At 67.0% G+C, this 57,206-nt stretch carries 47 protein-coding genes and 1 pseudogene; 18 read left to right on the plus strand and 30 right to left on the minus strand.

Annotation, left to right across the window (positions count from 1 at the left end; all coding sequences use genetic code 11):
• A partial coding sequence (locus ACEVQ6_RS20720; RefSeq protein ID WP_374890952.1) for a hypothetical protein occupies positions 1–180 on the plus strand: 180 nt, incomplete at its 5' end.
• A 134-nt stretch (positions 181–314) separates the two neighbouring features.
• Here the strand turns inward: ACEVQ6_RS20720 and metH are convergent.
• Positions 315–4,070, minus strand: a complete 3,756-nt coding sequence (gene metH / locus ACEVQ6_RS20725; protein WP_374890953.1) for a methionine synthase — start codon at positions 4,068–4,070, stop codon at positions 315–317.
• 115 nt (positions 4,071–4,185) lie between these two features.
• On the minus strand, positions 4,186–4,680 hold the full coding sequence (locus tag ACEVQ6_RS20730; protein ID WP_374890954.1) for a heme-degrading domain-containing protein: 495 nt from the start codon (positions 4,678–4,680) through the stop codon (positions 4,186–4,188).
• A gap of 991 nt (positions 4,681–5,671) precedes the next feature.
• Between ACEVQ6_RS20730 and ACEVQ6_RS20735 the strand changes: the two genes are divergently transcribed.
• Genes ACEVQ6_RS20735 through ACEVQ6_RS20745 form a run of 3 tightly spaced genes read left to right on the plus strand, consistent with a single transcriptional unit; the run spans position 5,672 to position 9,539 of the window.
• Entirely contained in the window at positions 5,672–6,181 is a 510-nt protein-coding gene (locus ACEVQ6_RS20735; RefSeq protein WP_374890955.1) for a molybdopterin-dependent oxidoreductase, read from the plus strand.
• Complete coding sequence (locus ACEVQ6_RS20740) at positions 6,178–8,376, plus strand: ATP-binding protein (RefSeq protein WP_374890956.1); 2,199 nt, start codon at positions 6,178–6,180, stop codon at positions 8,374–8,376. The genes ACEVQ6_RS20735 and ACEVQ6_RS20740 overlap by 4 nt, the downstream gene beginning before the upstream one ends.
• A gap of 11 nt (positions 8,377–8,387) precedes the next feature.
• On the plus strand, positions 8,388–9,539 hold the full coding sequence (locus ACEVQ6_RS20745) for an HD domain-containing phosphohydrolase (RefSeq protein WP_374890957.1): 1,152 nt from the start codon (positions 8,388–8,390) through the stop codon (positions 9,537–9,539).
• A 63-nt stretch (positions 9,540–9,602) separates the two neighbouring features.
• Here ACEVQ6_RS20745 and ACEVQ6_RS20750 read toward each other — a convergent pair whose 3' ends face one another.
• The 5 genes from ACEVQ6_RS20750 to ACEVQ6_RS20770 form a co-directional block, all read right to left on the minus strand.
• The gene (locus ACEVQ6_RS20750; RefSeq protein ID WP_454952513.1) at positions 9,603–11,483 is read right to left on the minus strand and encodes a methyl-accepting chemotaxis protein; all 1,881 of its coding nucleotides are present in this window, start codon (positions 11,481–11,483) and stop codon (positions 9,603–9,605) included.
• A 279-nt stretch (positions 11,484–11,762) separates the two neighbouring features.
• Positions 11,763–12,089: a DUF2934 domain-containing protein gene (locus ACEVQ6_RS20755; protein WP_374890959.1), complete on the minus strand. Its 327-nt coding sequence runs from the start codon at positions 12,087–12,089 to the stop codon at positions 11,763–11,765.
• A 72-nt stretch (positions 12,090–12,161) separates the two neighbouring features.
• A complete protein-coding gene (locus tag ACEVQ6_RS20760; protein ID WP_374890960.1) occupies positions 12,162–12,428 on the minus strand; it encodes a DUF982 domain-containing protein in 267 nt (88 codons plus the stop codon).
• Positions 12,425–12,853: a CBS domain-containing protein gene (locus ACEVQ6_RS20765; RefSeq protein WP_374890961.1), complete on the minus strand. Its 429-nt coding sequence runs from the start codon at positions 12,851–12,853 to the stop codon at positions 12,425–12,427. The genes ACEVQ6_RS20760 and ACEVQ6_RS20765 overlap by 4 nt, the downstream gene beginning before the upstream one ends.
• A gap of 29 nt (positions 12,854–12,882) precedes the next feature.
• A complete protein-coding gene (locus ACEVQ6_RS20770) occupies positions 12,883–13,098 on the minus strand; it encodes a hypothetical protein (RefSeq protein ID WP_374890962.1) in 216 nt (71 codons plus the stop codon).
• Positions 13,099–13,295: 197 nt separating this feature from the next.
• Between ACEVQ6_RS20770 and ACEVQ6_RS20775 the strand changes: the two genes are divergently transcribed.
• Together ACEVQ6_RS20775 and ACEVQ6_RS20780 are read left to right on the plus strand one after the other, a co-directional pair.
• Positions 13,296–14,075 carry an SDR family oxidoreductase gene (locus tag ACEVQ6_RS20775; RefSeq protein WP_374890963.1) on the plus strand — a complete coding sequence of 260 codons (780 nt, stop codon included), beginning with the start codon at positions 13,296–13,298 and terminating at the stop codon, positions 14,073–14,075.
• A 19-nt stretch (positions 14,076–14,094) separates the two neighbouring features.
• Positions 14,095–14,262, plus strand: a pseudogene (locus ACEVQ6_RS20780) (plasmid stabilization protein); the annotation flags it as partial.
• 163 nt (positions 14,263–14,425) lie between these two features.
• On the opposite strand, the gene ACEVQ6_RS20785 reads toward ACEVQ6_RS20780, so the two are convergent.
• The 5 genes from ACEVQ6_RS20785 to glgX form a co-directional block, all read right to left on the minus strand.
• Positions 14,426–15,694 (minus strand): D-tagatose-bisphosphate aldolase, class II, non-catalytic subunit, encoded by a 1,269-nt coding sequence (locus ACEVQ6_RS20785; RefSeq protein WP_374890964.1) that lies wholly within the window; start codon positions 15,692–15,694, stop codon positions 14,426–14,428.
• The gene (locus ACEVQ6_RS20790; protein WP_374890965.1) at positions 15,694–16,671 is read right to left on the minus strand and encodes a tagatose kinase; all 978 of its coding nucleotides are present in this window, start codon (positions 16,669–16,671) and stop codon (positions 15,694–15,696) included. Before ACEVQ6_RS20790 ends, ACEVQ6_RS20785 begins: the two co-directional genes overlap by 1 nt.
• Before the next feature lie 27 nt (positions 16,672–16,698).
• Positions 16,699–17,886, minus strand: coding sequence for an ROK family protein (locus tag ACEVQ6_RS20795; protein WP_374890966.1), 1,188 nt, complete (start codon positions 17,884–17,886; stop codon positions 16,699–16,701).
• 64 nt (positions 17,887–17,950) lie between these two features.
• Positions 17,951–18,835, minus strand: coding sequence for a sugar phosphate isomerase/epimerase family protein (locus ACEVQ6_RS20800; RefSeq protein ID WP_374890967.1), 885 nt, complete (start codon positions 18,833–18,835; stop codon positions 17,951–17,953).
• A 316-nt stretch (positions 18,836–19,151) separates the two neighbouring features.
• The gene (gene glgX, locus ACEVQ6_RS20805; RefSeq protein ID WP_374890968.1) at positions 19,152–21,296 is read right to left on the minus strand and encodes a glycogen debranching protein GlgX; all 2,145 of its coding nucleotides are present in this window, start codon (positions 21,294–21,296) and stop codon (positions 19,152–19,154) included.
• 262 nt (positions 21,297–21,558) lie between these two features.
• On the opposite strand from glgX, the gene treZ reads away from it, so the two are divergent.
• Together treZ and ACEVQ6_RS20815 are read left to right on the plus strand one after the other, a co-directional pair.
• Positions 21,559–23,406, plus strand: a complete 1,848-nt coding sequence (gene treZ / locus ACEVQ6_RS20810; protein ID WP_374890969.1) for a malto-oligosyltrehalose trehalohydrolase — start codon at positions 21,559–21,561, stop codon at positions 23,404–23,406.
• Positions 23,403–23,783, plus strand: a complete 381-nt coding sequence (locus ACEVQ6_RS20815) for a CBS domain-containing protein (protein ID WP_374890970.1) — start codon at positions 23,403–23,405, stop codon at positions 23,781–23,783. The genes treZ and ACEVQ6_RS20815 overlap by 4 nt, the downstream gene beginning before the upstream one ends.
• 133 nt (positions 23,784–23,916) lie before the next feature.
• On the opposite strand, the gene ACEVQ6_RS20820 is transcribed toward ACEVQ6_RS20815, so the two are convergent.
• Positions 23,917–24,129, minus strand: a complete 213-nt coding sequence (locus ACEVQ6_RS20820; RefSeq protein WP_374890971.1) for a hypothetical protein — start codon at positions 24,127–24,129, stop codon at positions 23,917–23,919.
• A gap of 195 nt (positions 24,130–24,324) precedes the next feature.
• On the opposite strand from ACEVQ6_RS20820, the gene ACEVQ6_RS20825 reads away from it, so the two are divergent.
• Positions 24,325–24,651 carry a hypothetical protein gene (locus tag ACEVQ6_RS20825; RefSeq protein WP_374890972.1) on the plus strand — a complete coding sequence of 109 codons (327 nt, stop codon included), beginning with the start codon at positions 24,325–24,327 and terminating at the stop codon, positions 24,649–24,651.
• Positions 24,652–24,721: 70 nt separating this feature from the next.
• Here ACEVQ6_RS20825 and ACEVQ6_RS20830 read toward each other — a convergent pair whose 3' ends face one another.
• Positions 24,722–25,057, minus strand: coding sequence for a hypothetical protein (locus ACEVQ6_RS20830; protein ID WP_374890973.1), 336 nt, complete (start codon positions 25,055–25,057; stop codon positions 24,722–24,724).
• Between the two features lie 221 nt (positions 25,058–25,278).
• Here ACEVQ6_RS20830 and treY point away from each other — a divergent pair, with 221 nt between their 5' ends.
• Together treY and glgA are read left to right on the plus strand one after the other, a co-directional pair.
• Positions 25,279–27,930, plus strand: a complete 2,652-nt coding sequence (gene treY, locus ACEVQ6_RS20835) for a malto-oligosyltrehalose synthase (RefSeq protein WP_374890974.1) — start codon at positions 25,279–25,281, stop codon at positions 27,928–27,930.
• Positions 27,931–28,198: 268 nt separating this feature from the next.
• Entirely contained in the window at positions 28,199–29,689 is a 1,491-nt protein-coding gene (gene glgA / locus ACEVQ6_RS20840) for a glycogen synthase GlgA (protein ID WP_374890975.1), read from the plus strand.
• A gap of 130 nt (positions 29,690–29,819) precedes the next feature.
• Here the strand turns inward: glgA and ACEVQ6_RS20845 are convergent, their stop codons facing one another.
• The 3 genes from ACEVQ6_RS20845 to ACEVQ6_RS20855 all read right to left on the minus strand — a co-directional run bounded on the left by ACEVQ6_RS20845 (position 29,820) and on the right by ACEVQ6_RS20855 (position 30,917).
• Positions 29,820–30,200, minus strand: a complete 381-nt coding sequence (locus ACEVQ6_RS20845) for a hypothetical protein (protein WP_374890976.1) — start codon at positions 30,198–30,200, stop codon at positions 29,820–29,822.
• 71 nt (positions 30,201–30,271) lie between these two features.
• Positions 30,272–30,601 carry a hypothetical protein gene (locus tag ACEVQ6_RS20850; RefSeq protein ID WP_374890977.1) on the minus strand — a complete coding sequence of 110 codons (330 nt, stop codon included), beginning with the start codon at positions 30,599–30,601 and terminating at the stop codon, positions 30,272–30,274.
• A 55-nt stretch (positions 30,602–30,656) separates the two neighbouring features.
• On the minus strand, positions 30,657–30,917 hold the full coding sequence (locus ACEVQ6_RS20855) for a DUF2188 domain-containing protein (protein WP_374890978.1): 261 nt from the start codon (positions 30,915–30,917) through the stop codon (positions 30,657–30,659).
• Between the two features lie 428 nt (positions 30,918–31,345).
• Here ACEVQ6_RS20855 and dxr point away from each other — a divergent pair, with 428 nt between their 5' ends.
• Positions 31,346–32,515, plus strand: a complete 1,170-nt coding sequence (dxr, locus tag ACEVQ6_RS20860; protein ID WP_374890979.1) for a 1-deoxy-D-xylulose-5-phosphate reductoisomerase — start codon at positions 31,346–31,348, stop codon at positions 32,513–32,515.
• A 12-nt stretch (positions 32,516–32,527) separates the two neighbouring features.
• On the opposite strand, the gene hemA is transcribed toward dxr, so the two are convergent.
• The 4 genes from hemA to ACEVQ6_RS20880 all read right to left on the minus strand — a co-directional run bounded on the left by hemA (position 32,528) and on the right by ACEVQ6_RS20880 (position 37,770).
• Entirely contained in the window at positions 32,528–33,742 is a 1,215-nt protein-coding gene (hemA, locus tag ACEVQ6_RS20865; RefSeq protein WP_374890980.1) for a 5-aminolevulinate synthase, read from the minus strand.
• Between the two features lie 281 nt (positions 33,743–34,023).
• Positions 34,024–34,818 (minus strand): FAD binding domain-containing protein, encoded by a 795-nt coding sequence (locus ACEVQ6_RS20870; protein WP_374890981.1) that lies wholly within the window; start codon positions 34,816–34,818, stop codon positions 34,024–34,026.
• An 18-nt stretch (positions 34,819–34,836) separates the two neighbouring features.
• Positions 34,837–37,179 (minus strand): xanthine dehydrogenase family protein molybdopterin-binding subunit, encoded by a 2,343-nt coding sequence (locus ACEVQ6_RS20875; protein WP_374890982.1) that lies wholly within the window; start codon positions 37,177–37,179, stop codon positions 34,837–34,839.
• Between the two features lie 99 nt (positions 37,180–37,278).
• Positions 37,279–37,770, minus strand: coding sequence for a (2Fe-2S)-binding protein (locus tag ACEVQ6_RS20880; RefSeq protein WP_374890983.1), 492 nt, complete (start codon positions 37,768–37,770; stop codon positions 37,279–37,281).
• Positions 37,771–38,217: 447 nt separating this feature from the next.
• Between ACEVQ6_RS20880 and ACEVQ6_RS20885 the strand changes: the two genes are divergently transcribed.
• The 3 genes from ACEVQ6_RS20885 to ACEVQ6_RS20895 all read left to right on the plus strand — a co-directional run bounded on the left by ACEVQ6_RS20885 (position 38,218) and on the right by ACEVQ6_RS20895 (position 44,879).
• On the plus strand, positions 38,218–38,475 hold the full coding sequence (locus ACEVQ6_RS20885; protein WP_374890984.1) for a YMGG-like glycine zipper-containing protein: 258 nt from the start codon (positions 38,218–38,220) through the stop codon (positions 38,473–38,475).
• A 212-nt stretch (positions 38,476–38,687) separates the two neighbouring features.
• On the plus strand, positions 38,688–40,601 hold the full coding sequence (locus ACEVQ6_RS20890; protein WP_374890985.1) for an autotransporter assembly complex protein TamA: 1,914 nt from the start codon (positions 38,688–38,690) through the stop codon (positions 40,599–40,601).
• A 96-nt stretch (positions 40,602–40,697) separates the two neighbouring features.
• Complete coding sequence (locus ACEVQ6_RS20895; RefSeq protein ID WP_374890986.1) at positions 40,698–44,879, plus strand: translocation/assembly module TamB domain-containing protein; 4,182 nt, start codon at positions 40,698–40,700, stop codon at positions 44,877–44,879.
• A gap of 190 nt (positions 44,880–45,069) precedes the next feature.
• Here ACEVQ6_RS20895 and ACEVQ6_RS20900 read toward each other — a convergent pair whose 3' ends face one another.
• Positions 45,070–45,504: an Lrp/AsnC family transcriptional regulator gene (locus tag ACEVQ6_RS20900; RefSeq protein ID WP_374890987.1), complete on the minus strand. Its 435-nt coding sequence runs from the start codon at positions 45,502–45,504 to the stop codon at positions 45,070–45,072.
• 126 nt (positions 45,505–45,630) lie between these two features.
• On the opposite strand from ACEVQ6_RS20900, the gene rocF reads away from it, so the two are divergent.
• The 3 genes from rocF (at position 45,631) to ACEVQ6_RS20915 (ending at position 48,544) form a co-directional block, all read left to right on the plus strand.
• A complete protein-coding gene (gene rocF / locus ACEVQ6_RS20905) occupies positions 45,631–46,554 on the plus strand; it encodes an arginase (protein ID WP_374890988.1) in 924 nt (307 codons plus the stop codon).
• Between the two features lie 118 nt (positions 46,555–46,672).
• Positions 46,673–47,878, plus strand: a complete 1,206-nt coding sequence (gene rocD, locus ACEVQ6_RS20910) for an ornithine--oxo-acid transaminase (RefSeq protein WP_374890989.1) — start codon at positions 46,673–46,675, stop codon at positions 47,876–47,878.
• Between the two features lie 186 nt (positions 47,879–48,064).
• On the plus strand, positions 48,065–48,544 hold the full coding sequence (locus tag ACEVQ6_RS20915) for a chemotaxis protein CheW (protein WP_374890990.1): 480 nt from the start codon (positions 48,065–48,067) through the stop codon (positions 48,542–48,544).
• A 49-nt stretch (positions 48,545–48,593) separates the two neighbouring features.
• Here the strand turns inward: ACEVQ6_RS20915 and ACEVQ6_RS20920 are convergent, their stop codons facing one another.
• From ACEVQ6_RS20920 to ACEVQ6_RS20955, 8 genes are all read right to left on the minus strand, one after another.
• Positions 48,594–49,643: an aldo/keto reductase gene (locus ACEVQ6_RS20920; RefSeq protein WP_374890991.1), complete on the minus strand. Its 1,050-nt coding sequence runs from the start codon at positions 49,641–49,643 to the stop codon at positions 48,594–48,596.
• A 217-nt stretch (positions 49,644–49,860) separates the two neighbouring features.
• On the minus strand, positions 49,861–50,124 hold the full coding sequence (locus ACEVQ6_RS20925) for a formate dehydrogenase subunit delta (RefSeq protein ID WP_374890992.1): 264 nt from the start codon (positions 50,122–50,124) through the stop codon (positions 49,861–49,863).
• A complete protein-coding gene (gene fdhD, locus ACEVQ6_RS20930; RefSeq protein ID WP_374891001.1) occupies positions 50,114–50,884 on the minus strand; it encodes a formate dehydrogenase accessory sulfurtransferase FdhD in 771 nt (256 codons plus the stop codon). Before fdhD ends, ACEVQ6_RS20925 begins: the two co-directional genes overlap by 11 nt.
• Before the next feature lie 53 nt (positions 50,885–50,937).
• On the minus strand, positions 50,938–53,817 hold the full coding sequence (gene fdhF / locus ACEVQ6_RS20935) for a formate dehydrogenase subunit alpha (protein ID WP_374890993.1): 2,880 nt from the start codon (positions 53,815–53,817) through the stop codon (positions 50,938–50,940).
• A gap of 57 nt (positions 53,818–53,874) precedes the next feature.
• Positions 53,875–54,096 carry a DUF4287 domain-containing protein gene (locus tag ACEVQ6_RS20940; protein WP_374890994.1) on the minus strand — a complete coding sequence of 74 codons (222 nt, stop codon included), beginning with the start codon at positions 54,094–54,096 and terminating at the stop codon, positions 53,875–53,877.
• Positions 54,093–55,649 carry a formate dehydrogenase beta subunit gene (locus tag ACEVQ6_RS20945; RefSeq protein WP_374890995.1) on the minus strand — a complete coding sequence of 519 codons (1,557 nt, stop codon included), beginning with the start codon at positions 55,647–55,649 and terminating at the stop codon, positions 54,093–54,095. Before ACEVQ6_RS20945 ends, ACEVQ6_RS20940 begins: the two co-directional genes overlap by 4 nt.
• On the minus strand, positions 55,646–56,125 hold the full coding sequence (locus ACEVQ6_RS20950; RefSeq protein ID WP_374890996.1) for a formate dehydrogenase subunit gamma: 480 nt from the start codon (positions 56,123–56,125) through the stop codon (positions 55,646–55,648). The genes ACEVQ6_RS20945 and ACEVQ6_RS20950 overlap by 4 nt, the downstream gene beginning before the upstream one ends.
• 154 nt (positions 56,126–56,279) lie before the next feature.
• Positions 56,280–57,173, minus strand: a complete 894-nt coding sequence (locus tag ACEVQ6_RS20955) for a LysR family transcriptional regulator (RefSeq protein WP_374890997.1) — start codon at positions 57,171–57,173, stop codon at positions 56,280–56,282.
• Between the last annotated feature and the right edge of the window lie 33 nt (positions 57,174–57,206).

The raw sequence follows: 57,206 nt of genomic DNA on the forward strand, positions 1-57,206 counted from the left end.
TCAAGAAACTTCAGAGCGAGTTCGTCGGTCGCCAGCAGCGCCGCCGCCCTCGTTGGTGAGCGGGTTATAGTCCTACCCATTCCCAATCGTCAACACCATCCGTCAAAGAAATTTCAAAAATCGCTCAAATCACTGATAATGTTAGATAAATTCAAACTTGGGGGGAACTTCACGGCCTGACACCGACCAAAATCACGCGCGGAAACACTCCCCGCTCATATCCTGGGCAGCTTTCTGGCATGCACCCATTTCAGGCAGCCGTCCGCGGAATTCCTGCGTTTCCGGAGCAGCACCCCGGAAGCCGCGTGTCCGGCTCATTCCGCCGCGAGCGCCGCCCCGGCGGGGACATAGTTGAGGACGGGTCCCAGCCAGCGCTCGACCTCGGCGATCGCCATTCCCTTGCGCGCCGCATAGTCCTCGACCTGATCGCGCTCGACCTTGGCCACGCCGAAATAATACGCCTCCGGTGCGGCGATGTAGAGGCCCGCCACGGAGGATCCCGGCCACATCGCGTAGCTTTCCGTCAGCGACACGCCGATCGACGCGCGCGCATCGAGGAGCGCGAAAAGGGTTTCCTTCTCCGTATGATCGGGCTGGGCCGGATAGCCCGGCGCGGGCCTTATGCCGGCATAGGGTTCGCCGATCAATTCGGCAGGTGCAAACATCTCGTCGGGGGCATAGGCCCACAGCTCCCGGCGCACCGCTTCATGCAGGCGCTCGGCAAAGGCCTCGGCGAACCGGTCGGCCAGAGCCTTGACCAGGATGGCCGCGTAGTCGTCATTGGCGCGCTCGAACCGCTCGGCGATCGCCACCTCCTCGATGCCGGCGGTGACGACGAAGCCGCCGACGTAATCGCGCGTTTCAGACGCCGCCGGCGCGACAAAATCCGCAAGCGCGACGTTCGGCCGCCCGTCGCGCTTGCCCATCTGCTGGCGCAGCGTGAAGAAGGTGGCGCGTTCTTCGTTCCGCGCCTCGTCGGTGAACAGCCTTATGTCGTCGCCGACCGAACCGGCCGGCCAGAAGCCGATCACCGCCTTCGGGCGGAACCACGTCTCCGCCACGATCTTCGCCAGCATCTCCTTGGCGTCGGCAAAGAGCTGGCGGGCGGCCTCGCCCTGCCGCTCGTCGTCGAGGATCTTCGGATAGGTGCCCTTCAGCTCCCAGGTCTGGAAGAAGGGCGTCCAGTCGATGTAGCGGGCGAGATCGGCGAGGTCCCAGTCGTCATAGACCCGCGTTCCGAGGAAGGACGGCGTCTTCGGGCGATAGGCGCTCCAGTCCGGCTGGTAGCGGTTGGCACGCGCCTCGGCGAGCGGCAGGCGGCGCTTCTCCGCCTCGCTGCGCGCATGGGCATCGGCCACCTTGCGATACTCCGCCCGCACCGTCTCGATATAGCCTGCGCGGGCGTCCGGCGACAGGAGGCTCGACACGACGCCGACGGCGCGGCTGGCATCGGTGACATAGACCGCCTGGCCGCGCTCGTAGCGCGGGTGGATCTTGACCGCGGTGTGCACCCGGCTCGTCGTCGCGCCGCCGATGAGGAGGGGAACCTCGAAGCCCTGCCGCTCCAGCTCGGCCGCGACATGGGCCATCTCGTCGAGCGACGGCGTGATCAGGCCGGAAAGGCCTATGATGTCGACATTGCGTTCGCGTGCGACCTCGATGATCCTCGCCGCCGGCACCATGACGCCGAGATCAATGATCTCGTAATTGTTGCAGGCGAGGACGACGCCGACGATGTTCTTGCCGATGTCGTGGACGTCACCCTTGACGGTCGCCATCAGGATTCGGCCTGCCGCCGCGCGGCCTCCTCCCGCCTTTTCCTGCTCCATGTAGGGCAGAAGCACGGAGACGGCCTGCTTCATCACCCGGGCCGACTTGACCACCTGCGGCAGGAACATCCGCCCCGAGCCGAACAGGTCGCCGACAACGTTCATGCCCGCCATCAGCGGCCCTTCGATGACGTGAAGCGGCCGGGCGGCGGCAAGGCGCGCCTCCTCCGTATCGGCCTCGATGAATTCCGTGATGCCGTTGACGAGCGCATGTTCGAGACGCTTTTCGACCGGCCAGCCGCGCCATGCGAGATCCTTCTCCCGCGTCTCGCGGGGGCCGGCGCCGCGGAACCGCCCGGCAATCTCCAGAAGCCGCTCCGTCGCCTCCCGCTTACGGTTGAGCACCACGTCCTCGCAAGCCTCGCGCAGCTCCGGGTCGATCGCATCATAGACGGCAAGCTGACCGGCATTGACGATCCCCATGTCCATGCCGGCCTGGATCGCGTGATAGAGGAAGACCGCGTGCATCGCCTCGCGGACCGGCTCGTTGCCGCGGAAGGAGAAGGAAAGGTTCGAGACCCCGCCGGAGACATGGGCATGCGGCAGGGTCGAGACGATCCTGCGCGTCGCCTCGATGAAATCGACACCGTAATTGTCGTGCTCCTCGATGCCGGTGGCGACCGCGAAGATGTTCGGATCGAAGATGATGTCTTCCGCCGCGAGGCCCGCCACCTCGGTCAGCAGGCGGTAGGCGCGGGTGCAGATCTCCACCTTGCGCGCTTCCGTATCGGCCTGCCCGGCCTCGTCGAAGGCCATGACCACCACCGCCGCTCCATAGGCACGAACTTTGCGCGCCTGCTCGAGGAACGGCCCCTCGCCTTCCTTCAGCGAGATGGAGTTGACCAGCGCCTTGCCCTGAACGCATTGGAGGCCGGCCTCGATCACCTCGAATTTCGAGCTGTCGATCATCACCGGCACCCGGGCGATGTCGGGCTCGGAGGCGACGAGGTTGAGGAAGTCGACCATGGCCTGGCGCGAATCGATCAGGCCCTCGTCCATGTTGATGTCGATGATCTGCGCGCCGTTCGCCACCTGGTCGCGCGCCACATCGAGGGCAGCGGCATAGTCGCCGGAGGTGATCAGCTTGCGGAACTTGGCCGAGCCGGTGACATTGGTCCGCTCGCCGATATTGACGAAGGGGATATCGGCGGAAAGCGTGAAGGGCTCGAGGCCGGAGAGGCGCATATGCGGCGCGACATCGGGCACGGCGCGCGGCGGATATTTGGCGACGGCGTCGGCGATCGCGCGGATATGATCCGGCGTCGAGCCGCAGCAGCCACCGACGATGTTGACGAGGCCGTCGCGGGCAAAGCCCTCGATCTGGTCCGCCATGAACTCCGGGCTTTCGTCATACCGGCCAAAGGCATTCGGCAGGCCGGCATTCGGATAGGCGCAGACGAGCGTGTCGGCGACCGCCGAAAGCTCGGCGAGATGGGGACGCATCGCATCCGCCCCGAGCGCACAGTTGAGCCCGATCGACACCGGCGCCGCATGGCGGACCGAATGCCAGAAGGCCGTCGGCGTCTGGCCGGAGAGGGTACGGCCGGACAGGTCGGTGATCGTGCCCGAGATCATGACCGGCAGGCGGATACCCTTTTCCCCGAACACCTCTTCGGTGGCGAAGATCGCGGCCTTGGCATTCAGCGTGTCGAAGATCGTCTCGATCAGGATGATGTCGGCGCCGCCGTCGATCAGGCCGCGCAGCTGTTCGCCATAGGCGCGGCGCAGGTCGTCGAAGGAGACGGCGCGGTAGCCCGGATTGTTGACGTCCGGCGACATCGAGGCGGTGCGGTTGGTCGGCCCGAGCGCACCGGCGACGAAGCGGCGTCGCCCGTCCCTGTCGGCCGCGCGCCGGGCCGCGCGCCGGGCAAGCCGGGCGCCGTCGCGGTTGAGCTCGTAGACGAAACCCTCCATGCCGTAATCCGCCTGGGCGATCGACGTCGACGAGAAGGTGTTCGTTTCGAGGATGTCGGCGCCGGCGAGCGCATAGCGATAGTGGATCTCCTCGATGGCGGCGGGCTGGGTCAGCGTCAGGAGATCGTTGTTGCCATGCTGGTGGCAGGCGCAGCCATCGAAACGGTCGCCGCGAAAATGGTCCTCGCCGAAGCCGAGGAGCTGGATCTCCGTGCCCATCGCCCCGTCGAGAACCAGGATGCGCTCCCGCGCGGCCGCAGCCAAGTCGGCGAAGACATCGGCGGCCGGCGCGGCCACCCCGTCGAACAGCGTTTCGATGGCGGACACGGGCGCACTCCTGCAACGTCGACACTGATCGATTGATCACATAAACATATCTTTATGTCAACATGCCGGTACTCTGTCCGTCGCCGCGAGCGGGAGGACACTGATCGGCGCTGCGTCAGCCGGAAAAATCCAGCGCGGCAAAATCCTCGCCGAGCCGGTCGCAGAGCATCTCGACCACAAAACGGTGATCCTCGCGCTGGGGCAGGCCGGACACGGTGATCGCGCCGATGCAGCCGGCCGAGGCGACGGTCAACGGAAAGCTGCCGCCATGGGCGGCGTAATCGGCCTCCGGGAGGCCGAACTTGCCGGCAAGCGTGACATTCTGCCGGGCGAGCATCAGGCCGGTCGCATAGCTGCTGCGCAGGAAACGGACGACGCAATTGCGCTTGCGGCGGACCCAGTTGGCATTGTCCGGCGTCGACCCGGGAAGGGCGGCATAGAAGACGGGCGCGGAAAAGAGCGTCACGTCGATCACGATGCCGAGGCCCCTTTCGCGCGCACGGGCGCGGATGTGATTTCCGAGCGCCCATCCCGCATCGAGGTCGAAGGCCTCGAATACCAGTGCCTTTTCCTGCCGTGCGATCGCCTCGAGATCGGCTTCGATCGTCATGGGTCCCTCCCTGCCTGACTGTTCGCCCCTTCGGGCGGATGTCCGCCACAGGACATGATCGCACGATCGAATTCAAGGCGGAAACCGCTGCGGCGAAGGCTTGCGCGGCGGCGGCGCAACCCGCGCCCGTCCTCAACAGGCAGCAAGGGAGATGGGTCCCCTGAAACGATGCCGGGCGCGTATCCCGGCGGTCGTGGGGCAGAAGAGGATTGATCTCGGTACCGCATTCGGCTATCCGGTCAGTGTTTGGTGGGAATGTCCGCGTAGCTCAGCAGGATAGAGCATGCGATTCCTGGTGTAAAAATTGGGGGCTGCGCGCCGAAAGGTCGCAGTCGATCTGCTCAAATTCGGGGAAAGCTTGCCGGACTCCCGGCGTGCCGATCCCGAGCCAAGCACCGGACCCGTCCGGTGAAGGTGTAGAGACTGGATGGGCAGGGCCTAAAGACTTCGGTCCACGGCCAAGGGACAGTCCAGACCACGAACGCTTAAGGCGGCGGCGAAAGCCGAAGTGGTATGAATCGCAGGGTCGGAGGTTCGAATCCTCTCGTGGACACCAAACTTTCTTCAAAACGGCCGGTCATCGGCGCGAATCCGGACCAAAGCGCGCGTGATCCCGTGTGGCGGTCGGGCCTTGCGTGATTGGTTGATCCGTCGCCGGCCTCTGCGATTTCACGGCGTTGAGGGGGAAGAGAAGCGCGATCCCGCATGGCCATGGGCTCTTCCGCCAACAGGCCATCGCCCCACTCCCGCCTCCGCGATCACTTCCAGCAATTTTCATCATTCGATTCATCTAATATGAAGGCTCATGCCCTAGGATCGGCATGTCCACATTCCGAGACACGAGACCGGCATGATGCCGGCCATGGCGATTGCGGCAACGGGGCCTGCCCGATCCACGACGCCGATGGGACACTGGCCTTCGAGGCATTTCCCCGTAGATCCGCCCGCGACACCGCGCCCTGCGCGATCGCATCCTGACCTGGAGTCTCCGTTGACGATCCGTCTCCTGACAGCCGCAACCCTGCTTGCCGCGTCCCTGATCCCCATGCGCGCCGAGGCCCTCGACGCGCCGAAGGGCGAGGTCATCCTCACCGTGACCGCGCCGAAACTCGAACATCCGAACGTCGACGGCACCGCCCAGTTCGACCGCGCCATGCTCGAAGCCCTCGACGGCCGGACGGGCAGGATGGAAACCCCCTGGACGGAAGGGAGCGTCTCCTTTTCCGGTCCGCTGCTGCGCGCGGTCCTCGACGCCGCCGGGGCCCATGGCACGTCGCTGAAGGTGATCGCGCTCAACGACTATGCCGCAGACGTACCGATGGAGGACGCCACCGCCATCGACACGATGCTCGCCACCCGCATGGACGGCGAGCCGATGTCGGTGCGCGACAAGGGGCCGCTCTTCCTGGTCTATCCCTTCGACAAGGATCCGGGCCTGTTCAACGAGAAGTATTTCTCGCGCTCCGTCTGGCAGATCAAGACCATCGAGGTCTCGGAGTGATCCAGGCGGCCCAGCACAATGGCGACATCATCCGCAAGGCCGGCAAGGCGACCGTCCTGCTGCAGAGCTTTTCCATCGCCTTGCTGCTGGGCCTCGTCTTCCTGTTCGTCGACATTTCCTGGAAATACTCCGCGCTGCAGGACGGTATCCGCGAAAACGCGCTTTGGTCGGTCTACCAGCTCGACCGGGAAGCCCGCCGCCTGCATGAGACGCTCCATGTCATGCTCACCGAGGAGGACTTTTCGCCGAGCGAGATCAAGGCGCTCGGCACCCGTTACGACATTCTCTATTCCCGCATGACGATCCTGGAGAAAGGCTCCTTCGACAAGACGTTCCGGCTGGACGCCAGCATCGCCGGCCAGGTCGAGGACATCCGGAAAATCGTCTTCGGCGCGGTCAAGACCTTCGACCGGCTTGCCTCGGGCGACCGCGTGGACCCGGCCGCGCTCGCGGCGGTGGACACGGGCTTCGAGACATTGGTGCAGAACACCGAAAAACTGCTGATCTACACGAACAATACGGTCAGCGTCGAGCGTGCGGAAGCCCGCGACACCGTTCTCGCGCTGCAGGTGAAGTCGGCCTGCCTCGTCGCCCTTCTGGTCTGCTGCGTCGTCGGGCTGATCTTCACGCTGCGGCGCCAGCTCAAATCCGTGCGGCTTGCCGGCCTCAGCCTCGAAAGCGTCTCCCTGCGGCTGAAGGACGCCTATCTGGCGGCGGAGGCGGGAAACCGCGCCAAGTCGCAATTCATGGCGACGATGGGCCACGAGATCCGCACGCCGCTCAACGCCATCCTCGGCACGGCGGAACTGCTCGAGCTTTCGCCCCTCCCCGCCTCGGTCGCCCCCGGTGTCCACACGATCCGCCGCTCCGGGCAGGCGCTCTTGGAAATCATCAATGAAATTCTCGATTTCGCCAAAATCGAGCATGGCAGGCTCGACGTGGAGCTTCGCGCGGTCGACGTGCGACCGGTCGTCTCGGCGACCGTGGAGATCCTCCGCGACCGGGCAACGGAGCATGGCAACCGCATTCTTCTCGACATGCCCGAAACGCTCGCGACGCCGGTGATCCACTCCGATCCCACCCGCCTGCGCCAGGTTCTCCTCAACCTCCTCAGCAATGCGATCAAGTTCACCCATGACGGCGTGGTGACGGTGCGGATCCGGCAACAGGGCACGGGCCCGGAGGCGATGCTGCGCGTCGAGATCGTCGATACCGGGATCGGCATCGACACGGACGGTCTCGGCAGGCTGTTCCAGCCCTTCTCCCAGGTCGATGCCTCGATCAGCCGCAGATATGGCGGCACCGGCCTCGGCCTGACGATCTGCAAGCAGATCGTCGAGGCGCTGGACGGACGCATCGGCGTGACGAGCCGCAAGGGCGAGGGCAGCACCTTCTGGTTCGAAATCCCCGCCCGGCCCGCCGAAGGCGAACTCATCCCTGCAGACACGGCCCAGACGGCCTCCGTCAAGGCGCTTCCCGGTCTCGACATCCTGCTCGTCGAGGACAATCTCGTCAACCAGCAGGTCGCCGCCGGCTTCCTCGCCCATCTCGGACAGACGGTGACGATCGCGGGCGACGGCCTGGAGGCCGTCGAGCTCGCTGCTGCCCGCCGCTTCGATCTCGTCCTGATGGACATGCAGATGCCGAGGCTCGACGGCATCGAGGCGACGCGGCGCATCCGGGCATCTCCCGGTCCGAACCGCGCCGTCCCGATCGTCGCCATGACGGCGAATGCCTCGGACGACGATCGCCGGCTTTGCCAGGAGGCGGGCATGACGGGCTTCCAGTCGAAGCCCGTGACCATGCAGCAGTTGCGCGCCGTCATCGGCGCACTGGATGCCGGCGCGCCGGACCTGCCGGCGGCCGAGGCCGAGCGGGAACCGGTGGACCAGGCCTTCGAACGCCGGCGGGCGGAGATCGTCGACGTGCTGGGCGAGGAGATGTTTTCCGAGCTTCTGACGAGTTTCTTCGACGACGCGGATGCGCTGTTCTCGCAATTGCGGTCCGCGCTCGCCACCGACGACCGGAGCGGCACCGATCGCCTGCTGCACAGCCTGAAGGGCGCGGCGAGCAGCGTCGGCCTGCAGGAGGTCGCCGACCGATCGCAGTCCCTGCGCCACGCCTCGCTTTCCGCGCCGGCCCTCGACGCGCTTCACGATACAGTCACACGCTACAAGCAGCGCCTCGCTGCATAGGAAGGCACCGGATGCGTATTCTCCTCGTCGACGACAACAAGACGAACCTCACCTTCCTGACGAAACTGGTCGAGAAGCTCCCCGGCTGCACGGCGCTCGCCTTCACGCAGCCGGAGGACGTCCTGGCGCAGGCGCCCGGCCTGGCCTTCGACGTGGCGATCATCGACTTCCAGATGCCGGTCTACACCGGGATCGAGCTTCTGACCGAACTGGTCCGCTTCGAGAAATATCGCGACAAGCCGGTCGTCATCGTCACCGCCGATACCGACACGGCGACCCGCATGGCCGCGCTGAATGCCGGAGCCATCGATTTCCTGACCAAGCCGGTCAATCCCCTGGAATTCCAGGCACGCGTCAGGAACCTCGTCGCGCTCGTCGACGCACGCAACAAGCTCGCCGACAAGGCCGAGTGGCTGCGTGTCGAGGTCGAGAAGGCGGTCGTCGAACTGCGCGCTCGCGAGGAGGAAATCATCGAACGGCTGACGATCGCGGCGAGCTACAAGGATCTGGACACGGCCCGCCACACCCGCCGCGTCGGCCTCTACTCCGAGGCGATCGCCCGCGCCTACGGGCTGGATCCCTGCCAGTGTTCGGACATCCGCCTCGCCTCGCCGATGCACGACATCGGCAAGGTGGCGATCCCGGACGCGATCCTGCTGAAGAGCGGCAAGTTCACCGAGCAGGAATTCGCCGCGATGCAGAAGCACACGATCGTCGGCTGCGACATCCTGAAGGAATCGAAATCGAGCCTTCTGCAGCTTGCGGCCGAAATCGCCGGAAGCCATCACGAGCGCTGGGACGGGCAGGGCTATCCCTTCCGGCTGGCAGGCGCCGCGATCCCGCTGTCCGGCCGCATCGTCGCGATCGCCGACAATTTCGACGCGCTGACGACGGCGCGCCCCTACAAGGAGGCCTGGAGCGTCGAGCGCACCGTGCAGCACATCCGCGACAAGGCCGGCAGCCAGTTCGACCCGTCCTGCGTCGCCGCCTTCGACACGGCGCTTCCCGATCTCCTGGCGATCATGGCCGAAGACCGGCGTCGCGGCGAGGATCTGGCCATCCGGTCCTGCGACATGGTGCCCGGCGAGACCTCCGCCCCGGCGGAGCATGCGCGCGACGGCGGTGCTACCGGCGACAGCGCGACCGGGCGGGCGGCGGCCTGACGGGAGGCGCCCGCGCCCGCCTCCGCCCTCATCCGCGCTGTGCGAGCCCCCGAGACGGGGGGCTCAGGCGGCCCGGCGCTGCGCCTCGCTGCCGTTCGGCTCGCGGATGCGGGCGCGTCGGTTGAGCTTGAAGCGGCCGACCAGTTCGTTCAGGTCATCGGAATTGTCGGCAAGCGACTGGCTGACGGCGGAGGTTTCCTCGACCATCGCCGCATTCTGCTGCGTCATCTGGTCGATCGCATTGACGGCGGTGCTGATCTCGGAAAGTCCGGTCGACTGTTCGCGCGAGGCCATGGCGATCGCATCGATCTTCGTGTCGATCTGCGAGACGAAGTCCTCGATCCGGCGCAGCGCCGAGCCGGTCTCGCCGACGAGCCTGACGCCGGTGCCGACCTCGGTCGACGCCTTGTCGATCAGGCTGCTGATTTCGCTCGCCGCCCGCGCCGAGCGCTGCGCCAGTTCGCGAACCTCCTGCGCGACCACGGCGAACCCCTTGCCGGCATCGCCCGCGCGCGCCGCCTCGACGCCGGCATTCAACGCCAGCAGGTTGGTCTGGAAAGCGATGCCGTCGATGACGCCGATGATCGAGGCGATCTCGCGCGAGCCGGTCTCGATCCGGGTCATCGCGTCGATCGCATCGCGCACCACGTCGCTCGACGTGGTGGCACAGGTGCGGGCTTCCTTGACGAGGGCGCGGGTCTCTCCGGTATGGTCGACCGAGGCGCGCACCGTCGCGGTGACCTCCTCCAGCGCGGCGGCGGTCTGTTCGAGAGCGGCCGCCTGCTGCTCGGTGCGCTTCGACAGGCTGTCCGCCGCAGCGCGCATCTCGCGCGAATTGCCGGCGACCAGCGCCGTCTTTGCCAGCACGTTCTCGAGCGTGCTCTGGAAGGTGGCGATCGACTGGTTGAAGTCGTGCCGCAGCTGTTCGAACTGCGCCGCGAAGGGCGTGTCGATCGTCATGCGGATGTTGCATTCGGAGAGCCGCTTCAGGCCGGCACCGAGCGTTTCGACGACCTCCTGCAGGTCGGCTGCCGCCTGCGCGTTCAGCCGCTCGCGGCCGACCCGCTCCGCCTCGGATGTCCGCCGGCCCTCCTCCATCTCCTCGCGCAGGCGCTGGCGCTCCATCGCCGCGAGGCGGAAGACGTCGACCGACTGCGCCATGCTGCCGATCTCGTCGGCCCGCGCCGTCATCGGTACGTCCTGGCTGTAGTCGCCCTTCGACAGGAGGCGCATATAGTCGCTGATGCGGCCGAGCGGCAGGATCGCACGCCGGCGCAGGAACCAGAGGCCGGCGAGGAACAGCAGCACGGACACGGCGCTGCCGGCCATCGCCCAGGATTCCAGCCAGCGATCCCTCCCTTCCGCCTCGGCCTGCGTCCGAGCAAGATGCGCGTTCGAGCGCTGGACCAGATCGACGACGGCCGCCTCGTGCGCATGGAAATCGTCCTTGAGACTGTCCAGCGCATCGTGCAGCGCCTTGCTGTCGCCGGCCGCCGCGGCCGTCAGGTAACGGTGCTCGATATTGGCCCAGAACGTATCCGCCTTCGCCACCACGTCGTTGTCCAGGAAGGTCTTGAGATCATCCGGCAGCGCCGAGGCATCCCAGAAGGCCCGCCTTTCCTCATAGCTCTTTTTCAGCGCGAGGATGCGGGCGGTGTTCGCCTGCAGCAGTTCGTCGTGGATCGCCGCCTCGCTGGCAAGGCTGTAGCTTTCGACGAGGAAGAGCGGGGGCGGCATGATGTCGGCGATCAGGTCCTTGCCGTCGACGATGCGGGAAAACACCGGGCCACCGACCTTCAGTTCCCGCAGCGCCATCTGCTGCAGTCCGATACCGAGGGCGAGCCCGCCGGTCACGACACACCCGAAAACAACCAGAATCTTCGAAATCCTGAGACCGCGCACGCCTTCCCCCCGCTTCTGTCGAATGCCGGGTTCGGGCAACATCATGCCGTGTCCGGATATCGCTAAACATGGGAGACCTTCGCTGACAATTCCTTAACCGAAAGCGGCGCGCGACCACTATATTCGAAAAGAATGATGAACCTCAGCGACCTGCGGTTCATGCACGGTTCGGCCTATATCCTGAAAGTCGTGACGGATCGCCGCGCGGCGACGGCGCGCTAGAGCATTTCCGGTGATCACGGGATCACCTTCAATGCTCTCAGTCGTTCTTCTTGTCGCATTCTCCGGCGCCGAAGCGATCACGCTTCGGCTGGAAATGCTCTAGACCTTCGGCTTGACGGCGCGGCTGCGCGGCTTCGGCGCAGCCGGCTCCTTCGGGGCCGCAGGCTTGCGGGGAGCACGCGGTTTCACCGGCTTTTCCGCCAGAGCCGTGTCGTCGGCGATCGGGCCGGCGGATGCGGGGGGCATTTCCTCCCCGGCGATGTCTGCGGGTTCGACGGTCAACGCCTGCTCGGCCGCGCCTTCGAGTTCTTCGCGCTCGCGAAGGGCCTGGTTCCAATGGTCCTGATCGCGACCATCCGGACGGCCGTTCTCCTCCCAGATCTGGTACGCCCGCCGGTTGATCCAGTCCAGTCGCTCGTTGCTCATGATACCCCACCCCGCTCCAGGTTCAAAACATCGATCAGACAAGCGCATCGTGCCCTTGCGCGGCGGCCCTTGTCAAACGGACGTCCAGGCATTGACGTTGAAATTCGCTTCCCGGGCGGCATCGGTAAAGGCCGCGCGCGCCTTGCTCGGCGGAAGATCGCCCGCCAGAACCTTTTCGCAGATGCGAAGAGCATCATCAAGGGCCGCGCCTTCGGAAAGCGGCCAGTGATTCGTCAGGCAGAGCGCCGCGTCCCGCGTGCTTTGCACCCGGATCACGCGGCTGTCCGCCTCCAGAATGACGGGTTCGCCCCAGAGGCGGTCGGTGGTGAGGTCCGTCATCGGCGCGCTCCGGCCGCATAGGGTCGTCGGGAGACGTCCTGCGGCGCCTCCGGCAACCGCGCGGAGACCGAGGGGTCGACGGCGGCAATGTCTGCGAGCGCAATGATGCCGGCGATCCGCCGCTCGGCGTTCATCACCACGAGTCGGCGCAGCTGCAGCGACAGCATCTTCTCCACAACCGCCTGAACCGTGTCGGTCTCGTCGCAGGTTTCCGCGCAGACAGTCATGAATTCATAGATCGCCGTCGTGGTGGGCAGGCCTTTCGCGGTGATGGCGGCCATGATGTCGCGGTCTGTCACAATGCCGACGACCGTGCCGACACCGGGCGTTTCGACCGGGAGGACGCCGACATTCGCGGCGGCCATCAGGCGGGCGGCCGACTGGGCCGAGTCCGTGGGGGAAATGCTGTAGACCTGCGCCGACATCAGGTCGCTGACCAGCAGATCCGTCCCACTCACGGGCGGCCCTCGGCCAGACTGCGGCCGTTGATCGACGCCGGAACCGCGATTTCCTCGAGCGGCGTCTTTTTCAGGGGAAGATCCACCTGATGCGGCGCCATCACCTGCGGCTCGAAGGCATTGCGGCGTTTCGGCGAGGAAAGGGTGGATGCCAGTTTTCGTCCCGGCAGGAGGCGCGCCAGTTCCGCGCGCCAGGTCGATTTGCGTGCCATGTCTCTCTCCTTGTTTCCGGCCCGCGATGGCGGCAGGCAAGCTGCACGCATCGGGGGTCTCACAGGCGGGGGCATCCGCTCCAACGCGGCAACCATAGCATGGTTCCGCGGAAATTGCGAAAATCGCGGCGCCGGGCGGAACCCGCCCGATCCGTCTCCGTTAGAACTGCGATGGATCCGAAGACCGGAGAAGCGGAATGGCGTTGGGCAGGGTGGTTCTGGTGACAGGGGCGGGATCCGGCATCGGCCGGGCATCGGCGCTCGATTTTGCCTCGCGCGGCGATGCGGTCGCGCTGATCAGCCGCAGCCCCGACGAGATCACGGAGACCGCCCGCCTGATCGAGGAGAAAGGCGGGAAGGCTCTGCCGCTGGTCGCCGACATTTCCGAGGAAGCCGGAATGCGCCGGGCCGTGGAGCGGGTGGTGGCCGACTTCGGCGGGCTCGATGTCGTCGTCGCCAATGCCGGCATCAACGGGGTCTGGGCCCCGATCGACGAGTTGAAGCCCGACGAATGGGACAGGACGATCGCGGTCAACCTGCGCGGAACCTACCTGACCCTGCACCTCACCATCCCCCATCTGCGCCGTGCCGAGGCGCCGGCGATCGTGGTCGTCACCTCGATCAACGGCACGCGCACCTTCACCTCGGCCGGCGCGACCGCCTATTCCGCCACCAAGGCGGCGCAGCTCGCCCTCGTCCAGCAGCTCGCCCTCGAACTCGGCCGTGACCGGATCCGGATCAACGCCGTCTGTCCGGGCGCGATCGAGACCAGGATCGAGGACAATACGGACCGCCGTAACACCGGGAAATCGGGCATTCCGGTCGTCTGGCCGGAAGGCGAGATCCCTCTGACCGGCGGCGTGCCCGGAACGGCCGAGGACGTGGCGGAGGCGATCACCTTCCTGTGCTCGGCCGCCGCCCGGCATATCACCGGAACCCCGGTGTTCATCGACGGCGGCCAGAGCCTGTTGCGGTAACGAAACAAGGAGAAGAGCCATGCCCCAGGGCGACAAGAGTGCCTATACCGACAAGCAGAAGCGTAAGGCGGCGCATATCGCCGAGAGCTACGAGGACCGCGGCGTCCCGGAACAGGAAGCGGAGCGCCGCGCCTGGGCCACCGTCAACGATCGGGACGGCGGCGGCAAGAAATCCGGCAGCGGCCGCAAGACACCGTCGAAGTGAACCTTGCCGGCATGAGGCGACCGGCGTCCCGCCGGCGGACATCCGCCGCGTCGCTCCGACGCCGAGCCGGTGCCGTTCCGGCGTCGGTGCTGTGGGAAAGGCGGACGCGCATGTCGCATGTGACCGTGTTCTGCCGGAGGTCGCGTCAGAGGCCGCAGGCGGCGTGATACGAGGCGAGGCTCTGCGTCACGCGCCAGACGAGGAGGGCGTCCGGATCGAGCGGCCTGTCCGCGAAATGCGCCGCGGCAGGCAGGTGTTGCCAGAACAGCGGCAGGGGCACGACCTGGCCAGAAAGCGCCTCCACTAGCCGCCGCGTCGCAGCCTGCGCCTCGGGCGCGGCCCAGTAGTAGCGGATGCGGTCGGACAGGGAATAATGCCGCAGAAGCCGCTCCTCCGCCGCCGTCCCGTGGTAGTGGCGGCGCCAGTGCCCCGGTTCGGCGCGCATCAGCATCTCCATCGCGCGATGGAGCGGCCGGTCCCCATAGCCGTCGAGAAGGTCCGAGGCGATCAGGTCGAGGGCGTAGAGCGCCTCGCGCAGCACGAAGGTCAGTTCGGGACCAACCTTCAGGATCGGAAAACCGTCCTCGACAAGCGCCGCCAGCGGCACCGTTCCCTGATAGTCGGTGGAATGGGCCTCGAAGACGAATTGCGGCTCGTCGGCGAGAACGCCCGTAAGCGGCGTGATCTTCGAGCGATCGTAGAGGATGACGTTGTGATTGCCGAATTCGACGCCCGGCTGCACGACGAGGCCGATCGCCCGGGCGAAGGCGTCGGAAAGGCCGGCCTCGGCGAAGACGCGGCGATGCACGGCGATCGTGCGGCGCGCGGCGTCTGCCCCGGTCGGCTCGATCGCCGTCAGCGCATGGTCGGCGCCGCCGGGCGGCGGCACCTCGGTGCCGATCACATAGACCGGCAGGGCGCCGCCGGCCTTGCGGGCACTCGCCTCCGCGACCGCCGCGAGCCGCGCCGCGCGGGCCGCCGTCGTCTCGTCGTCGAGGGCGTCCGGTTCGCCCTGGCAGCCCATCGAAGCGTCGAGATGGATCTTGCGGAAGCCCGCCTCGACATAGGCCGCCATCATCGTCTCAGCCTCCGCCATCGCCTCCCCGGCCGGGCGATCCCGCCAGGGATTGGGGCCGAGGTGATCGCCGCCGAGCACGATGAGATCAGCCGGGCAGCCTTCTTCCTCGGCGAGCCGGAACACCAGCGCGGCGAAATCCGCCGGCCTCATGCCGGTGTAGCCGCCCTGGTGATTGACCTGGTTGCAGGTTGCCTCGATCAGGACCGTGCTGCCTTGCGCGGCGCCGTGGCGGAGTGCCGCCCGCAGGACCAGCGGATGGGCGGAGCAGACGGAGGTGATGCCTTTCGGCGTGCCCTTGCGCTTCATGAGGGCGAGATCGGCGAGCTGGACCGGCATCAGGCGCGCCTTTCCGTCGAGGCGATGAAGGCATCGAGTTCGGCGCGGGTGCCGGCGCCCTCCATCGGGCCGACACGGGTGACGTTGCGGGCGCCGGCGGCCGAGGCATAGGCGAGCGCCTGCTCCGGCGGCAGGCCGAGGCGGCGGCAGGCGACATAGGCGCCGCCGAAACAGTCGCCGGCCCCCGTCGGATCGCGCTCCTCGACGACGAAGGCCGGCGCCTCGATGCGCGATCCGTCACGACCGAAACAGGTGGCGCCGGCGGCACCGCGCTTCAGCACGATTTCCCCGACGCCGCGCCGAAACAGGCTGGCGATCGCCGCCGCCTCGCCGTCGACGCCGGCGGCGCGCTCGAGTTCCTCGCCCGAGGGCAGGAGCAGGTCGGCCGACGACACGAGCGCCTCGAAGCGGCGCTCGGTCGCGGCATCGAGCACCAGTTCCTTGCGCAGATTCGGGTCGACGGACAGCGTGCCGCCGCGTGCCTTGATGATGTCGACGGCGCGGTCGATCACCGCGACGGCGCTCTTCATCGAGAGCGCCGTGCCCATGACGTGCAGATGGCCGGCGCGCGCCACAAGCGCCTCGACCTCCGCACTCCAGCCGAAGCGCGCCGCCGCCGAGGTGGCGATGTTGTAGACGAAGTCGCGCGCGCCGTCGGCGCGATAGCGAACGAAGGCGCTGCCGGTCGGAAATTCGGGATCGGTTGCGATGGCCGAAACGTCGACGCCGTCGCGCATCAGGCGATCAAGGTTGACCCGGCCGAAATCGTCCCTGCCGACCGCGCCCACCATCGCCGCCTGCCCGCCGATGCGGCCGCATTGCGAAATGAAGATCGCCGGCGCCCCGCTCGGATACGGCCCGACCAGCGGCTGCGCCGCGAGGAAACCGTCGCCGACGGTCGTCGCGACGATCTCGACCAGGATCTCCCCGACGCACACCGTCGGCCCGAGCGCGTCCGGCGCCAATACGTCCACCATTCTGTCCCTCCTCCCTCGTCACCCTTTTCAGGCGATGCCGTCCTCGGCACCGAATTCCTCGTTGTCCAGCGACAGGAAGCGCTGGTGCAGCAGACAGGCGGCGCCATAGGCCGAGCCGAAGTCCGGCTCGGCATCGACCACGATGTCGACCGGCGGCAGCGGCACGCTCTGCCCGGCCGCCATATGCGCGGCGACACGCGCCGCCACCAACGGATAAAGGCCCGCGACCACGCCGCCAAGCACGATCCTGTCCGGATCGATCAGGTGGCGGGCCTGCAGCAGCGCCTCCGCCAGATGCCGGGACCAGGTTTCCGCGAGCGCGACGGCGGACGGCACGCGATCGCGCACCTCGGCGATGAGCGCGGCAAGATCCCCGTCCTGCCCGGTGGCAGCCCGGTACTGCGCGACCAGCGCCTCGCGGCCGATCAGCGCCTCGAGCGGCCGCCCCCCTCCGCAAGGCACCCGCGTGTGGCCGATCTCGCCGGCGAGGCCATGGCCGCCGCGAAAGAGCCGGCCATCGATCAGGACCCCGCCGCCGACGCCCGTCTCGATCAGCAGGAACAGCGTGACGCCCGCCCCGCCGTTGCGGTAGCCGTCGCCGATCGCGAAGGCATTCGCGTCGTTTTCGACGGTGACCGGCATCGGCCGGGGAACGGCGGCACGCGCGATCTCACCGAGCGGCACGTCGCGCCAGCCGATCAGCGGCGCGATCGCGACCACGCCGCCGACGCGGATATGCGCCGGTGTCGCAATGCCGAGCCCCCGGCAGCGGTCGATCATGCCGGGCTCCATCGCCTCCAGCGCCATGGCAAGACCGTTCGCCACCGCGTCGTCGACGGTCGCCGCCGGCGTGTCGAACGCCTGCTTGCGGCGGAGAAGGATCCGCGCGGTCATGTCGATGACGACGGCCGCGAGGTGCTCGACGCCGATTTCAAGCCCGATGAACAGAGCGGCATCCGGAACGAGTTCCAGCATGATGCCGGGACGACCGGCCCTGAGCCGCCCGCCCGTCTCCCTGCCCCCGGTCTCGCGCACATAGCCGCCGCCGGTCAGCGCGGCGACGATCTCGCCGGAGGACGAACGGTTCATGCGAAGCGCCCGCGCCAGTTCCGCCCGGCTCGCGCCGCGGCTGAGATAGAGGGACTGCAGCGCGGCGACGATGTTCGCCTGCCGGATCCTGCGCGGCGAACTGCCTGTCGGTGCCCTGTCGCTCATGCCCCGTCTTCCCAAGCTCCGCCCTGCCCCGGCGTCCGGGCAGGGCGACATGCAGCGCCGACGATCAGGGACGCGCGTTGGTCGCCCGGCGGCGCCGGGCCTCGTCGAGCTTCAGTTCGATATACTGTTTGGCATGGGCGGCAAGGGGGTCGTTCTCGGTCCAGGTGTCGCGCCAGATGGCGCAGGCGAGCGACAGGCTCTCGTCGACCACCGCCGTGGAAAAGCTCTCGAACACGATGTCGCGCTGGTAGTCGATGTCGAGCAGCGCATCGAACATCCGGTCGAAATCGATGACGCCGTCGCCGAGATAGCCGCGATTGCTCTCGCCGATGTGGAAATAGCCGAGCTTGTCGCCGGCAAGCCGGATCGCGGCGGCCGGATTGGCCTCCTCGATGTTCATGTGGAACGTGTCGAGATGCAGCCGCACGTGATCGGACCCGGTCTCGGCGATGAACTTAAGCCCCTGCGCCGTGGTGTTGAGGAGGTTCGTCTCGAAGCGGTTGACGATTTCGAGCACCAGATCGACGCCGGCGCTCCTGGCGACCTCCGCGGTCTCAGCGATCGCGGCGACGCTGTTGTCCCAGCCGCGCCGGGTCGGCTGGCGATTGTACTTGGTGTGGGCGGAATAGAGAATGCCGCCGAGCTTGTTGCCGCCGATGTCGCGCACGGCGCGCACCGCATCGGCCAGCATCGCCTTGCCGCCGGCGACGACGGAACTGTCCTCGCTCGACACGTCCTTGTCGAGCGGCAGGCCCATCGTCACGCCGATCTCGACATCGAGGGAACGTGCAAGGGTCGCAAGGCGGTCGAGATCGAACCGCTCCGGACGCAGATAGGCGAACTCGATGGTGCGATAGCCATGCTCCGCCGTCTTGCGCAGCGCGGTTTCGAGCCCTTCCTGGGTCTGCCCGCCCGTCCAGACAAAAGAGTGAATGCCAAGCCGGCCCATGATGCGCTCCTCCCTCGCTTTTTCCTCGACCGTGGCGGTAGCAGAATTAGTTTGGAAGAGCAACAAATTTGGAAACCGTCTAAAGAGCCGGCTTTGGGCCGGTAGCCGGCAGTGCGGCGCAATATTCCGAACAGGGCGATGCGAGTGAAAGGCTGACGCCGAACCCGTCTTCCGTTTCGCAGGCTTCCGCGACAAAAAGAGCGGTCGCGCAGCCGGTTTTGTCGGGCGCGGCTCTTGGAACGGAGCGACGCCGCGAGGATGAGCCATTCGAGCCGGATCCGGCCGCCGTCAGGCGGCCGGCTCGGCGGACATCGGGTCAGCGCCGGAACGAGAACCAGCGTCGGCGCGGCGGCTTCGCGGCCTCCGTTTCGGCCTTGCGCGGAGCGAAGACGGCGACGCTCGACTGGTAGACGATGGCCGGATTGTCGGCGGCGTGCGTGCGGACCGAATCCTCCGCGCCGGTGTCGAGAACGCGGCTCCATTCGGTCACGCCGTTGACGGGAGGCAGGTCGAAGGCGCAGTCCCCGCCGGCATTGAAGACCATAAACAGCTGGTCCATCGCCTGCGTGTCGGTCGAGCCGATGCTCTTCGCCAGGCAGACGCCGAGCACGCGGAGATCGCCGTTCGCCCAGCTTTCCTCGTCCATCGCTTCGCCGTTCGGCTTGAACCACGCGATCTCGACGCGGCCGTCCTCACCCGTCTCGCCGGTCAGGAAGCGCTCCTGGCGCAGGACCGGATGGGCCTTGCGGAAGGCGACGGCGTCGCGGCAAAAATCGAGGAAGGGATCGTCGCGCCCGGTCCAGTCGATCCAGCCGATCTCGTTGTCCTGGCAATAGGCATTGTTGTTGCCGCCCTGGCTGTTGCCGAGCTCGTCGCCGCCGACGATCATCGGCACGCCCTGGCTCAGCATCAGCGTCGCGATCATGTTGCGCCGCCGCCGGGCCCGCGCCGCGTTGATGTCGGCATTGTCGGTCGCGCCCTCGGCGCCCATATTGTCCGAGTGGTTGTTCGAATGGCCGTCGCGATTGTCCTCGCCATTCGCCTCGTTGTGCTTGTCGTTGAAGGAGACGGTGTCCATCAGCGTGAAGCCGTCATGGGCGCCGAGGATGTTAATCGAGGAGGTGGCGCCGCGGTCGGAATGGTTGAACTGGCGCGCCGAACCGGTCAGCCGCTCGGCGAGCTTCGACACCAGGCCGCCGTCGCCCTTCCAGAAGCCGCGCACGTCGTCGCGATACTTGTCGTTCCATTCGCGGAAGGGATGCGGGAAGCCGCCGACCTGGTAGCCGCCCTCGCCGACGTCCCAGGGCTCGGCGATGAGCTTCACGCCGGCGAGCATCGGATCCTGCCGGATCGCGTCGAAGAAGCCGCCCTCGCGATCGAAGCCGACATGGGCCTCCCGGCCGAGCGTGCTGGCAAGGTCGAAACGGAACCCGTCGATATGCATGACGCCGACCCAGTAGCGCAGGCTGTCGAGCACCATGCGCATCACCATCGGATGGGCGACGTTCAGCGTGTTTCCGGTGCCCGTCGTATCATAGGTATGGCGCTTGTCGTCGGGGGAGAGCAGATAATAGCTGGCATTGTCGATGCCGCGGAAGCTGAGCGTCGGCCCGCGCTCCGATCCCTCGGCCGTGTGATTGTAGACGACATCCATGATCACTTCGATGCCGGCGGCATGGAAGCGGCGGACCATGGTCTTGATTTCCGTGATCTGCGAGGACGACAGGTAGCGCGACTGCGGCGCGAAGAAGCCGAGGGTCTGGTAGCCCCAGTAGTTGCGCAGATCCTTCTCGACCAGATAGCGATCGTCGACGAAGGACTGGATCGGCAGCAGTTCGACGGCGGAGACGCCGAGCTTGACGAGATGGTCGATGATCGGCTCGCTGCACATGCCGAGGAAGGTGCCGCGAAGCCGCTCCGGCACCTGCGGATGCGTCATCGTCATGCCGCGCAGATGAGTCTCGTAGATCACGGTGTCGGTCCAGGGACGGCGGATCGCCTGGTCGCCGTCCCAGTCGAAGGCCGGGTCCTGCACCACGCCCTTGACCATGAACGGGGCGCTGTCGCGCTCGTCGAAGCTGAGATCGTCTCCCTCCGCGCCGATCGTGTAGCCGTAGAGCGCGTCGTCCCAGACGATGTCGCCGATCACCTGCTTGGCGTAGGGATCGAGCAGCAGCTTGTTCGGGTTGAAGCGATGGCCGTTGCCGGGGTCATAGGGCCCGTGAACGCGGTAGCCATAGACCGTGCCGGGACCGAGCCCCTCGATGTAGCCGGACCAGACGTCCCCCTCGCGCTTCGGCAGCGGCAGCCGCGCCGTCTCCGTCTTGCCGTCCTTGGTGAAAAGGCAAAGCTCCACCTTCTCGGCATGCGCGGAAAAAAGAGCGAAATGGGTCCCCTGGCCGGTATAGTCCGCCCCAAGCTCCGGTTTGAGGAAATCGAGTTCCGAAAAGGATACAGTCATGGAAGGCCACCCCCTGCGTCGTGGATCGTGACAGGGTCGCGCCGCGCAGGCATCCGGTTCGGGTCACGTGATTTCACGCAATCCCCCGGTGTCGCCCATGCCGCCCCCATCTTTTTGTGCAACGCCGCATTCCCGCAAAGGTTCCTGCCGGCCACCAAGAATCACGCCGGGTCGCGTCGGCCGCGAAAGCGGCTGCCTGGGGCGGAACAAACAGGACGGCAGGGGATTTGGTAACGGTCCCGCCTTAGAGGAGATCGCCAGCATGCGCGCCGAAGCGTCGCTGACCGCCCCGCCCCCCGAACCCTCCGCCGCCACGACCATCCTCCCGGCCTGGGGGCCGGCACCCCTGCCGGACGGCGCCTGGCGCTTCCGGCTCTGGGCCCCCTCGCAGCCCTCCGTCGACCTCGTCCTCAACGGCGAGATCCATCCGATGCGGCAATCGGCCGATGGCTGGTACGAATTCGTGACGGTGCACGCACGGCCGGGCGACACCTACCTGTTCCAGCTCGCGGACGGAACGCGCATGGCCGATCCGGCCTCGCGCCTCCAGGCATTCGGCGCGACCGGCCCCTCCGTCGTCGTTGCGCCGCGGACCTACCGATGGACGCAGGAGAACTGGCGCGGACGGCCCTGGAGCGAAACGATCCTCTACGAACTCCATGTCGGCACGTTCACGCCCGAGGGAACATTCCGGGCGGCGATCGACAGACTGCCCCATCTCGCATCGACCGGCATCACCGCCATTGAAGTGATGCCGATCGCCCATTTTCCCGGAGAGCGGGGGTGGGGCTATGACGGTGTCCTGCACTATGCGCCGCACACCGCCTATGGCTCCCCGGACGACGTCAGGGCCTTCGTCGATGCCGCCCATGCGCTGGGCATCTCGGTCCTGCTCGACGTCGTCTACAATCACTTCGGGCCCGAGGGAAACTACCTCTCCGCCTCCACGCCGGAATTCTTCCGCAGCGACCGGCCGACGCCCTGGGGGGCGGCGATCGCCTTCCGCCACCGGGCGGTCCGCCGCTACTTCATCGAGAACGCGCTCTACTGGCTCGGCGAGTTCCGCTTCGACGGCCTGCGCTTCGATGCGACGGAAGAGATCGCCGATGACGGACCACGCCACATGCTCTTCGAGATGACGGAAGAGATCCGCGCCGCCTTCCCCGATCGTCAGATCCACCTCATCGCCGAAGACCAGCACAGCCGGCACGGCATTCTCCTGCGCGACGAGGCGGGTCGGGCACGCCATTTCACCGCGGCCTGGAACGACGACCTGCACCATGCCCTGCACGTGATCGCGACCGGCGAGAGCCTCGGCCACTATGCCCGCTATGCGGATGCGCCGGGCGACCATCTCGACCGGGCCACGGCGGAAGGATTTCTCTTTTCGAAGGGCGAGATCGGCGAGGGCGGGCAGGACGCGTCCCATCCGCCGGATGTCCACGTCAATTTCCTGCAGAACCACGACCAGATCGGCAATCGCGGCTTCGGAGAGCGCCTGACCGCCCTGACCGACCCGGCACGACTCGAGGTGCTGACGGCGATGCTGCTGCTCATTCCCCAGGTGCCGATGCTGTTTATGGGCGAGGAGTATGGCGAGACGGGGCCATTCCACTTCTTCGCCGATTATGACGGCGAGCTCGGAGAGGCGGTGCGCAACGGCCGGCGCAAGGAGGCGGAAAATTTCGGCGGCCTCCCGGCGGGCAAGAATTTCGCCGACCTGCCGGACCCGGTGTCGCCGGAGACGCTTGAGCGGTCGCGATTGGACTGGACGCGGGCGGAAACGGCCGATGGCCGTCGGCACCGTGACGAGATCCGGGCGCTGATCGCCCTGCGGCAGGAACATGTCGCCCCGCTGATCGCGAAAGCAGGCCCCGTCGGCACGGAAATCCTGCCGACAGGCGAAGAGGAGACGGCGGTCGACTGGTCTTTTGCCGACGCCCGGCTGCAGATGCGCATGACGCTCGCCGACGAAGGCGCCCTCCTGCCGGCGACGTCCGGCACGGTCATCTATCGCTGGCCACCGCAGGAAGGCGGCGACGTGAACCGTTTTTCCGGCCCCGGCATCCTGGTGGCGCTGGAACACAAACATGGGGAGACAAAGGCATGAGGATCGCGGAAGTGATGTCGCACAGCGTGGAAACTGCGGCGCCGGACGAACCGCTGCAGGCAGTGGCACAGCGCATGGTGGACGCCGATATCGGCTTCCTGCCCGTCGTCGGCGCTACCGGCCTGATCGGGACGGTGAGCGACCGCGATATCATCGTTCGCGCGGTAGCAGCGGGGCATGATGCCTCCCTTCCGGTCGCCGGGATCATGGAGACGGAGAGCATCTCCTGTCTCGACGACGAGGAGAGCAACGCCGTCGCTGCCGGAATGCGGGCGACCGATCGCCGCCGCCTGGCGGTGCTCGACCGCCGCAACAGACTTGTGGGCGTTGTGTCCCTTGCCGATCTCGACCGCGCCAGCGAAGAGGGTGCCGCGTGAGACGCGATACCCTCTCCAGATCGTCGAAAGCGCTTCAAAAACGCCTCATGCCGGCGCGCGATGACTACGGCATCAAAGATGTTCAGAAGAAATGACGGAGAGACTCGTTGGTAGACGGGTGCTCGCCGATGCGTCAGCGCAGCCAGACCTCGATGTCCGACGGCCGGCGGAGCCCGGCCCGGTGCTTGAGATCGAGCTTCTCCCAGGCAAACCGCTTCGCCTCCGCCTCCGCGGCCTCCCGATCCGTATAGGTATCGGGCAGGACATAATCCTTGCCTTCGCAGGACAGAAGAGCCTTTCGGCTGAGAAGGTCGAAATGCAGCTGGATCTTCGCGGGCGACGTCATGTGCTTCCTCCACAACAGGTCTTTTGGGCTCCGAACTCTGCAATCGGCCCGGGGTTCCATGGCGCGTGAAAAAAAGCGGCGTGAGAAAATCTAGGAGGGGCGCGCGGGACAGGGCGGGAGGAACCACGGCGGCCCGGCCCCGTTAGTCTGGGTCCGGTCCTGACGTTCAGGACCCTTGCCTGAAGGAGACCCTAGATGACCTATCATATTGCTGAAGGCGACGGAAACGGCAGGATCGACGTCAACGGCCACGTCCTGCCCGTGTCCTATCACCTGACCGCCGAACGGCAGGGCGGCAGCGGCAGTCGCGTCGCCGTCTCGATCACGCTGCAGGCGCCGCGCGACTGGCTGATCGAGAAAGGTTTCGAGGAAGAAGCGACGCTGATCCGGGGCAATGGCGAGCGCGGTACCGTCCGCAGCGAAGCGGACGTCTCCGCAGAAGACCCGTTGTCGATCCGGCTGGCGGGCGAGGCAGACGTCGCGGACGGCAGCATCGGTCGCACCTTTCCCGAACTGGCATAGCGCAGTCTCCGAGACGAGACAGAAAAATGCCGGCCTTCGGGGCCGGCATTTTTGTTCGAATCCATTGGTGTTACTGGGCCGGAGCGACCGGGGCGGTCTGCTGCGACTCGCCACCCGTGCCGCTCTGCGGCCTGGCATCGGTGGTGGTGCCCGGAACGGTACCCTCGACAGTCGCGTTGCCGGGCGTCGTCGTGTCGGCCGGCGGGGCGACCTGCTGGACCTGGGTGGCCGGGTCGTTGTCGATGCTCTCGCCCCACATCGCCGCGCCGGCCCAGGCGATCGCGACAAGGACGAGGCTTGCGATCAGGATCCTGAGGACGGGAATGCCGGGGCGGCCCTGCCGTGCTTCCTTCGCCGAAAACTCGTTTCGCTCCGCCTCATGCGTGCGGTCCGCATAATGTGCCATGGTCTGTCTCCTTCATCTCTGGTCTTTCGGCCTTGCGACCCATGTTCAGACAACGGCGCGGGCATCTGGAAAGTTCCCCTGCCGTGCCCCGGGGCGGGGATCCGGGAGCGGCCTCCTCAAGCCCGCACCTTCCCGACCGGCGGAGATGATCCGGCACCGCCGGAACATTCGGACAGGTGATCCGTTGTCCGATCTTGCCCCCTTCAACGCCATGGACCAGAATGCCCGACGCACCTTCGTCCTTTCCCTCCTCGACCTATCGCGTGCAGTTCCGCAACGGCGTCGATTTCGACGCCGCCATTGCGCTGCTGCCGCATCTGACAAGGCTCGGCATCTCCCATCTCTACGCCTCGCCGATTTTCACCGCAGTCAGCGGTTCGACCCATGGCTATGATGTGGTCGACGCCAATGCCGTCGATCCCGTCCTTGGAGGGCTGACCGGCTTCGAGAGGCTGGCGGAGGCCTGCCTAGACGCCGGCATCGGCATCATCCTCGACATTGTCCCCAACCACATGGCGGCGAGCCTCGAGAACCGCTGGTGGTACGACGTGGTGAAGAACGGGACGGAGAGCGCCTATGCCCGGCACTTCGACATCGACTGGTCGGAACGGCTGACGCTGCCCTTTCTCGGCGCCCCCTTCGCCGAGGAGGTTGAAGCGGGCCATGTGCGGCTGGCCCTCGACTGCGACAATCGGTGCCTTGCCTTCCGCTGCTACGACACCCTCTATCCCCTCACCCCGGCGAGCTGGCCGATCGCGCTCGAGCGCCTGAGCGACGGCATCGGTGCCGGAGACTTCGCCCTTCTTCGCCATGACGGCGCGATCGCCGCCGGGATCAGCGCGCTTCCGGAGGAGGCGCGGCTTCGCCTCGACCGGGCCTTCGAGCGCCTGTCGCAGGACGGCGACCGGATGGAATCGATCCACCTTTTGCAACCCTATGTCCTGACCTCCTGGCGGACGGCGCGCAAGAACCTCTCCTTCCGCCGCTTCTTCGAAATCACCGGGCTGGTCGGCGTCCGGGTCGAGGATGCCGCCGTCTTCGACGATACCCACCGTCTCATTCTCGATCTGGTCCGGCGCGGCCTCGTCGGCGGATTGCGCGTCGACCATGTCGACGGTCTCGCCGATCCGGCCGCCTACCTCGCGCGCTTGCGCCGGGAGGTAGGCCCCGAGGTCTGGATCGGGGTGGAGAAGATCCTGGAGCAGGACGAGGCCCTGCCGCCCGACTGGCCGGTCGAAGGCACGACCGGCTACGAGGTGATCACGGCGTTGGCCGACCTCCTGGTCGATCCCGCCGAGAACGGGCGGCTCGACGCCGCCTTCCAGACCCTGCGCTCCGAACCGCGCAGCCATGAGGCGCAGATCCGTGCCTGCAAGGAACGGATGCTCGCCGAGAACTTCGAGGGCGAGGTGGCACGACTGGCGCGCCTCGGCGCAGCCATGGCAGGAGACGCCGGCGAGACGCTGACGGATGCGGAGGTGGCGCAGGCCATCCGCGCGCTGATCGTCGACCTGCCGGTCTATCGCACCTATGCGACGGAAAGCGGCATCTCGGCGGCCGACCGCCGGCTCGTCGACGGCATCGCCTCGACGGCGCTGCGCGCGGCGAACGAAGAGGGCGAGGCCGCCGCGATCGCCTTTCTCCAGGTCATCCTCCAGCACCCCGTGCCTGGTATCCATCCGGGTGACCTTTCAAGGTTTCGCGCCCGTTTCCAGCAGTTGAGCGGGCCGGTGATGGCGAAGGCGGTGGAGGACACGTTCTTCTACCGCCATACGGGCTTCCTCGCCCTGAACGAGGTCGGCGGAACGCCCGCGCGCCCGGCGGGTGGCGTGGAGGCCTTCCACGCCTTCATAGAGCGCCGCGCGAGGGAGATGCCGGCCGGGCTTTCGGCGACCTCGACCCACGACACCAAGCGCGGCGAGGACGCCCGCGCCCGCCTCTATACGCTCAGTGAGGCGCCTGAGACATGGATCGACGCGGTGACGCGCTGGACGATCATGAACAGCGCAAGGGTACGGGGCGCACGGCGCGACCTCGACACGGAATGGCTGCTTTACCAGAGCCTCGCCGGCGTGTGGCCCGTCTCGGGCCCGCCGGCGGACACGGAACTGCCGGACCTTGCCGACCGCCTGAAGGCGTTCATGATCAAGGCATTGCGGGAAGGCAAGGAGAAGAGCGACTGGGCCGCGCCGGACGAGGAGCGGGAAATCGAGCTCGGCAACCGCGTCCTCGACATGCTGTCCCCGGGAAACGAGGCCTTTCTTGCCGATGTCGACCGGACACTCCGCCCCTTCATTCGCGCCGGACTCGTCAATTCGCTCGCCCAGACGCTGGTCAAGCTGACGGCGCCCGGCATTCCCGACATCTACAACGGCGCGGAAGGCCTCGACCTGTCGCTGGTCGATCCCGACAACCGCAGGCCGGTCACGCCGGTGGCGACGCCGGCCACACCGCCGCCACTGGACGACCTGCGCAACGTCGCGGCTTTCAAGCAGTGGCTGATCTCACGCGTGCTTCCGCTCAGGGCGGGCGAGAAGGGCGACATCTTCCGCGGCGGCTATCGGCGCCTGTCCATTGAAGGGGACCCTATCGATGGGGACGGGGCAGCCCATGCCGCAGCCTTCCTGAGGCAGGGAGACACGGGATCGGCGATCACGATCGTGCCGCGTCTCGTGCTGAAGGGTCTGGCACCCGGCAACGGCCTGAGACTGGATCCCGACGTCTTCGGCGATGCGAGCCTCGTTCTTCCCGCAGACTGCCGGAACGCCGCCCTTCGGGATGTCCTGACAGGGAAAGTATGGCAGGGCACCGCAACGCTGAGGATCCGGGATCTCCTGTCGGACCATCCCGTCAGCCTTCTCCTGTCGCAATAGGGTGAACGCCGGGATCGGAGCGGGGCTACCGCGCCCGCGGGCGGACGCTTCTGCGCGCTCTCCACCCGGCGTAGCGGTTAAACCCCTGGAGCCGCGCAATGGTTCCGCCTTCACGTCTCCGAGACCATGCCGGGGGAGCCGGAACAAAAGCATCGACGCGCGGTTGAGACCGGTCTTACAGGAGACCGGATTCCATGACGGACGACCCTTCTCGCACCACGCGCCTCTTGCCCTGCGCGTCGACGGATCCTTGGCAGGAGAGCGGACGATGAAAATCCTCTCCGTCGCTTCGGAAATGTTCCCGCTCGTCAAGACGGGCGGGCTCGGGGACGTCACCGGCTCCCTGCCGCTTGCCTTATCGAGGGACGGCATCGAGATGCGGACGATGCTGCCGGCCTATCCGGGCATGCTCGCGAAAGCCGACGCCTGCGCCTGCCTCGGCACGTTCCGGCTTCTCGGAGAGGAGGCTGCCCTGTTCGCCGCGCATGCGGCCGGCCTCGACCTCCTGCTCCTCGACGCGCCCGCCCTCTTCGATCGCGACGGCGGCCCCTATGCCGACGCGACAGGGCGTGACCACGCCGACAACGACCGGCGTTTCGCCGCATTGTCGCTGGCGGCGGCGGAATTCGCCGAAGGGGCGCTCGGCGGCGGCTGGCGGCCGGACCTCGTCCACACCCATGACTGGCAGGCCGCCCTCACCTCGGTCTATCTGCGCCACCGCCAGAAAAGCCGGCTGCCGGTCATCCTGACCATCCACAATCTGGCTTTCCAGGGACAGTTCGCCTTTTCCCGCCTGCGCGATCTCGGCCTGCCGCCGGAGGCCTTTTCCACCGACTGCCTCGAATATTACGGCGATGTCAGTTTCCTCAAGGGCGGCATCCGGACGGCGGATGCGGTCACGACCGTGAGCCCGACCTATGCGCGCGAGATCCTCGGCGCCGGGCTCGGCATGGGCATGGAAGGCGTTCTCGCCGATCGCCGCGATGCGCTGACGGGCATCGTCAACGGCATCGATCCCGACGTCTGGAATCCGGCGACCGATCCGCATGTGCTCAGCCGCTATGACGGTCGCACGATCGAGCGGCGGCGCATCAACCGCAAACACCTGATCAACGAATTCGGGCTGGCCGACGGTCCGGGCCCGATCTTCTCCGTCGTCAGCCGGCTGACCTGGCAGAAGGGCATCGACCTCGTCATCGAGAATGCCGACAGGCTGGTCGAAACAGGGGGCCGGCTGATCGTCTGCGGCCAGGGCGAACCGGGTCTGGAGGGAGCATTGCGCGACCTCGCCCGTCGCCATCCGGGCCGGATCGCCGCCCGGATCGGCTATGACGAAAAAACGGCCCATCTCATCCATGCCGGGACGGACTTCGTTCTGCAGCCGTCCCGTTTCGAGCCCTGCGGCCTCACCCAGCTCTATGCCCTTCGCTATGGCGCCGTTCCGGTCGTCTCGCGCACCGGCGGCCTCGCCGAAACCGTTATTGACGCCAACGAAGCGGCCTTCGCCCACCAGACCGCCACCGGCATCCAGTTTCATCCGGTCAGCGCGGAACACCTCGGCCATGCTCTGGACCGGGCGGTCGCCCTCTTCTCCACGCCGCATCTTTATCGCCGCGTGCAGGCAAAAGGCATGGAAACCGATTTTTCATGGAAAGCCAGCGCGTCACGCTATGCGCGGCTCTACCGCTCGCTGACAGGACTCCGTGAACCCATTGGTCCCGACGCGCGTGAAATTGCCCCGGCACGGCACTTTTCCTGACGCGATCGGAGCGCGGGTCGCGTCTTCCTTTCAAACCCGGCCACGCCTCCCTTGCGCATGCAGTCGAGCTGACAAAAAAAGCGCCTGCCCTCGAAGCGAAGGCCGGCGCTTTCTCATAAGTGCGATCCGATCAATGCTTTCGCACGCGGTCCGTCGGAATGGACGAAATCGTCGCCGAAACTGGATCGCTGGCGGGAAAACTGTCTTCGAGGCCCGTGTCCAATTCCTCTTCCTGCGTCTGCCTGTCGTCGGCGGCGCGGGCCGAGGGGCGGCCCTTGTCGTCGGATGCCTCGGCGCGGCCGCCGGCAGACTGGTCGTCTGCCTCGGACAGGTCCGCGGTCGAAACATCCGCCAGCAGGCGGCGCGCCTGTTCCACGGCGTTCACGCGGTTGAGATCACCGCCCGCCGCCATGCGAACAGACACGACGTCGCCGCCGTCGCCGACAAATTCCACGGTGAAGCCGTTCTTGCCACCGTTCTCCGGGATGACCTGGGTTCCGATCACATGCATCGAACATTCCTTTCGTAGCCTGTCGCAATCATCCTGTGCGCGCGTTCCGGCCTGAAGCAGCCTGTCGCGCCTCAGCGCCACGAGCGCCAGCGCGACGGCGGGGGCTCCTGATGGCTCGCGCCCAGGAGGAAGCCGACCGCAAGGCCGACGACGCCGGCGAGCGCCACGACGGTCGACAGGCCGGCGGGATGCTGGCGCGCCGTTTCAGCAAGGGCGCTTCCTTCGGACTTCACGTAACCGGCGGCCTGCTTCACGCCTGGCATGGCCGAACGCACCGCACTGTCGGCGCGGTCGCGCAGGTCGTGATAGACGTCGGCCGTCTGAGCCGAAAGCTGCTTCTGCAGCCGCGCGACGTCGCTGCGCAGCGCGGCGATCTGGGATTCGGTATCGGTCTGGGGCATGAGCATCTCCTTCAACTGTCCGCCGTTGAACGAGGTCACACCGCCTTTTGTTCCATCAGGCGCCGGCAGACGACGCCTGGTCGACGACCTCCGCCTCCGGCCGGTCGCCGCCGTCGGCGCGCTCGTGGTGCCAGCGCCCGGCGGCATCCTGATAGTCGATCGTCTCGCTGTCGCCGCCGACCTGATGCTCCGCCGCCGCGATCGTCGCGGCGGCAAGCGCATCGGCATGGGAGGGAAACGTTTCCGAATAGACGTCGTTGAAACGATAGGCCCAGCCGCCGTCATGCGGCACGACTTCATATGTCACCTTGACCATGCGCAGTCCTCTCCCTTGGGCGCGTCGGCTTCGGGCCGTGTCCGTTATGGTGCGCCGGCGTTTCCATGTCGGCCACTATGCCACGACGGCGCCTGAAAATCGACCCTCAGGACCCGGCATCCGCCTGCACCTGTTGGGGCGGCTGCGGGTTCTCGTCCGGATTGGGCAGGGGCGGCGCCTCGCCGGGCGGGAGATCCGGCGCCGGCTCGTCGACCGGGACCGGCGCGGGCCAGGGCGTGGACGGGGGGACGGGTTGGGGATCGGGAAACATCTTGAAACTCCCTTGTCTGACGTTCTTCCCGCAACCCGCGGGAGCGGCCCTTTGTTCCTTGCCGCCGCCACCGACAAAATTGCCCCGCGCCGATTCCCCTGCCGAAAGGAATGTCGTAGGGCTTGCCGCTGCAACGGAACGAACGGACACCCCACGCATGGCCTCCCCGGAAAGGCGCCGCCTGTCGATCCTCGGCTCGACCGGCTCGATCGGAATCAACACGCTGGGCGTGATCGCCCATCTCGGCGGGCGCGACGCCTTCGAGATCGCGGCGCTCACCGGCAACGGCAATATCGGCCTTCTGGCCGATCAGGCGCGCCGCTTTGGCGCGGATCTCGCGGTGACCGCCGATCCGCGCCGTTATGGTGAGCTGAAGGAGGCGCTTGCCGGGACCGGCATCGCCGTCGCGGCCGGCAACAGCGGCCTGATCGAGGCGGCCGAGCGGGACGCGGACTGGGTCATGGCCGCGATCGTCGGCACCGCCGGACTGATGCCGACGCTGGCCGCCGCCCGGCGCGGCGCCGACATCGCGCTCGCCAACAAGGAATGCCTCGTCTCGGCCGGCGACCTCTTCGTCGACGCGGTGCGCGAGGGCGGCGGCCGGCTGATCCCGGTCGACAGCGAACACAATGCCATCTTCCAGGTGCTGGAGGAGCGCCAGCGCGCAGCCGTCGAGCGCATCGTGCTGACCGCCTCCGGCGGCCCGTTCCGCACCTATCCGCTGGAGAGGATGCGCGACGTCACCGTCGAGACGGCGCGCGCCCATCCGAACTGGTCGATGGGCCTGAAGATCTCGATCGACAGCGCCTCGATGTTCAACAAGGCGCTGGAAATGATCGAGGCGCACCACCTCTTCCGCGTCGCGCCTGAGCAGATCGAGGTGGTCGTCCACCCGCAGTCGGTGATCCATTCGATGGTCGGCTATCGCGACGGCTCGGTGCTGGCCCAGCTCGGCAGCCCCGACATGCGCACGGCGATCGGCTACGCGCTCGCCTATCCCGACCGCCCGGCGCTGCCCGTCGCGCGGCTCGATTTCGCACGGCTTGCCCGGCTCGATTTCGAGGCGCCGGACGAGGTGCGGTTTCCGGCGCTTCGCCTTGCCCGGCTGGCGATGGCGCGCGGCGGCGTGCAAGGGGCCGTGCTGAACGGGGCCAAGGAAACGGCGCTCGACGCCTTCATCGCCGGGCGTGCCGGCTTCCTCGCCATGGCCGAGATCGTCGAAGAGGTGATGGAGCGGCTTGGCCACCTGAAGGGGGCGGCAGGCCTGGACGACATCGTCGAAGCCGACGCAGAGGCGCGCCGCATGGCGGCGGGCCTCCTCGGCTAGGAGCGACCGCCGTCAGGCGACGGCGCGGGCGAGCGCGCAGCGCGACCAGAGCTGGTGCAGCGCGCCGACCAGATGCTCGATGTCGCCGTCCGAATGGTAGGGCGCGGGCGTGATGCGCAGCCGCTCGGTCTTCTTCGGCACGGTCGGATAGTTGATCGGCTGGACATAGATGCCGAAATTGTCGAGCAGCAGGTCCGAGATCCACTTGCACTTGGCGGCATCCTTGACCATCACCGGCACGATATGGCTCGGATTGGGCATGTGCGGAATGCCGGCGGCATCGAGCGCGGCGCGCAGTTTGCGCACGCGGTCCTGGTGGCGGGCGCGCTCGAAGGGGCTGATCTTCAGGTGGCGGATCGAGGCGAGCGCGCCTGCGGCAAGCGCCGGCGGCAGCGAGGTCGTGAAGATGAAGCCCGACGCGAAGGAGCGGATGAAATCGATCAGCGCGGCCGAGCCGGTGATGTAACCGCCCATGACGCCGAAGGCCTTGCCGAGCGTGCCCTCGATCACGCTCAGCCGGTGCATCTGGCCGTCGCGCTCGGCGATGCCGCCGCCGCGCGGGCCGTAGAGGCCGACCGCATGCACCTCGTCCAGATAGGTCAGCGCGCCGAAACGGTCGGCGAGATCGCAGATCTCCCGGATCGGCGCGATGTCGCCATCCATCGAATAGACCGACTCGAAGGCGATGATCTTCGGCGCGGCCGGATCGGCCGCCTCGAGCTTGGCGCGCAGGTCGTCGAGGTCATTGTGCCGGAAGATGACGCGCTCGCACTTGGCGTGACGGATCCCCTCGATCATCGATGCATGATTCCCGGCGTCCGAGAAGACGATGGCGCCGGGAATCCTCGAACAGAGCGTCGAGAGCGTGGTCCAGTTCGACATGTAGCCGGAATTGAACAGCAGCGCCGCATCCTTGCCGTGCAGGTCGGCAAGTTCCTGCTCGAGGAGCACATGGTAATGATTGGTGCCGGAGATGTTGCGGGTGCCGCCGGCACCGGCGCCGCAGGCGTCGATCGCCTCCTTCATCGCGGCGACGACCTTCGGGTGCTGGCCCATGCCGAGATAGTCGTTGGAACACCAGACGGTGACCTCCTGCGGACCCTTCTCGGTGTGGCGGATGGCGCGGGGGAAATTGCCGGCCTGCCGTTCGAGGTCGGCAAAAACGCGGTAGCGACCCTCCTGATGCAGGCCGTCGAGCTCGCGTTTGAAGAAACTTTCGAAATCCATCACCATCTCCAGAACCGTGCCGCCCTTACTGTTGTCAAAGCCGCCGGACGTCAACCCGCCGACAGGCCAAGCGGCCGGCATGCGGCAAAAGGCCTCTAGTTTGTAACCATTCCAAAGAAACCTTAACACTGTTCATGCCGCCCCGCCTTGATGCATGTCAAGTCGCGAGGACTGTGGGAAAGAAGGAACACCGCGTCCATCCGACCTTCAGGCAAAGACAGGACCCATGAAAAAGGACGGGTCACCCCGTCCTTTCATTCGCATCGCCTGAAGGCGATCCGTCACGCGGCGGCGACGGCCCGGCGCGCCATGACCTTCACCAGATTGGCGCGATAGTCGGCCCCGGCATGGATGTCGGAAAGCAGGCCGCCGGCGTCAACGGTGACGGAACCGAGCGCGTCCGCGGAGAAATCCGCGGCGAGCGCCGCTTCGAGCCCCTCGTGGCGGAAGACCCCGTCCGAACCGGCGCCGGTCACCGCCACACGCACGCCGTCGGAGGTCTTCGCGACGAAGACGCCCGTCATCGCATAGCGCGAGGCCGGATTGCGGAACTTGGCGTAGCCCGCCTTTTCGGGGGCGTCGAAGCGCACCGCCGTGACGATCTCGCCGTCCTCCAGCGCGGTCGAGAACAGGCCGGTGAAGAAATCGCCGGCCTTGATCTCGCGGCCATTGGTGATGATCACCGCATCGAGCGCCAGCATGGCGGCGGGATAGTCGGCGGCGGGATCGTTGTTGGCGATCGACCCGCCGATCGTACCCATGTGCCGGACATGCGGATCGCCGATCACCTGAGCGAGCGACGTCAGGGCCGGGCAGACCGCGGCGATCTCGGCGGAGGCGGCGACCTCCGCATGGGTGGTCGCCGCGCCGATGCGGACCGTACGACCGTTGACGGAGATCCCCCTCAGCCCGTCGATGTGGCGAAGGTCGATCAGGTCGCTCGGCTGGGCAAGGCGCTGCTTCATCGTCGCGATCAGCGTCATGCCGCCCGAGAGATACTTGCCCTCGCCGGCATCCGACATCTGCTTGACGGCATCCTCGACGGAGGAGGCTCGATGGTAATGGGTCTCATACATCTCGTGATCCTCTCCGTTTCAGGCGGCGTTCAGCGCGCGCCAGACCTTCTGCGGCGTCGCCGGCATGGTCAGGCCGTTGTTGCCGATGGCGTCGGTGATGGCATTGATCAGCGCCGGCGGCGAGCCGATGGCGCCGGCCTCGCCGCAGCCCTTGATGCCGAGCGGGTTCGACGGGCAGGGCGTCGTCTGGTGCGAGACCGAGAAGGACGGCAGGTCGTCGGCGCGCGGCATGGCATAGTCCATGTAGCTCGCCGTCAGCAGCTGGCCGTTGGCGTCGTAGTGGACACCTTCGAGCAGCGCCTGGCCGATGCCCTGCGCGATGCCGCCATGCACCTGGCCCTCGACGATCATCGGATTGATGATGTTGCCGAAATCGTCGGCGGCCACAAACTGGATGATGTCGGTCGATCCCGTTTCCGGATCGACCTCGACCTCGCAGATGTAGCAGCCGGCCGGGAAGGTAAAGTTCGACGGATCGTAGAAGGCGCTCTCCTTCAGGCCCGGCTCCATGCCGGCCGGCAGGTTGTGCGCGGTATAGGCGGCAAGCGCCACCTGGAACCAGGGCACGGTCTTGTCGGTGCCGGCGACCTTCGCCTCGCCGTTCTCGATGACGATGTCGGCCTCGTCCGCCTCCATCAGATGCGCGGCGATGGTCTTCGCCTTCTTCTCGACCTTGTCAAGCGCCTTGACGATCGCCGACATGCCGACCGCGCCGGAGCGCGACCCATAGGTGCCCATGCCCATCTGCACCTTGTCGGTGTCGCCATGGACGATGTTGACATTGTCGATCGGCAGGCCGAAGCGGTCGGCGATCAGCTGGGCGAAGGTCGTCTCGTGGCCCTGGCCGTGGCTGTGAGAACCGGTGAGAACCTCGATCGTACCGACGGCATTGACGCGCACCTCGGCGGATTCCCAAAGGCCGACGCCGGCGCCGAGCGAGCCGACGGCAGCCGACGGCGCGATGCCGCAGGCCTCGATGTAGCAGCTCATGCCGATGCCACGCTTCTTGCCGCGCCCCTCGGCCTCCGCCTTGCGGGCGACAAAGCCGGCATAGTCGGCCGCAGCCATCGCCGCCTCCAGCGAGGCCTCGAAGTCGCCGGCGTCGTAGTTCATGATCACCGGCGTCTGGTGCGGGAAGGACCGGACGAAGTTCTTCCGCCGGAGTTCGGCGGGCGAGATGCCGAGCTCGCGCGCGGCGGTTTCCATCGTGCGCTCCAGAAGGTAGGTCGCCTCCGGCCGGCCGGCGCCGCGGTAGGCATCGACGGGCGCCGTCGTCGTGTAGACGGCGCGGACATTGGCGTGGATCGCCGGGATGTCGTACTGGCCGGAGAGCAGCGTGGCGTAAAGATAGGTCGGCACGGCCGAGGAGAACAGCGACATGTAGGCGCCGAGATTGGCGATCGTGTCGACATGCAGTCCGACGATGCGGTGATCGGCGTCGAAGCCCATCTTCACCGTCGTCACATGGTCGCGGCCATGGGCGTCCGTGAGGAAGGCCTCGGTGCGGTCGGACGTCCATTTCACCGGAACGCCGGTGCGCTTGGACGCCCACAGACAGACGATCTCTTCCGGATAGATATAGATCTTCGAGCCGAAGCCGCCGCCGACATCGGGGGCGATGACGCGCAGCTTGTTTTCCGGCGCGACATTGTAGAAGGCGCTCATCACCAGCCGCGCGACATGCGGGTTCTGGCTGGTGGTGTAGCAGGTGTAGTGGTCCTCGGCCGAATCGTAGATGCCGAGCGCCGCGCGCGGCTCCATCGGGTTCGGCGACAGGCGGTTGTTGAGGATCTTCATCTCCGTCACATGGGCGGCGCCGGCAAGCGCCGTCTCGGTCGCCGCCGGATCGCCGAGCTGCCAGTCGAAGATCAGGTTGTTCGGCGCCTCCGGATGGATCTGCGGCTGGCCGGCCTCCAGCGTCTTCACCGGATCGACCACCGCCGGCAGTTCCTCGTAGTCGACGACGACCGTCTCGGCCGCGTCACGGGCAAGCGCCACGCTGTCGGCGATGACGACGGCGACGGCATCGCCGACATAGCGCACCGTCTCGTGCGCGATCGGACGCCAGGCGCCCATCTTCATCGGCGAGCCGTCCTTCGAGTGGATCATCCAGCCGCAGATGAGATTTCCGATGCCGTCGGCCTGCAGCTGCTTGCCGTCGAGCACGGCGATCACGCCCGGCATGGCCTCGGCCGCCGAGACATCGATGCCGGTGATCCTCGCATGTGCATGCGGACTGCGGACGAAGGCGGCGAACTTCATGCCCGGAACGCTCATGTCGTCCGTGTAGCGGCCCTTGCCGGTGAGGAACCTCTTGTCTTCCTTGCGCGCCACGCGCGCGCCGATGCCTTCAACACCCATGGTCTTCTCCTCCAGAGAAAAATGACGTCAGCGGGAACAGCCTGGCCGGAGGCCCCGAGGCGGACGCGCGGTCCACGCCGGGCATCCGTGCGCCTGAGGCTATTCCGCAGCCTGCTTCGCGTTCGCGCCCATGTCGGCGGCGGCCGCTAGGATCGCCTTGACGATGTTGTGATAGCCGGTGCACCGACAGATGTTGCCATCGAGTTCGGAGCGGACCGTCTCCTCGTCGAGGTCGGCGCCGTGGCGGTTGATCATGTCGATCGCCGCCATCACCATGCCGGGCGTGCAGAAACCGCATTGCAGGCCGTGATGCGCCTTGAAGGCCGCCTGCACCGGATGCAGGTCGCCGCCGGCTGCGACCCCCTCGATCGTCGTGACGGTCGAGCCGGACGCCTGCGCGGCGAGGATCGTGCAGCTCTTCACCGACTTTCCGTCGAGATGGACGACGCAGGCGCCGCACTGCGTCGTGTCGCAGCCGACATGCGTCCCCGTCAGCGCCAGGTTCTCCCTGAGAAACTGCACCAGCAGCGTGCGGTCGTCGCAGCTTCCGCTGACCGCGCGGCCGTTGACCGTCATTTTAATCGAAGCCATCCCGTTCTCCTCCGAACAGGCCGCGTCGCGCAGGAATGATCGACCGACCGACTGGCGGCGGGTCCCTCCATCCCAGGGCGGCCCTCATGAACTTTTCCGACCGGCGGCCCATTCCTCCCGGACCGCGCGCCCGGCCGCATCATTTGTCCTTTTCGAAGCGGGAGCAACCGGTTCTTCGCGGCGGGCTCGAAAAAATATTTCTCCAGACTGTCGCATTCCTGAGACAGCGCCCTTTCATGCCCCGTTCCGTCCGCTGCCACGCGCGGCGTTCAGGCGTGGAAAAAACATCAATGGCGCCCGTGGACTTTCCGGGTTCGCGCCTTATTCTCCCTTCACGCGAGACGATCGCGGGCGAGGCCGGAGACGGAAAGCCGCAGCCTGGCTCGCAAGGGAGACAACGGACCGCGCGGCGCACAGCCGGCTTCCGTTCAGATTCGGAGAGATTGGATGAAAAAGACAGTTGCACTCATTCTCGTCGCATTGTCGGTGGCCAGTTGCACGCAGACCGAAAAGGGTGCGGGCATCGGCGCCGTTTCGGGCGCGATCATCGGCGGCGCCGTGACCGGCAACGTCCGTGGCGCGGCCGTCGGCGCCGCGATCGGCGGCGTGTCCGGCGCGGTCATCGGCTCGGTCGCCAACCAGCCCGGCCAGTGCTACTATCGCGACCGCTACGGCCGCCGCTACATCGACGATTGCCCGCGTTGATCGGCGCAACGCCCTTACGTCAGATCGAGAAGCCCCGGTTCGGCCGGGGCTTTGTCGTTTTGGCGCAACAATGCCGGCCATTCGGCCGGAAGCGGCTTCATCCAAAAGGCAAGTTGCGGTAGACGGTTCGTTAACGAAGAAAGAACCCCGGGGCTCTATAGTCCGTCGATCCCTACCGATGAGAACGGGCCGGGCCCAGCGGCGGGAAAAGGATGGTTTTGCAGACGAGACGTTTCGCGTATCTGAGAACCTGCACGGCAGTCCTGCTTGCGGCCGGACTGGCAGGCGGAGCGATTCCGCCGCGTGACGCCCATGCATTCAAGCTCTTCGGCATGCGCTTCTTCGAGAGCGAGGAGGAAACCGTCGAGGTCATCGATCCCGTCAACTACACGTTGACGCTCGACGAGGGCACCACCGATCCCGAGCTGAAGGACACGATCGAGACCGTGTCGATGCTGAAGTCCGACGAGGGCAAGCCGGTCTCCGGCGATCTCGGCCTCGTGATCAAGGCGCGTGACGACCGCGACCGCATCCTCGCCTCCCTTTACGAGAAGGCGCGCTACGGCGCCGTCGTCAAGGTGACGCTCAACGGTCAGGAGCTCGACACGCTGCCGCCGGATCCGACCTTCCCGGACGGCAGGCCGGTGCCGGTCGCGATCAGAGTGACCCCAGGCCCCGCCTTCTCGCTCGCGTCCATCCGCTTCGAGGGCGACGCTGCCGGCAAGAGCCCGGCGGACTACGATCTCAATCCCGGCATGCGGGCGGATTCGATCGCCATCATCAAGGCCGGCGAAAAGATCGTCAACGACCTGAAGGAGGAGGGCCGCCCCTTCGCCAAGCTGACGTCGCGCGAGGTCGTCGCCGATCACAACACCTCCACCGTCTCCGTCGTCATCGCCGCCTCGGGCGGGCCGGTCGCCGATGTCGGCGCCGTCTCGGTCAAGGGCACGAAGACGGTCGATCCGGCCTTCGTCGAGGATTACTCGCGGCTGAACGGCAGCAGGCCCTATTCGCCCGAGGAGATCCGCAAGGCGGCCGAACGGCTGCGCCAGCTCGGCGTCTTCTCCAGCGTGACGATCAAGGAGGCGGACAGGCTCGCCGCCGACGGCACCCTGCCGATGACGATCGAGGTCTCGGAAGGCAAGCACCGCTATTTCGGCGTCGGCGCGCAATATTCGACGACGGACGGGCTCGGGCTGCAGGGATACTGGGGTCATCGCAACCTTTTCGGACAGGCCGAATCGCTCCGGGTCGAGGGGTCGGTCGACCGGATCGGCGAGGCCAAGGACGTCGGCAGCCTCGACTACTCCGCCGGGCTGATCTTCGCCAAGCCCGGCGCCTTCGGGCCGGCCTCGACCTTCAACGCCAGCCTCAAGGCCTCGCTCGTCGATCCCGACGCCTATTCCGCGACGATCTTCACCGGAGGCGCCGGGGCGACCTTCGAACTCTCGCCGACGGACACCATCACCGGCGGCGGCGAACTGCAATGGGCCGACATTGACGACGCTTTCGGCAAGCGCTCCTACCTGACGGCGAGCGTGCCGCTCGAATATATCCGCGACACGCGCGACAACAAGCTGAACGCCACGGAAGGATACCGGGCCGCGCTCAACGTCAAGCCGAGCTACGAGATCGACGGCCAGACCTTTTTCAGTTCACTGGAAGGATCGCTGTCGGCCTATCGGGGGATGGACGAGGCCAACCGTTTCGTGCTGGCGGGGCGCCTGACGGCGGGAACGCTGGTCGGCGGCGGCCACCTGTCGGACATTCCCGCCACCCGCCGCTTCTTCCTCGGCGGCGGCGGCTCGGTGCGCGGCTACTCGTATCAGGAGATCAGCCCGCGCGACCACAACGACGATGCGACCGGGGGGCGCTCCTATGTGAACGCGACGGCGGAAGTCCGCATCGGCGTCACCGACACGATCGGCATCGTGCCCTTCGTCGACGTCGGCACGGTCTCATCCTCGGTCACCCCGGATTTTTCCGACATCCGCGCCGGCGCCGGCGTCGGCCTGCGCTACGCGACACCGTTCGGCCCGATCCGTCTCGACGTCGCCGTGCCGCTCAACCCCTATCCCGGCGGCACCCGCTACGGCATCTATGCCGGCATCGGCCAGTCCTTCTGACGTTTTTCCATCGCGAAACGGAACCGATCGCCGCGTCAGGGCTTGAGGCTGTGAGCCGGGATTCCGCCGGTGGTCGAGATCGGATAGAAACGAGGCATGAATCAGTTTTCCCGCATCGTCACGGCCGTTACGCGATGGCTCTTTCTCGGCCTCGGCGCGCTTGTCGGGCTGGCGCTGCTGCTGGTGCTCTTCGTCGGCTTCACGGCTCCGGGCGCACGGCTCGCCGTGTCCTTCATCGAGCGCTTCGCCTCGACGCCGGACCAGATCGTCACGATCAACGATCCGGACGGGCTGCTGACCGGGAAACTGACCGCCGGTGCGATCACGCTCAACGACGGGAAGGGGATCTACGCGGAGGTGCGCGACCTCTCCGTTTCCTGGTCGCCGCTCGATCTCCTGAGCGGCCGCTTCTCGGCAGCCGCGCTCAGCGCGGGGACCGTCCGGATCGAGCGGCTTCCCACCCCCTCGAACGAGACCGAGGAGGTGCGCTCGGCCTTCGCCCTCCCCGTCGAGATCCACATCGACCGGCTGACGATCGACGAACTGATGATAGGCAAGGCGATCGCCGGCACCGACCAGGTGCTGACCGTCGCCGGTGCGGTCGACGCCACGAACGAGAGCATCGCGCTGACCCTTCAGGCGGCCGAGCGCGACCGGCCCGAAGCGGCGGCGACGGCGGACATCGTCTACGATCCCGCCAACAATGCGCTGAAGATCAAGGCCGGGATCGACGAGCCGAAGGGCGGGACGCTGGCGAAACTGCTGCGCCTGCCCGGCGAGCCCGCCGTCAACATCACCGTCGACGGCGCGGGTCCCCTTTCGGACTGGGCCGGCAAGGCGACGGCGGCGCTGGACGGCACGCCGCTTCTGTCGATCGACGCCACCCACAGGCGCGCGGAAGACGGAGTCCAGTCGGTGACGGTGGCGGGCGGCGGCGATTTCGCCGGGCTGATGCCGCCGGTCTTCCGCCCGCTCTTCGCCGGCACCGCCAGCATCGATATCGCCGCCGCCTTCTCCGGCTCCGACTGGCTGCGCATCGACAGGGGCAAGGTATCGACCGCCGCCTTCACGCTTGACGCCTCCGGCACGGCCGGGACGCGCGGCGAAAACAACCTGCGCGCCACGCTCGGCGGCGCCGACGGGCCGGTAGATTTCCGCTGGCCGATGGAGGGCGGCGAGGCCCGGCTGCTGATCGACAGCGTCAACCTTTCGCTGATCGGCGAGGCGCAGGCAGCCATTCTCGACGTCGCCGCCACCCTCGCCTCCGTCGAGATGCCGCAGGGCCGCATCGAGACTGTGAACCTCTCCGCCTATAGCGACAGCTTCGACCTGAAGAACCGTACGGGCACGCTGACCACACGGGTCTCGACCGGCGCGACCGCGCTCGCGAATGCCGACCTCGACCGGCTGATCAAGGGGCCGGTGACGCTGAACGGAACGCTCGGCGTTTCTCCCGAGACGATCCGCTTCGATCCCCTGACGCTCGAAAGCGCCAGCATCGGCGGCACCGTCAACGGCAGCTACGGCATATCCGGAAACACCGTCGAGACAGCCTTCAAGCTCTTCGCGCTTCCGGCCGTGCTGCCGCCGGCGATCGCGGAGAAATTCGATACCACGGTCGCGCTCGCCGGCACGCTCACCCGCGACGCGGAGGGACGGCTTTCGGTCGAAGGCCTCGACATCGCTTCCGGCACGGTGACGGGCAAGGGGTCGCTCTCGCTTGACGGCGACGCCGTCGCCGCCACGCTCGACGGCACCCTGCCCGACCTCGGCAAGCTCCTTGCCGATGCGCGCGGCAACGCCGCCTTCGATCTCGCCGTGTCCGGCACGCTCGACGCGCCGGCGATCCGCCTCGGCCTCACCTCGAGCGGCGCGACGCTTGCCGGCCGGACGCTCAGCGACCTTGTCCTTTCCGCCGACGCGACGCTGCCGCCGACCGGCCCGGAGGCGAGCCTCACGGCCACAGGCGCCCTCGGCGGCCAGGCGATCAACGTCAAGGCCAATGTCGTCTCTCGCGACGGCGCCACCTCCATTCCCGAACTTCAGGCGCAGATCGGCGAGAACCGGCTGAGCGGCGCGCTGGCGCTGACGGACGATTTCAAGCCGAACGGCGCGCTGAGCTTCACATTCCCGGACATCGCCCTTCTCGCCGCCATGGCCGGAGAGAAGGCCGCGGGCGATCTTGCCGGCTCCGTCGACATCCGCACCACCAACGGCGTCACGTCGCTGGCGCTGAAGGCGTCCGGCGGCGGTATCCGCCGCGACGCGCTCGCAGTGACGCGCCCCGTCGTCGACCTGACCGTCGCCGACATCGCCAGGCTCGCGGCCAAGGGGCGGATCACGGCGGAGAGTGTCGCGCAAGGCGACAACCGGCTGTCGCGCCTCGCGCTCGACGTCGACCATGACGGCGCCGCCACCGGCTTCCGGCTGCGCGGCGACTATGACGGCGCGCCGCTTGCCGCTGATGGCAGCGTCGCGGTCGCCGGGGGCCGGACGACCGTACGCCTTTCCTCCTTCTCCGCCGCGCCGCGCCGCATTCCGCTGGCACTGTCGCAGCCGGTGGCGATCACGATCGAGAACGGGCGCGTCACGCTCGGCGGCCTGACCATCGGCGCCTCCGGGGGAACGGTCGCCGTGTCCGGCACTGCCGGCGAAAGGCTCGATCTCGCATTGCGTCTGAACGCCCTGCCGGCAGCGCTCGCCAACACGTTTTCACCCTCGCTCGGCGCCGAAGGGCGGATCGGCGGCACCGTCAACGTCACGGGCACGGCGGCCGCGCCGGTCGTCGCCTATGATCTCACCTGGACGGGGGCGGCGGCGGCGCAGACGCGATCGGCCGGCGTCGGGCCGTTCGGCATCACCGCGAAAGGCCGGCTCGCCGACAACACGCTCACCATCGACACGGCGCTCAGTGGCGGCGGCCTCTCCTTCCGCGGCGGCGGCACGCTCGGCATCACCGGTTCGATGCCCGCCAACCTGCGCTTTTCCGGCACGCTGCCCTTCGACCTCGTCGATCCCTTCCTCGCGCCGCAGGGGTTCCAGCTGACCGGCTCGGCTGCGGCCGACGTGGCGGTCTCCGGGCCGATCCGGTCGCCGCAGATCACCGGTTCGGTGACGACCAGCGGCGCGCGCCTCGTCGACGTCCGCCGCAATCTCGCGATCGAGGGACTGACGGCACGCGTCACGCTCTCCGGCAACCAGGCGACCATCGCATCGGCGACCGGACGGCTGTCGACCGGCGGAACGCTCACCGTCGGCGGCACAATCGGCACGGCGCCCGGTTCCGGCTTCCCCGCCAACCTGCAGATCACGCTGCGCAACCTCACTTATGCCGATGGGGCGCTGGTCACGGCGACGGCGAACGGGGCACTGACGGTCACCGGCCCGCTGGCGAGCGCGCCGGTTCTCGGCGGCCGGATCGATGTCGGCAAGGCCTCGATCACGATCCCGCAGAAACTGCCCTCCTCGCTCTCCGAGATCGCCATCACCCACCGCAATGCGTCTGGCGCGGTGAAGAGGATGACCTCGGACCTGAAGCAGGACCAGGGCGGAGGCGGCACCGCCGGCGGGGGCGGCACCGGCCTCGGCTTCAACCTCGTCGTCGATGCGCCGAGCCGGATCTTCGTGCGCGGCCGCGGCATCGATGCGGAACTCGGCGGCCGGCTGACCATCACCGGCACCGCCGCCTCGCCCTCGATCTCCGGTGGCTTCACCATGCGGCGCGGCCGGCTCGAAATCCTCGCCAAGCGGCTGGATTTCACCGACCGCAGCAGCATCACCTTCGGCGGCGGCATGGTGCCGACGCTCAACCTCGACGCGACCACGACCGCCGGATCGACGACGATCACGGTCAACGTCGCCGGCCCCGCCAACAATCCGGCCGTCACCTTCACCTCGTCCCCGGCCCTGCCGCAGGACGAGATCCTCGCCCAGCTGATCTTCAACCGGTCGCTGTCCAACCTCTCCGCATTGCAGATCGCCCAGCTCGCCAGCGCCGTCAGCCAGCTCGCCGGCGGCCAGTCGACCTCGCTGCTCGATGGTCTGCGCAACAAGCTCGGCGTCGACGACCTCGACATCACCACCGACGAGAGCGGCGGCGCCCAGGTCCGGGCCGGCAAATACCTGAACGACCGCACCTATATCGAGCTGCAGAGCGGAACCGAGGCCGGCGGCGGCAAGGCGGTGATCAATCTTGACGTCGGCCGCGGCGTGAAGCTGCGCGGCGAGGCCGGGGCCGACGGCTCGGCCGCCGGCATCTTCTACGAGAAGGAATACTGACGCGGGGGATCGCCGGTCGGGTTCGTTGGGACCCCGGCCGGTGCCTGAGCATTTCCGGCCGAAACACGATCGCGCCCGCGGAGCGCCCCTAAGGCGTGTCGCGACCTTTCAGAGTCGCTCGCATGCTTTAGGTCTTTGTTTTTACGCGTGTCTTTTCGCAAGACCGCTGCACATCTTTGCGAGACACCCTTTAAAGCGGCGCCGCCATCTTGCTGGTCTTCAGAAGGATGCTCGTCTCGGTGTGATTGATGCCGTCGATCAGCCGGATACGCCTCAGCGTGTCGTCGAAGCCGGAGAGGTCGCGGTCCTCGATCTCGGCGATGAAGTCCCACTTGCCATTGGTCGAATGCAGGGCCCGGACCTGCGGCAGGCCGCGCAGCTGGTCCGCCACCCGCTCGGCGATCCGGCCGCGCACCTCGATCATCACGATCGCCCGCACTCCCCGCCGCTCCTGGTCCGCCACCGTCCGGATCGTGAATCCGGTGATCGTGCCATTTGCCACCAGCCGGTCGATCCGCGCCGACACCGTCGCGCGGGAAACGCCGGTCATCGCCGCGAGGCTTGCGACCGGCAGCCGCGCATTCTGGCGCAAGGCGGCGATGAGGGCCTGGTCGAGATCGTCCATCGGGTGACACTTTGATTAATGAGGATTAACAAGATGCGAGATTGAGCAGAATTATCGACGATTTCCCCGCTATTTGCCAGCATCGAAGAGGCCCATCCTGAAAGGCGTTACAACGAGGGCCACGCCATGCACACCATCGCGCTGATCGGCGCACCGATCGAGGAGGGCTCGGGCCGGCGCGGCGCCGCGATGGGACCGACTGCGCTGCGCATCGCCGGCATCGACACGGCCCTTGCCGGCCTCGGCTTCACGATCGAGGACACCGGTGACCTCAGCCCCGAGCCGGCCGTCGAGCTCGGCACGCATAAGGGCGCACGGAACCTTCCGGTGGTCGCCGGCTTCGCCCGCGCCCTCGACGCGGCCACCCATGCCGCCGCGGCGCGCGGCCACCTGCCGGTCATCCTGGGAGGCGATCATTCGCTGTCGATGGGAAGCGTCTCCGGCATGGCGCGCCACGCCGCCGTCCTCGGCCGGCCGCTCTTCGTCCTCTGGCTCGACGCCCATGCCGATTTCAATTCGCCGGACACCTCCCCCTCCGGCAACATGCACGGCATGCCGGTCGCCTTCTTCTGCGGCGAGGCAGAATTCGCGCCGATCCTCGCAAGCGACCGGCCATTCGTCGATCCGCGCCGCGTCTACCAGCTCGGCATCCGCTCGGTCGACCAGCGCGAGCGCGAGGAGATCCGCGAGCACGGCGTCAACGTCTTCGATATGCGCGCCATCGACGAGCACGGCGTCGGCGCGATCCTGCGCGAGATCATCGCGCGGGTCGAGGCGGAGAACGGGCTCCTGCATGTCAGCCTCGATGTCGACTTCCTCGATCCGGACATCGCGCCGGGCGTCGGCACGACGGTGCCCGGCGGCGCCACCTTCCGCGAGGCCCATCTCGTCATGGAGATGCTGCACGACAGCGGCCTCGTCTCCTCGCTCGACCTCGTCGAGCTGAACCCGTTCCTCGACGATCGCGGCCGTTCGGCCCGCATCCTTGTCGAGCTGACCGCGAGCCTCTTCGGCCGCCGCGTGCTCGACCGCCCGACCCGCAGCGCCTGACCAGAGCAATTCCAGTCAAATCCGGATCGGATTTGACGCCCGGACGAAGCGTTAAAACAAAAGAGAGCCTATCCGGTGAACCGGTGTTCGCCGGGCATGCCCAAAAAGGGAGTCCCCGATGAGCCACGCCGACCGCCTGATCGAGACCGAGCACCGCCTCGGCGCCCACAATTACAAGCCCCTCGACGTCGTCCTGACGCGCGGCGCCGGCGTTCATGTCTGGGATACCGAGGGCAGGCGCTACCTCGACTGCCTGTCGGCCTATTCCGCCGTCAACCAGGGCCATTGCCATCCGGGGATCCTCGCGGCGATGACGGAGCAGGCGGCGAAGCTGACGCTGACATCGCGGGCGTTCCGCAACGACCAGCTCGCGCTGCTCTACGAGGACATCGCCGCGCTGACCGGCAGCCACAAGATCCTGCCGATGAATTCGGGCGCCGAGGCGGTGGAGACGGCGGTCAAGGCCGTGCGCAAATGGGGCTACGAGGTCAAGGGCGTGCCGGAGAACCGGGCCGAGATCATCGTCTGCGCCGACAATTTCCACGGCCGCACCATGGGGATCGTCGGTTTTTCCACGGATCCGGATGCGCGCACGGGCTTCGGCCCCTTCGCGCCCGGCTTCGTCACCGTGCCCTTCGGCGATCTCGACGCCTTCCGGGCGGCGATCACCGAAAACACCGTCGCTTTCCTGGTCGAGCCGATCCAGGGCGAGGCCGGCGTCATCCTGCCGCCTTCTGGCTATTTCCCGGCCGTGCGGACGCTTTGCACCCGCCACGGCATCACCCTGATCCTCGACGAGATCCAGACCGGGCTTGGCCGGACGGGCAAACTGCTCGCCGAGGAACACGAAGGCATCGAGGCGGATGTGACGCTGATCGGCAAGGCGCTGTCGGGCGGCTTCTATCCGGTCTCGGCCGTGCTTTCGAATTCGGATGTGCTCGGCGTGCTGAAGCCCGGCCAGCACGGCTCGACCTTCGGCGGAAATCCGCTCGCCTGCGCCGTGGCCCGCGCCGCGCTGAAGGCATTGACGCAGGAGGGCATGATCGACAATGCCGAGCGCATGGGCGCCCGTTTCAAGGCGGGGCTCGGCGCGCTGCGGTCGAACCTTGTCGCCGAGGTGCGCGGGCGCGGCCTGATGCTCGCCGTCGAGCTCGTGCCCGAGGCCGGCGGTGCCCGGCGCGTCTGCGAGAGGCTCAAGGACCGGGGGCTGCTCGCCAAGGACACCCACGGGCATACGATCCGCATCGCCCCGCCGCTCGTCATCCGCGAGGAGGAGGTGGACTGGGCGGTCGACCAGTTTGCCGCCGTTCTTTGCGCCGCATGAGGAACGGGGCCGACCGGTGAAATCTTCCTTAACGATTGCCGCCTATAGTTGCCTGACGGCGTGAACGGTCCGATCGACCGCGCATGATGCAGACGCGCCGGACCGGATCACCGGCACCCCGCTATCCCCTTGAAGACGTGGCCCGCGAGCGCCGACAGGACACGCCCGCGGCCGGAAGGACCACCGATGACATCCACTTTGAAAATGGCGGGCTTCGACGGCGAGACGCTGGAAATCATCGCTTTCCGCCTGCACGACCAGGAATTCTGCGTCAAGACGACGACGATCCGCGAGATCCGCGGCTGGGCGCCCTCGACGCCGATCCCCCATTCGCCGCCGGACGTGCTCGGCGTGATGAACCTGCGCGGCACCGTGATCCCGATCATCGACCTCGCCTACAAGCTCGGCATGACCAGCACGGTCGCCAACGAGCGCAGCGCCATCGTCGTCGCCGAGGTGCACAACATGGTGATCGGCCTCGTGGTCGATCGCGTCTCCGACATCCTGACGGTGCGCGCCAGCGAGGTGCAGCCGGTGCCGGAGGTGACTGCCTCCTTCGACCGCAGCTATGCCGAAGGCATCATCGCCAACGAGCACGGCATGATCTGCTTCCTGAACCTCGCGCGCATGTTCAAGGAACACGACGCCGACGACATGGCCGCCTGAGCCGATCTCCGCCCGCCATCCCGCGATGGCAGGCGGAGCGTTGCCCGGATCAGGCCTTGGGCGTGAAGGGTTGCGGCCGGCGGCCGGTACCCTGCCGCTCGAGCATCCAGCCCGGATATTCGGGTGCGAGCGCGCTGACCGCATCGAGCTCGGCCAGTTCTTCCGCCGAAAGCTGGAGCTTCGTCGCGCTGATGTTCTGTTCGAGCTGGTCCATCCGCTTCGCGCCGATGATGACGCTCGTGACGAAGGGTTTTGCCAGGAGATAGGCGAGCGCCACTTCCGCGACACTGACACCACGGGCATCGGCGATCCTGCGCATCGCCGCGACGATCGTCCACGCCTTGTCCTTGTCGACCGGCGGGAAATCGAAATTCGCCCGCCGCCCCTCGCCGTTGCCCGGCGCGCCCGGACCGTACTTGCCCGAAAGCAGGCCGCCTGCGAGCGGCGACCAGACCATCAGGCCGAGCTTTTCCTCCTGCATCAGTGGCACGATCTCGCGTTCGAGATCACGGCCGGCGATCGAGTAATAGGCCTGCACCGTCTCGAAACGGGCAAAACCGCGCCGCTCGGATATGCCGAGCGCCTTGGCGATGCGCCAGGCCGCCCAGTTGGAGAGGCCGATATAGCGCACCAGCCCGCGCGAGACGAGATCGTCGAGCGCGCGCAGCGTCTCCTCGATCGGCGTCACCGTGTCGGTGCCGTGGATCTGGTAGAGGTCGATATGATCGGTCTGCAGCCGTTCGAGGCTTTCCTCGACCGATTGCATGATATGGCCGCGCGAGGCGCCGCGATCATTGGGCTTGTCACCCATCTGGCCGAGGAATTTCGTCGCGATGACGACATCCTTGCGGGCGACGCCGAGGTTTTTCAGCGACTGGCCGAGGATGCGTTCCGACTGGCCGAAGGAATAGACATTGGCGGTGTCGATGAAGTTGATGCCGGCGTCGAGCGAGCGCCTGACGATGGCGTCGGCCGACGCCTGGTCGACATCGGCGATCTGGCCCCAGAGGCTGGCGCTGTTGGCCTCGCCGAAGGTCATGGTGCCGAGGCAGAGTTCCGAGACGAAGAGGCCGGTATGGCCCAGTTGATGGTAGCGCATGGAAATCCCTTTCGATGAAAGGAGGAACGGATGATGTCAGGGGAGCCGTCGGGAAGGCGCGAACGCGCGAAAGACCGGAAGGGAAGGACGAAATCCGGTGAGGGCCCTCAGAGTATGTAGGTGGAAAACCGACCCGTTCAACCGCCCGGAAGGCGGCCGATCCAGATTCGATGAAAAAACCTGTCGAGATCCGTGAGACCCGCCTGTGGCCCACGCGTCAAGCGCTGGTCGCGGGAGCGGGCTCCACCGGCGCGGGGCGCCTGATCAGCCGGGCGGCATCGATTACCAGCGGATCGAGCCCTGTCCCCCCGGCATCGACGATGGCGAAGAAGGCGCGGCGCATGCGGGCTTCCCAGAACTTGTTGATATGGGTCGCGACACCGGTCGCCCGCTCCGCTTCCGGCTGCGAGGCGAAGAAGGTGGCGATCTGGTTCGCCATGTAGACGAGCTTTTCGTCCGTGGTCCTGCTCTCATGCGACATGGGTCGCCTCTTTGGGCTCGATGCGACGGGGATGGGTGAAGACGTCGAATTCGTCGCCGCGCACCAGCGCGACGAGGGTCATCCCGGCGTCCTGCGCCGTGCGGATGGCGAGCGCCGTCGGCGCGGAAATGGCAATGATGAACGGACTGCCGATGATGGCGGTCTTCTGCACCATCTCCACCGACACCCGGCTGGTGACGACGACGGCGCCGTCGCGGCCGGAAAAGCCGGCGCGGGCGGCCGCACCCACGAGCTTGTCGAGCGCATTGTGACGCCCGACATCCTCGCGCACCGCGACCAGCCCCCGGGCCGGCACATAGAAGCCGGCGCCGTGCACGGCGCGCGTCTCGGCATGCAGCGGCTGGGCGCCGTTCAACAGCGCCACCGCCTCGACGATCTCGTCCTCGCTCAAGCGAAGGGCGGATGCGGACACGTCCGGCGTCGCCCGCACCGCCTGCTCGATCGACTCGATGCCGCAGAGACCGCAGCCGACCGGACCGGCCAGATGCCGGCGCCGGGCCCGCAGCCGATCCTCCCTCTCGGTGTTGAGCGTGATCTGCACATCGATGCCCTTGTCCTCGACGAGGATCTCGATCGTCTCGATCTCCGCCGTACCGGCGACGATCCCCTCCGTCAGGCTGAAGCCGGTGGCGAAATCCTCAAGATCGGCGGGTGTCGCCATCATCACCGCATGGGTCGAGCCGCCATAGGAAAACGCCACCGGCGTTTCCTCCGGCACGGTCCGTTCGGCGCTGCGCATCCGACCCTTGCGGCGGATCGTTTGCGGCACCGGCCGCGATGGCCGGAAATCGCTCACTCCGCCGCTTCCAGCTTGCCGGCGATGCGGCGGGACTGGCGCGCCTGCTCGTCATACTCGACCTGCCAGTCGGAGGGGCCGTTCGAGGGCGAGATCTGCACCGCTGTCACCTTGTATTCCGGGCAGTTGGTCGCCCAGTCGGAGAAGTCGGTGGTGATGACGTTCGCCTGCGTCGTCGGATGGTGGAAGGTGGTGTAGACCACGCCCGGCGACACCCGGTCGGTGATCAGCGCGCGCAGCGTCGTCTCGCCGGAGCGGCTGGAAAGACGCACCCAGTCGCGGTCGCGGATGCCGCGCAGTTCCGCATCGTGGCGATGGATCTCCAGCCGGTCCTCCTCGTGCCAGACGACATTGTCGGTGCGCCGCGTCTGAGCGCCGACATTATACTGGCTTAAGGTTCGGCCGGTGGTCAGCAGCAGGGGAAAGCGCGGCCCGGTCTTCTCGTCGGTCGCGACATATTCGGTGCGGATGAACTTGCCCCTGCCGCGCACGAAGCCGTTCACATGCATGATCGGCGAGCCGGCCGGGTTCTTCTCGTTGCAGGGCCACTGCACCGAGCCCATCTTTTCCAGATAGTCGTAGGAGACCAGCGCGAAGCTCGGCGTCGTCGCGGCGATCTCGTCCATGATCTCGGACGGATGGCTGTAATTCCAGCCAAGCCCCATCTGCTGGGCAAGCTTCTGCGTCACCTCCCAGTCGGCATAGCCGTTCTTCGGCGTCATCACCCTGCGCACGCGGTTGATGCGGCGCTCGGCATTGGTGAAGGTGCCGTCCTTTTCGAGGAAGGTCGAGCCCGGCAGGAAGACATGGGCGTAGTTGGCGGTCTCGTTCAGGAACAGGTCCTGCACGACGACGCATTCCATCGCGGCGAGGCCGGCGGCGACATGCTTGGTATCCGGATCCGACTGGAGGATGTCTTCCCCTTGAATGTAGATGCCCTTGAACGAGCCGTCGACGGCGGCGTCCAGCATGTTCGGGATGCGCAGGCCCGGCTCGTCGGAAAGCGCGACCCCCCACATCTTCTCGAAGACCGCGCGGGTCGCGTCGTCGGCTACGTGGCGATAGCCGGGGAGTTCGTGCGGGAAGGAGCCCATGTCGCAGGACCCTTGGACGTTGTTCTGGCCGCGAAGCGGGTTCACGCCGACGCCGGGGCGGCCGATATTGCCGGTCGCCATGGCAAGGTTGGCGATGGCGATCACCGTGGTCGAGCCCTGGCTGTGCTCGGTGACGCCGAGGCCGTAATAGATCGCGCCGTTGCCGCCGGTCGCGAACAGCCGCGCGGCCCCGCGCAGGTCTTGCGCCGGAACGCCGGTCAGGCTCTCGGTCGCCTCCGGGCTGTGGCGCTCCTCGGAAACGAAGGCGGCCCAGTCCTCGAATTCCGACCAGTCGCAGCGCGCGCGGATGAACGCCTCGTCGAACAGCCCCTCCGTGACGATGACATGGGCGAGCGCGGTGACGACGGCGACATTGGTGCCGGGCCTGAGCGGCAGATGATGCGCCGCCTTGATATGCGGCGAGGAGACGAGATCGGTGCGGCGCGGATCGATGACGATCAGCTTGGCCCCCTGCCGCAGCCGTTTCTTCAGCCGCGAGGCGAAAACCGGGTGGCCGTCGGTCGGATTGGCGCCGATGACGATGACGACGTCGGTGTGCTCGACCGAATCGAAATCCTGCGTGCCGGCCGAGGTGCCGAAGGTCTGGCCGAGGCCGTAACCCGTGGGAGAGTGGCAGACGCGGGCACAGGTATCGACATTGTTATTGCGGAAGCCGGCGCGGATCAGCTTCTGCACCAGGTAGGTTTCCTCGTTGGTGCAGCGCGACGAGGTGATGCCGCCGATCGATTCGCGGCCATACTGGTACTGGATACGGCGGAATTCCGCCGCCGTATGCGCTAAGGCCTCCTCCCAGCTCACCTCCCGCCAGGGATCCGAGATCTTCTCCCGGATCATCGGGTTGAGGATACGCTCCCGGTGCGTCGAATAGCCGTAGGCGAAGCGGCCCTTGACGCAGGAATGGCCGCGATTGGCCTTGCCGTCCTTCCACGGCACCATGCGCACCAGTTCCTCGCCGCGCATCTCCGCCTTGAACGAGCAGCCCACACCGCAATAGGCGCAGGTGGTGACGACGGAATGCTCCGGCTGGCCGATGGCGATGACGGATTTTTCCGTCAGCGTCGCCGTCGGACAGGCCTGCACGCAGGCGCCGCAGGAGACGCATTCGGAGGAGAGAAACTGCTCGTGCATGCCGGGCGAGACACGGCTGTCGAAGCCCCGCCCCTCGATCGTCAGCGCGAAGGTGCCCTGCACTTCCTCGCAGGCGCGCACGCAGCGCGAGCAGACGATGCATTTCGACGGATCATAGGTGAAGTACGGGTTCGATTCGTCCTTCGGCATCCACTTCGCATTGATGCCGTCGGCATCGCGCGGCTTGACGTGGTTCTCGCCGTCATAGCCGTAGCGCACGTCGCGCAGGCCGACCGCGCCGGCCATGTCCTGCAGCTCGCAGTCGCCATTGGCAGCGCAGGTGAGGCAGTCGAGCGGATGGTCGGAGATGTAGAGTTCCATCACTCCCTTGCGGATCTGCTTCAGCCGTTCCGTCTGGGTGTGGACCTTGATGCCCGGAGCGACCGGCGTGGTGCAGGAGGCCGGCGTGCCGTTCCGCCCCTCGACCTCGACCAGACAGAGGCGGCAGGAGCCGAAGGCATCGACCATGTCGGTGGCGCAGAGTTTTGGCACCTGAATGCCCGCCTCCATCGAGGCGCGCATGATCGAGGTTCCCTCGGGCACGGTGATCTCCCGACCGTCGATGGTCAGCGTCACCTGCCTGTCGGAGCGGGACGCGGGCGTGCCGTAGTCGATTTCATGAACGAGGGACATGAACACCTCCTGTCAGACATTCCTTCGGCCGGTTTATGCATCCGGCGCGCGGAAATCCTATTTCTTATCTTCCGCGAATGTGGCGGCAACGAGCGCATTGGCATGACCATGGCCGAGGCCGTGGGTCTCCTTCAGAAACGCCACCACCTCCATGTGCGTCCGCCCCGCCTGGCTGCGGACGATGTCTTTCCAATGGGAAATCGGCCGGCCATAGGCCTTCTCGATCGCCGGAAAATAGGAGGCGGGGCCTTTGACCTTGACCTTGTCCGTGACGCTCATTCCGCAGCCTCCGCCATCGGCGCCGGGCGAAAATCCTCGGGGAAATGCGTGATCGCGCTCATCACCGGATAGGGCGTGAAGCCGCCGAGCGCGCAGAGCGAGCCGAACTTCATCGTGTTGCAGAGGTCGGTCAGAAGCGCGAGGTTCTTCTCCGGCTCGATGCCCTTCGCGATTTTGTCGGCCGTCTCGACGCCGCGGGTCGAACCGATGCGGCAGGGCGTGCACTTGCCGCAGCTTTCGACGGCGCAGAATTCCATGGCGAAGCGCGCCTGCTTCAGCATGTCGGCCGTGTCGTCAAAGACGGTGATGCCGGCATGGCCGATCAGCCCGTCCTTCGCGGCGAAAGCCTCGTAGTCGAAGGGCGTATCGAACAGCGCCGGCGGGAAATAGGCGCCGAGCGGTCCGCCGACCTGCACGGCCTTGACCGGCCGTCCGCTCGCCGTGCCGCCGCCGATCGCCTCGACGATCTCGCCGAGCGTCAGGCCGAACGCAGCCTCGTAGAGACCGCCATGCTTCACATTTCCGGCAATCTGGATCGGGATCGTGCCGCGCGACCGGCCCATGCCGAAGTCGCGGTAGAAGGCCGCACCCCGGTCGAGGATGACGGGAACGGAGGCGAGCGAGATGACGTTGTTGACCACGGTCGGCCGGCCGAGGAACCCCTGCAATGCGGGAAGCGGCGGCTTGGCGCGCACGATCCCCCGCTTGCCCTCCAGCGAATTCAGCAGCGCCGTCTCCTCGCCGCAGACATAGGCGCCGGCGCCGACGCGGATCTCCATGTCGAAGCTCCTGCCCGAACCGAGCACGGAGGACCCGAGAATGCCGGCGCGCCGCGCCACCTCGACCGCTTTGCGCATCGTCTCGATCGCATGCGGATATTCCGAGCGGGTATAGACATAGCCCCTGGTCGCCCCGGTCGCGATTCCTGCGATCGCCATCCCCTCGATCAGCACGAAGGGATCGCCCTCCATGATCATCCGGTCGGCAAATGTGCCGCTGTCGCCCTCGTCGGCATTGCAGACGATGTATTTCTGCGGACCCGGTGCTTCGAGAACGGTTTTCCATTTGATGCCGGTCGGAAAGCCCGCGCCGCCACGACCGCGCAGACCCGATTCGGTAACCGCCGCGACGATTTCCGCCGGCGTCATCTCAACCGCCCGTTCGAGCCCCTTCAGGCCCTGGTAATGCCGGTAGTCGTCGAGCGACAGCGGATCGGTGACGCCGCAGCGCGCGAAGGTGAGCCGCGTCTGGCCGGCGAGGAACGGGATCTCCTTCGTGCGGCCCTGGCACAGCGGATGCGCGCCGCCGTCGAGAAAGCCGGCCTCGAAGAGCGAGGCGACATCGCCGGGCCGCACCGGGCCATAGGCGATGCGCCCCTTTTGCGTGCGCACCTCGACCAGCGGCTCCAGCCAGTGCAGCCCGCGCGACCCGTTGCGCACGATCCGGGCATCGAGGCCGCGCGCGGCGATCTCCTCGCGGATGCGGGCGGCGACGCGATCGGCGCCGAGCGCCAGCGCGGCGGCATCGAGGGGAACGAAGATCGTCACCGTCATGCCCGTGCCTCCGCGACGAGGTCGGCGGCGGCGTCGGGGTCGAGGCGGCCATGCACCGCGCCGTCCAGCATGGCGGCGGGTGCGGTGGAACAGAGCCCGAGACAATAGACCGGTTCGAGCGTCACCGCCCCGTCCGGCGTCGTCTGGTGGAAATCGATGCCGAGCAGCGCCTTGACCCGTTCCGCGAGCCGCTCGCCGCCCATCGACTGGCAGGCCTCGGCGCGACAGAGCTTCAGCACGCGCCGTCCGGCAGGGTGGTCGCGGAAATCATGGTAGAAGCTGACCACGCCGTGCACTTCGGCCCGCGACAGGTTCAGTTCCCGCGCGATCAGCGGCAGGCTTTCAGGCGGCACATGGCCGAACGCGTCCTGGATCTCGTGCAGGATCGGCAGAAGCGGCCCTTCGAGCCCCTTCAGCGCCTGCACGATCGACAGGGTGCGGGCCTCCGTTTCCGGGATGATCCCATGGACCGTCACGCCGTTACCTCCCCCTTGCCAACTCGTTCACGAGAGCGCCGCCGTCAGAACGCCGCCGTCTGGACCCGATCGCCTCCCGACGCCGCCCTTTTCTGTCGCAAGCCGCCGCCCGGGGGTCAATATCGCTGTTCCGTCAAACGATAGAGGATTTCTATCAGGATGACCTCTCTTCCGACAGCCGCCGCGCCTCGTGCAGCAGCGCGGAGACCAATGGCGTAAACGGCTCGCGATGGGTCGCAACCAGGCCGATCCGATGGGTCGCTTCAGGCTCGACCAGCGGGATCGAGCGGATTTCGGCGCCGAAACCGAAGGATTCCGCCATGTTCTGCGGCATGATGCTGGCGCAGCGCCCGGTGCGGATGTGGGAAAACAGCACGATCATCGAATTGGATTCGAGCGTCGGACGAACGGTGACGCCGGCCTCGCCGAAATGCTGGTTGATGATGCGGCGGTTCTGCATGTCGGCGGTCAATAGACAAAGCCGAACGTCGCCCGCCTCGCGCCAGGTGATGCTGTCGCGCGACGACAGCGGCCCGCCCGCCGCCGTCACCAGATGATAGCGCTCCTCGCGCAGCGGCACGGCCGTGACGCGACCGAGCGGCTCGTTCTCGAGATAGGTGAGCCCGGCATCGATCTCCAGGTTTTCGAGCAGGCTGAGGATTTTCAGCGAGGTGGTCGAGAGGACGGAGAACGTCACCTCGGGATGCTTCTCCTGGAAGGGCACGGTGACCTGATGCACCATCGACAGCGCGGTCGGGATGGCGGCGAGCCGGATGTGGCCGGAAAGGCCGCGCCGCGCCGCGCGCATCTCCTCGCGCATCGCCCGCGCATCGCCGACGATGCGGCGCGCCCATTCGAGCACGCGCTGCCCCTCCGGCGTCAGCCCCTGGAAGCGCGACCCGCGCTCGACCAGCATGACGCCGAGCTCGCCCTCGAGCTGGCGGATCGCGGCCGAAAGCGTCGGCTGGGTGATGCCGCACGCCTCGGCCGCGCGGCCGAAATGCCGCTCGCGCGCCAGCGTGATGAAAAAGTCGAGCTTATCGATCATGCCGCCGGCCCTCCCCCGCGCCGCGCGGCGGGG

This window comes from Ensifer soli, from assembly GCF_041928815.1.
Lineage (GTDB): Bacteria > Pseudomonadota > Alphaproteobacteria > Rhizobiales > Rhizobiaceae > JBHFEI01.

Excerpts from the sequence above, each read along its gene's own strand:
- ACEVQ6_RS20730 (WP_374890954.1), bottom strand. The coding sequence starts at position 4,680 with ATGACGATCGAAGCCGATCTCGAGGCGATCGCACGGCAGGAAAAGGCA.
- ACEVQ6_RS20745 (WP_374890957.1), top strand. The coding sequence starts at position 8,388 with ATGCGTATTCTCCTCGTCGACGACAACAAGACGAACCTCACCTTCCTG.
- ACEVQ6_RS20750 (WP_454952513.1), bottom strand. The coding sequence starts at position 11,483 with ATGTTGCCCGAACCCGGCATTCGACAGAAGCGGGGGGAAGGCGTGCGC.
- ACEVQ6_RS20755 (WP_374890959.1), bottom strand. The coding sequence starts at position 12,089 with ATGAGCAACGAGCGACTGGACTGGATCAACCGGCGGGCGTACCAGATC.
- ACEVQ6_RS20760 (WP_374890960.1), bottom strand. The coding sequence starts at position 12,428 with ATGACGGACCTCACCACCGACCGCCTCTGGGGCGAACCCGTCATTCTG.
- ACEVQ6_RS20765 (WP_374890961.1), bottom strand. The coding sequence starts at position 12,853 with ATGTCGGCGCAGGTCTACAGCATTTCCCCCACGGACTCGGCCCAGTCG.
- ACEVQ6_RS20770 (WP_374890962.1), bottom strand. The coding sequence starts at position 13,098 with ATGGCACGCAAATCGACCTGGCGCGCGGAACTGGCGCGCCTCCTGCCG.
- ACEVQ6_RS20775 (WP_374890963.1), top strand. The coding sequence starts at position 13,296 with ATGGCGTTGGGCAGGGTGGTTCTGGTGACAGGGGCGGGATCCGGCATC.
- ACEVQ6_RS20785 (WP_374890964.1), bottom strand. The coding sequence starts at position 15,694 with ATGCCGGTCCAGCTCGCCGATCTCGCCCTCATGAAGCGCAAGGGCACG.
- ACEVQ6_RS20790 (WP_374890965.1), bottom strand. The coding sequence starts at position 16,671 with ATGGTGGACGTATTGGCGCCGGACGCGCTCGGGCCGACGGTGTGCGTC.
- ACEVQ6_RS20795 (WP_374890966.1), bottom strand. The coding sequence starts at position 17,886 with ATGAGCGACAGGGCACCGACAGGCAGTTCGCCGCGCAGGATCCGGCAG.
- ACEVQ6_RS20800 (WP_374890967.1), bottom strand. The coding sequence starts at position 18,835 with ATGGGCCGGCTTGGCATTCACTCTTTTGTCTGGACGGGCGGGCAGACC.
- glgX (WP_374890968.1), bottom strand. The coding sequence starts at position 21,296 with ATGACTGTATCCTTTTCGGAACTCGATTTCCTCAAACCGGAGCTTGGG.
- treZ (WP_374890969.1), top strand. The coding sequence starts at position 21,559 with ATGCGCGCCGAAGCGTCGCTGACCGCCCCGCCCCCCGAACCCTCCGCC.
- ACEVQ6_RS20815 (WP_374890970.1), top strand. The coding sequence starts at position 23,403 with ATGAGGATCGCGGAAGTGATGTCGCACAGCGTGGAAACTGCGGCGCCG.
- ACEVQ6_RS20820 (WP_374890971.1), bottom strand. The coding sequence starts at position 24,129 with ATGACGTCGCCCGCGAAGATCCAGCTGCATTTCGACCTTCTCAGCCGA.
- ACEVQ6_RS20825 (WP_374890972.1), top strand. The coding sequence starts at position 24,325 with ATGACCTATCATATTGCTGAAGGCGACGGAAACGGCAGGATCGACGTC.
- ACEVQ6_RS20830 (WP_374890973.1), bottom strand. The coding sequence starts at position 25,057 with ATGGCACATTATGCGGACCGCACGCATGAGGCGGAGCGAAACGAGTTT.
- treY (WP_374890974.1), top strand. The coding sequence starts at position 25,279 with ATGCCCGACGCACCTTCGTCCTTTCCCTCCTCGACCTATCGCGTGCAG.
- glgA (WP_374890975.1), top strand. The coding sequence starts at position 28,199 with ATGAAAATCCTCTCCGTCGCTTCGGAAATGTTCCCGCTCGTCAAGACG.
- ACEVQ6_RS20845 (WP_374890976.1), bottom strand. The coding sequence starts at position 30,200 with ATGCATGTGATCGGAACCCAGGTCATCCCGGAGAACGGTGGCAAGAAC.
- ACEVQ6_RS20850 (WP_374890977.1), bottom strand. The coding sequence starts at position 30,601 with ATGCCCCAGACCGATACCGAATCCCAGATCGCCGCGCTGCGCAGCGAC.
- ACEVQ6_RS20855 (WP_374890978.1), bottom strand. The coding sequence starts at position 30,917 with ATGGTCAAGGTGACATATGAAGTCGTGCCGCATGACGGCGGCTGGGCC.
- dxr (WP_374890979.1), top strand. The coding sequence starts at position 31,346 with ATGGCCTCCCCGGAAAGGCGCCGCCTGTCGATCCTCGGCTCGACCGGC.
- hemA (WP_374890980.1), bottom strand. The coding sequence starts at position 33,742 with ATGGATTTCGAAAGTTTCTTCAAACGCGAGCTCGACGGCCTGCATCAG.
- ACEVQ6_RS20870 (WP_374890981.1), bottom strand. The coding sequence starts at position 34,818 with ATGTATGAGACCCATTACCATCGAGCCTCCTCCGTCGAGGATGCCGTC.
- ACEVQ6_RS20875 (WP_374890982.1), bottom strand. The coding sequence starts at position 37,179 with ATGGGTGTTGAAGGCATCGGCGCGCGCGTGGCGCGCAAGGAAGACAAG.
- ACEVQ6_RS20880 (WP_374890983.1), bottom strand. The coding sequence starts at position 37,770 with ATGGCTTCGATTAAAATGACGGTCAACGGCCGCGCGGTCAGCGGAAGC.
- ACEVQ6_RS20885 (WP_374890984.1), top strand. The coding sequence starts at position 38,218 with ATGAAAAAGACAGTTGCACTCATTCTCGTCGCATTGTCGGTGGCCAGT.
- ACEVQ6_RS20890 (WP_374890985.1), top strand. The coding sequence starts at position 38,688 with ATGGTTTTGCAGACGAGACGTTTCGCGTATCTGAGAACCTGCACGGCA.
- ACEVQ6_RS20895 (WP_374890986.1), top strand. The coding sequence starts at position 40,698 with ATGAATCAGTTTTCCCGCATCGTCACGGCCGTTACGCGATGGCTCTTT.
- ACEVQ6_RS20900 (WP_374890987.1), bottom strand. The coding sequence starts at position 45,504 with ATGGACGATCTCGACCAGGCCCTCATCGCCGCCTTGCGCCAGAATGCG.
- rocF (WP_374890988.1), top strand. The coding sequence starts at position 45,631 with ATGCACACCATCGCGCTGATCGGCGCACCGATCGAGGAGGGCTCGGGC.
- rocD (WP_374890989.1), top strand. The coding sequence starts at position 46,673 with ATGAGCCACGCCGACCGCCTGATCGAGACCGAGCACCGCCTCGGCGCC.
- ACEVQ6_RS20915 (WP_374890990.1), top strand. The coding sequence starts at position 48,065 with ATGACATCCACTTTGAAAATGGCGGGCTTCGACGGCGAGACGCTGGAA.
- ACEVQ6_RS20920 (WP_374890991.1), bottom strand. The coding sequence starts at position 49,643 with ATGCGCTACCATCAACTGGGCCATACCGGCCTCTTCGTCTCGGAACTC.
- ACEVQ6_RS20925 (WP_374890992.1), bottom strand. The coding sequence starts at position 50,124 with ATGTCGCATGAGAGCAGGACCACGGACGAAAAGCTCGTCTACATGGCG.
- fdhD (WP_374891001.1), bottom strand. The coding sequence starts at position 50,884 with ATGCGCAGCGCCGAACGGACCGTGCCGGAGGAAACGCCGGTGGCGTTT.
- fdhF (WP_374890993.1), bottom strand. The coding sequence starts at position 53,817 with ATGTCCCTCGTTCATGAAATCGACTACGGCACGCCCGCGTCCCGCTCC.
- ACEVQ6_RS20940 (WP_374890994.1), bottom strand. The coding sequence starts at position 54,096 with ATGAGCGTCACGGACAAGGTCAAGGTCAAAGGCCCCGCCTCCTATTTT.
- ACEVQ6_RS20945 (WP_374890995.1), bottom strand. The coding sequence starts at position 55,649 with ATGACGGTGACGATCTTCGTTCCCCTCGATGCCGCCGCGCTGGCGCTC.
- ACEVQ6_RS20955 (WP_374890997.1), bottom strand. The coding sequence starts at position 57,173 with ATGATCGATAAGCTCGACTTTTTCATCACGCTGGCGCGCGAGCGGCAT.